Origin of the sequence: Tsuneonella flava, assembly GCF_002870965.1 — a bacterium.
Taxonomy (GTDB): domain Bacteria; phylum Pseudomonadota; class Alphaproteobacteria; order Sphingomonadales; family Sphingomonadaceae; genus Tsuneonella; species Tsuneonella flava.
The window spans coordinates 1-57,671 of the sequence record NZ_PHSO01000009.1 but is presented as its reverse complement, the minus strand read 5'-3'; the positions used below and the strand labels follow the sequence as shown (position 1 = coordinate 57,671).

44 protein-coding genes and 1 tRNA gene (1 of these 45 running past the window's edge) are annotated in these 57,671 nt (G+C 61.1%); 29 read left to right on the top strand and 16 right to left on the bottom strand.

The features are described 5' to 3' along the window. The 5 genes from CV013_RS13840 to CV013_RS13820 all read right to left on the bottom strand — a co-directional run. Nucleotides 1-2,026, bottom strand: partial view of a transglycosylase domain-containing protein gene (locus tag CV013_RS13840; protein WP_102156292.1) — the 5' portion only. 287 nt of this gene lie to the left of the window's left edge; the window shows 2,026 of its 2,313 coding nt (coding positions 1-2,026); it begins with the start codon at nucleotides 2,024-2,026; the stop codon falls past the left edge of the window. Nucleotides 2,027-2,102: 76 nt separating this feature from the next. Then, nucleotides 2,103-2,303 carry a hypothetical protein gene (locus CV013_RS13835; protein ID WP_102156291.1) on the bottom strand — a complete coding sequence of 67 codons (201 nt, stop codon included), beginning with the start codon at nucleotides 2,301-2,303 and terminating at the stop codon, nucleotides 2,103-2,105. Between the two features lie 5 nt (nucleotides 2,304-2,308). Then, nucleotides 2,309-2,854: a hypothetical protein gene (locus CV013_RS13830; RefSeq protein ID WP_102156290.1), complete on the bottom strand. Its 546-nt coding sequence runs from the start codon at nucleotides 2,852-2,854 to the stop codon at nucleotides 2,309-2,311. A gap of 17 nt (nucleotides 2,855-2,871) precedes the next feature. Further along, complete coding sequence (cobS, locus tag CV013_RS13825; RefSeq protein ID WP_102156289.1) at nucleotides 2,872-3,858, bottom strand: cobaltochelatase subunit CobS; 987 nt, start codon at nucleotides 3,856-3,858, stop codon at nucleotides 2,872-2,874. A gap of 142 nt (nucleotides 3,859-4,000) precedes the next feature. Further along, a complete protein-coding gene (locus CV013_RS13820; RefSeq protein ID WP_102156288.1) occupies nucleotides 4,001-4,729 on the bottom strand; it encodes a winged helix-turn-helix transcriptional regulator in 729 nt (242 codons plus the stop codon). A gap of 63 nt (nucleotides 4,730-4,792) precedes the next feature. On the opposite strand from CV013_RS13820, the gene CV013_RS13815 reads away from it, so the two are divergent. The 4 genes from CV013_RS13815 (at nucleotide 4,793) to CV013_RS13800 (ending at nucleotide 7,564) form a co-directional block, all read left to right on the top strand. After that, nucleotides 4,793-5,257: a VOC family protein gene (locus tag CV013_RS13815; protein ID WP_102156287.1), complete on the top strand. Its 465-nt coding sequence runs from the start codon at nucleotides 4,793-4,795 to the stop codon at nucleotides 5,255-5,257. 2 nt (nucleotides 5,258-5,259) lie between these two features. Then, on the top strand, nucleotides 5,260-5,925 hold the full coding sequence (locus tag CV013_RS13810; protein ID WP_102156286.1) for a glutathione S-transferase family protein: 666 nt from the start codon (nucleotides 5,260-5,262) through the stop codon (nucleotides 5,923-5,925). A gap of 79 nt (nucleotides 5,926-6,004) precedes the next feature. Further along, complete coding sequence (locus CV013_RS13805; protein WP_102156285.1) at nucleotides 6,005-6,817, top strand: VOC family protein; 813 nt, start codon at nucleotides 6,005-6,007, stop codon at nucleotides 6,815-6,817. A gap of 114 nt (nucleotides 6,818-6,931) precedes the next feature. Beyond that, nucleotides 6,932-7,564 (top strand): glutathione S-transferase family protein, encoded by a 633-nt coding sequence (locus CV013_RS13800; RefSeq protein ID WP_102156284.1) that lies wholly within the window; start codon nucleotides 6,932-6,934, stop codon nucleotides 7,562-7,564. 10 nt (nucleotides 7,565-7,574) lie between these two features. Here CV013_RS13800 and CV013_RS13795 read toward each other — a convergent pair whose 3' ends face one another. Then, the gene (locus CV013_RS13795) at nucleotides 7,575-8,165 is read right to left on the bottom strand and encodes a J domain-containing protein (protein WP_102156339.1); all 591 of its coding nucleotides are present in this window, start codon (nucleotides 8,163-8,165) and stop codon (nucleotides 7,575-7,577) included. Nucleotides 8,166-8,217: 52 nt separating this feature from the next. Between CV013_RS13795 and CV013_RS13790 the strand changes: the two genes are divergently transcribed. Genes CV013_RS13790 through CV013_RS13780 form a run of 3 tightly spaced genes read left to right on the top strand, consistent with a single transcriptional unit; the run spans nucleotide 8,218 to nucleotide 10,249 of the window. Continuing rightward, nucleotides 8,218-8,496: a BolA family protein gene (locus tag CV013_RS13790; RefSeq protein WP_102156338.1), complete on the top strand. Its 279-nt coding sequence runs from the start codon at nucleotides 8,218-8,220 to the stop codon at nucleotides 8,494-8,496. A gap of 41 nt (nucleotides 8,497-8,537) precedes the next feature. Next, nucleotides 8,538-9,353 carry an SDR family NAD(P)-dependent oxidoreductase gene (locus CV013_RS13785; RefSeq protein WP_102156283.1) on the top strand — a complete coding sequence of 272 codons (816 nt, stop codon included), beginning with the start codon at nucleotides 8,538-8,540 and terminating at the stop codon, nucleotides 9,351-9,353. Continuing rightward, nucleotides 9,353-10,249 carry an alpha/beta fold hydrolase gene (locus CV013_RS13780; RefSeq protein WP_102156282.1) on the top strand — a complete coding sequence of 299 codons (897 nt, stop codon included), beginning with the start codon at nucleotides 9,353-9,355 and terminating at the stop codon, nucleotides 10,247-10,249. Before CV013_RS13785 ends, CV013_RS13780 begins: the two co-directional genes overlap by 1 nt. Before the next feature lie 39 nt (nucleotides 10,250-10,288). Here CV013_RS13780 and CV013_RS13775 read toward each other — a convergent pair whose 3' ends face one another. Continuing rightward, the gene (locus CV013_RS13775) at nucleotides 10,289-11,383 is read right to left on the bottom strand and encodes a DUF2332 domain-containing protein (protein ID WP_102156281.1); all 1,095 of its coding nucleotides are present in this window, start codon (nucleotides 11,381-11,383) and stop codon (nucleotides 10,289-10,291) included. A gap of 43 nt (nucleotides 11,384-11,426) precedes the next feature. Between CV013_RS13775 and hisG the strand changes: the two genes are divergently transcribed. The 10 genes from hisG (at nucleotide 11,427) to CV013_RS13725 (ending at nucleotide 22,163) form a co-directional block, all read left to right on the top strand. Continuing rightward, a complete protein-coding gene (gene hisG, locus CV013_RS13770; protein WP_102156280.1) occupies nucleotides 11,427-12,068 on the top strand; it encodes an ATP phosphoribosyltransferase in 642 nt (213 codons plus the stop codon). Beyond that, nucleotides 12,065-13,354 carry a histidinol dehydrogenase gene (gene hisD / locus CV013_RS15900; protein WP_102156279.1) on the top strand — a complete coding sequence of 430 codons (1,290 nt, stop codon included), beginning with the start codon at nucleotides 12,065-12,067 and terminating at the stop codon, nucleotides 13,352-13,354. The genes hisG and hisD overlap by 4 nt, the downstream gene beginning before the upstream one ends. Then, nucleotides 13,351-13,818: a transcription antitermination factor NusB gene (nusB, locus tag CV013_RS15895; protein WP_102156278.1), complete on the top strand. Its 468-nt coding sequence runs from the start codon at nucleotides 13,351-13,353 to the stop codon at nucleotides 13,816-13,818. The genes hisD and nusB overlap by 4 nt, the downstream gene beginning before the upstream one ends. Before the next feature lie 87 nt (nucleotides 13,819-13,905). Continuing rightward, the gene (gene thiL, locus CV013_RS13755; protein WP_102156277.1) at nucleotides 13,906-14,793 is read left to right on the top strand and encodes a thiamine-phosphate kinase; all 888 of its coding nucleotides are present in this window, start codon (nucleotides 13,906-13,908) and stop codon (nucleotides 14,791-14,793) included. Between the two features lie 127 nt (nucleotides 14,794-14,920). Next, the gene (locus CV013_RS13750) at nucleotides 14,921-17,095 is read left to right on the top strand and encodes a sodium-translocating pyrophosphatase (protein ID WP_102156276.1); all 2,175 of its coding nucleotides are present in this window, start codon (nucleotides 14,921-14,923) and stop codon (nucleotides 17,093-17,095) included. Nucleotides 17,096-17,263: 168 nt separating this feature from the next. Then, nucleotides 17,264-18,376: a GNAT family N-acetyltransferase gene (locus CV013_RS13745; RefSeq protein WP_102156337.1), complete on the top strand. Its 1,113-nt coding sequence runs from the start codon at nucleotides 17,264-17,266 to the stop codon at nucleotides 18,374-18,376. A 3-nt stretch (nucleotides 18,377-18,379) separates the two neighbouring features. Further along, entirely contained in the window at nucleotides 18,380-19,252 is an 873-nt protein-coding gene (locus CV013_RS13740) for a cupin domain-containing protein (protein ID WP_102156275.1), read from the top strand. Between the two features lie 51 nt (nucleotides 19,253-19,303). After that, nucleotides 19,304-20,209, top strand: a complete 906-nt coding sequence (locus CV013_RS13735) for an acyl-CoA thioesterase (protein WP_102156274.1) — start codon at nucleotides 19,304-19,306, stop codon at nucleotides 20,207-20,209. An 85-nt stretch (nucleotides 20,210-20,294) separates the two neighbouring features. Continuing rightward, nucleotides 20,295-20,951: a helix-turn-helix domain-containing protein gene (locus CV013_RS13730; protein ID WP_190276572.1), complete on the top strand. Its 657-nt coding sequence runs from the start codon at nucleotides 20,295-20,297 to the stop codon at nucleotides 20,949-20,951. Between the two features lie 306 nt (nucleotides 20,952-21,257). After that, complete coding sequence (locus tag CV013_RS13725) at nucleotides 21,258-22,163, top strand: GGDEF domain-containing protein (RefSeq protein ID WP_190276571.1); 906 nt, start codon at nucleotides 21,258-21,260, stop codon at nucleotides 22,161-22,163. 718 nt (nucleotides 22,164-22,881) lie between these two features. On the opposite strand, the gene uvrC is transcribed toward CV013_RS13725, so the two are convergent. After that, nucleotides 22,882-24,837 (bottom strand): excinuclease ABC subunit UvrC, encoded by a 1,956-nt coding sequence (gene uvrC, locus CV013_RS13720; protein ID WP_102156271.1) that lies wholly within the window; start codon nucleotides 24,835-24,837, stop codon nucleotides 22,882-22,884. A gap of 204 nt (nucleotides 24,838-25,041) precedes the next feature. Between uvrC and CV013_RS13715 the strand changes: the two genes are divergently transcribed. Beyond that, nucleotides 25,042-26,046, top strand: a complete 1,005-nt coding sequence (locus CV013_RS13715; RefSeq protein WP_102156270.1) for a division plane positioning ATPase MipZ — start codon at nucleotides 25,042-25,044, stop codon at nucleotides 26,044-26,046. A gap of 63 nt (nucleotides 26,047-26,109) precedes the next feature. On the opposite strand, the gene CV013_RS13710 is transcribed toward CV013_RS13715, so the two are convergent. Next, nucleotides 26,110-29,115 carry a TonB-dependent receptor gene (locus tag CV013_RS13710; RefSeq protein WP_102156269.1) on the bottom strand — a complete coding sequence of 1,002 codons (3,006 nt, stop codon included), beginning with the start codon at nucleotides 29,113-29,115 and terminating at the stop codon, nucleotides 26,110-26,112. Nucleotides 29,116-29,380: 265 nt separating this feature from the next. On the opposite strand from CV013_RS13710, the gene infA reads away from it, so the two are divergent. From infA to purQ, 10 genes are all read left to right on the top strand, one after another. Then, nucleotides 29,381-29,626, top strand: coding sequence for a translation initiation factor IF-1 (infA, locus tag CV013_RS13705; protein ID WP_057883479.1), 246 nt, complete (start codon nucleotides 29,381-29,383; stop codon nucleotides 29,624-29,626). A gap of 50 nt (nucleotides 29,627-29,676) precedes the next feature. Then, nucleotides 29,677-30,279: a Maf family protein gene (locus CV013_RS13700; RefSeq protein WP_102156268.1), complete on the top strand. Its 603-nt coding sequence runs from the start codon at nucleotides 29,677-29,679 to the stop codon at nucleotides 30,277-30,279. Beyond that, on the top strand, nucleotides 30,272-31,222 hold the full coding sequence (locus CV013_RS13695; RefSeq protein ID WP_102156267.1) for a ribonuclease: 951 nt from the start codon (nucleotides 30,272-30,274) through the stop codon (nucleotides 31,220-31,222). The genes CV013_RS13700 and CV013_RS13695 overlap by 8 nt, the downstream gene beginning before the upstream one ends. Continuing rightward, nucleotides 31,219-31,413 carry a DNA gyrase inhibitor YacG gene (locus tag CV013_RS13690; RefSeq protein ID WP_102156266.1) on the top strand — a complete coding sequence of 65 codons (195 nt, stop codon included), beginning with the start codon at nucleotides 31,219-31,221 and terminating at the stop codon, nucleotides 31,411-31,413. The genes CV013_RS13695 and CV013_RS13690 overlap by 4 nt, the downstream gene beginning before the upstream one ends. 87 nt (nucleotides 31,414-31,500) lie before the next feature. Then, nucleotides 31,501-31,576, top strand: a tRNA-Phe gene (locus tag CV013_RS13685). A 106-nt stretch (nucleotides 31,577-31,682) separates the two neighbouring features. Beyond that, nucleotides 31,683-32,999 (top strand): cation:proton antiporter, encoded by a 1,317-nt coding sequence (locus CV013_RS13680; protein WP_102156265.1) that lies wholly within the window; start codon nucleotides 31,683-31,685, stop codon nucleotides 32,997-32,999. Between the two features lie 385 nt (nucleotides 33,000-33,384). Continuing rightward, the gene (gene purC / locus CV013_RS13675; RefSeq protein ID WP_102156264.1) at nucleotides 33,385-34,191 is read left to right on the top strand and encodes a phosphoribosylaminoimidazolesuccinocarboxamide synthase; all 807 of its coding nucleotides are present in this window, start codon (nucleotides 33,385-33,387) and stop codon (nucleotides 34,189-34,191) included. 243 nt (nucleotides 34,192-34,434) lie between these two features. Continuing rightward, nucleotides 34,435-37,401: a M16 family metallopeptidase gene (locus CV013_RS13670; protein ID WP_102156263.1), complete on the top strand. Its 2,967-nt coding sequence runs from the start codon at nucleotides 34,435-34,437 to the stop codon at nucleotides 37,399-37,401. Nucleotides 37,402-37,617: 216 nt separating this feature from the next. After that, on the top strand, nucleotides 37,618-37,857 hold the full coding sequence (purS, locus tag CV013_RS13665) for a phosphoribosylformylglycinamidine synthase subunit PurS (RefSeq protein ID WP_102156262.1): 240 nt from the start codon (nucleotides 37,618-37,620) through the stop codon (nucleotides 37,855-37,857). Then, a complete protein-coding gene (gene purQ / locus CV013_RS13660) occupies nucleotides 37,857-38,534 on the top strand; it encodes a phosphoribosylformylglycinamidine synthase subunit PurQ (protein ID WP_102156261.1) in 678 nt (225 codons plus the stop codon). The genes purS and purQ overlap by 1 nt, the downstream gene beginning before the upstream one ends. A gap of 52 nt (nucleotides 38,535-38,586) precedes the next feature. On the opposite strand, the gene CV013_RS13655 is transcribed toward purQ, so the two are convergent. Continuing rightward, complete coding sequence (locus tag CV013_RS13655; RefSeq protein ID WP_223805399.1) at nucleotides 38,587-40,947, bottom strand: putative bifunctional diguanylate cyclase/phosphodiesterase; 2,361 nt, start codon at nucleotides 40,945-40,947, stop codon at nucleotides 38,587-38,589. Nucleotides 40,948-41,057: 110 nt separating this feature from the next. Continuing rightward, entirely contained in the window at nucleotides 41,058-42,881 is a 1,824-nt protein-coding gene (gene glmS / locus CV013_RS13650; RefSeq protein WP_102156260.1) for a glutamine--fructose-6-phosphate transaminase (isomerizing), read from the bottom strand. 346 nt (nucleotides 42,882-43,227) lie between these two features. On the opposite strand from glmS, the gene CV013_RS13645 reads away from it, so the two are divergent. Continuing rightward, the gene (locus CV013_RS13645; protein ID WP_102156259.1) at nucleotides 43,228-44,748 is read left to right on the top strand and encodes a CpaF family protein; all 1,521 of its coding nucleotides are present in this window, start codon (nucleotides 43,228-43,230) and stop codon (nucleotides 44,746-44,748) included. Between the two features lie 47 nt (nucleotides 44,749-44,795). Here CV013_RS13645 and bamE read toward each other — a convergent pair whose 3' ends face one another. From bamE to CV013_RS13620, 5 genes are all read right to left on the bottom strand, one after another. Then, the gene (gene bamE / locus CV013_RS13640; RefSeq protein ID WP_102156258.1) at nucleotides 44,796-45,233 is read right to left on the bottom strand and encodes an outer membrane protein assembly factor BamE domain-containing protein; all 438 of its coding nucleotides are present in this window, start codon (nucleotides 45,231-45,233) and stop codon (nucleotides 44,796-44,798) included. A gap of 22 nt (nucleotides 45,234-45,255) precedes the next feature. Beyond that, a complete protein-coding gene (locus CV013_RS13635) occupies nucleotides 45,256-46,497 on the bottom strand; it encodes an HlyD family efflux transporter periplasmic adaptor subunit (protein ID WP_223805398.1) in 1,242 nt (413 codons plus the stop codon). Next, nucleotides 46,494-48,710, bottom strand: coding sequence for a type I secretion system permease/ATPase (locus CV013_RS13630; RefSeq protein WP_102156257.1), 2,217 nt, complete (start codon nucleotides 48,708-48,710; stop codon nucleotides 46,494-46,496). The genes CV013_RS13635 and CV013_RS13630 overlap by 4 nt, the downstream gene beginning before the upstream one ends. Further along, a complete protein-coding gene (locus CV013_RS13625; protein WP_123640016.1) occupies nucleotides 48,707-50,029 on the bottom strand; it encodes a TolC family outer membrane protein in 1,323 nt (440 codons plus the stop codon). The genes CV013_RS13630 and CV013_RS13625 overlap by 4 nt, the downstream gene beginning before the upstream one ends. Before the next feature lie 117 nt (nucleotides 50,030-50,146). After that, the gene (locus CV013_RS13620) at nucleotides 50,147-57,655 is read right to left on the bottom strand and encodes a VCBS domain-containing protein (protein ID WP_232806605.1); all 7,509 of its coding nucleotides are present in this window, start codon (nucleotides 57,653-57,655) and stop codon (nucleotides 50,147-50,149) included. Nucleotides 57,656-57,671 lie beyond the last annotated feature (16 nt).

Genomic DNA, 57,671 nt, shown 5'->3' with positions numbered 1-57,671 from the left:
GCCCGCCCGGATCGGCGCTGGCGGTCGGTTGCGGGGCCGGTTTCGGCGCGACGCCGCGCAGCGCCTGCACCATGAAATCGCGCCAGATGCGCGCCGGGATGCCGCCGCCGTGAATCCCCTTCAGCGGGCTGTTGTCGTCGTTGCCGATCCACACGCCGACCACCAGATCCCCGGCATAGCCGACGAACAGCGCATCGCGGTTATCCTGCGTCGTGCCGGTCTTGCCGTAATTGGGGATTGCCAGAGTCGCCGCGCGCCCGGTGCCGCGATTGATCGCCGCGCGCAGCAATTGTTCCATTTGCTTGTGCGTCGATGCGGAGAGGCTGTGGCTCTTGCTCCACCGCCATGCCCGCGCCAGCCACCCTTCGTCGGGCGTGGCAAAGGCATGGGGCACCACGGGAAATTCATTCTGCGCCACCCCGGCATAGGCAGCGGTGAGTTGCAGCAGATTGGTCGATGCCGTGCCCAGCGCCAGACTGGGATCGCCTTCGGGCATCGGGCCTGTCATCCCCAGTTCGCGCGCGGTTTCGATCACTTTGTCGCTGCCGACGAGCTTGAACAGGCGCACCGCCGCGACATTGCTGGAATGGGCGAAGGCATCTTCCAGCGTGATCGTGGGCGAATACTTCCCGCTGGCGTTCTGCGGGCGATAGCTGCCTTCGGTGATCGGAGTGTTGGCGATCCGGTCACCCGGCGACATCCCACTCCGCAACGCCGCCAGATAGACGAACAGTTTGAACGTCGATCCCGGTTGCCGTTTCGCCTGTGTCGCCCGGTTGAACGGCGTGCTGGCGTAATCCTTGCCGCCGATCATCGCCACGACTTCGCCATTGGGGCGCATCGCCACCAGCGCCACTTGCGCCCCGCCCACCGGCGCGCGGGCCACCACCCGCCGGGCAATTGCCTGCAGCCGCGAATCGAGCGTCGTGGTCAGCGTTTGCCGGGCATAGCTGTTCTCTGTCAGCGCGCGGGCCTGCGGCAGCGCCCAGTCCGCGAAATAAGTGCCGGTGGGCAGATCGGGAGCATTGTGCACCTTCAGCCGCGGCGGGCGCATATCCGCCGCCTGCGCCGGAGTGATATATCCCGCCTCCACTTGCGCCGCGACGACCATCTTCATCCGGTTGGCCGCGCGCTCATAATGCTTTGTCGGGGCATAGGCCGATGGCGCCTGCACCAGCCCGGCCAGCATCGCCGCCTGCGCCCGCGTCAGATCCTCCGGCTGGCGCGAGAAATAATGCATCGACGCCGCGCGCAGGCCATAGGCATTGTCCCCGAAATAGGCGTTGGAGAGATACCGTTCGAGGATCTGATCCTTGGTCAGCCACGCCTCCAGCCAGAACGCGATCAGCATTTCGCGCGCCTTGCGCGTCAGCGTCTGTTTCGGAGTCAGGAAAGTGAATTTGGCGAGCTGCTGCGTGATCGTGCTGCCGCCCTGCCGGCGGTCGCTGGTCAGGTTGGACCATGCGGCACGGGCGATCCCGCGCGGATCGACGCCCCAGTGATCGTAAAACCGCCGGTCTTCGATAGCGACGAATGATTGCGGCACGTAATCGGGCAGCCGCGCAATCTCCACCGGCTTATCGATATTGGCCCCGTTGCGAGCAATCGGCGTTCCGTCCGACGCCAGCAGAGTCAGTTGCGGCGGAGCAATCGGCTGCAACGATTTGGACAACGGCGCGGTAACCGCCAGCCATGCGACCAGCAGCATGAACAGCGCCAGCATCCCGGCCACGATCCGCACCGCCCACCACCGCTTGCCCCGGCGGTGCGAAGGCGCCTCATGCTCCTGCGGCAACGGGCCAGACCGGTCGAGCCGCCGGTCCCAGTCGTCGAACTGGTCGTCATCGATGTACGAATCGCGGGATCGGTCGTTGCGGGATCGGGCATTGCGATAGGGGGCGTTGTCATACCCGTCATCGTCGTACCCGCCGTCGCCATAGGCATCGTGCACCGCGAAATACCCGCGATGCCCCGCCTCCTCCGCAGAGGCCCGATCGCGTTTCTTCGATGAATCGAATGGCCACATGGGCTACTGTGTTAACAGAACAACACAGCGCCGCCTAGATGGGAATGGGGGTGGCCGGAGAGCCGGGCAGGCCGTGTCAGTAATTCGCAGAAACCGGCGCAATACCCGCAGCTATCGCCCGCGTATCCGCCCGCTTCAACGCCGCCCGCTTGCCAGCGTTACGACGCGCACCACTATTCCGGCACACATCAGCGTCAGGAAACGCGCCCACGCGCTCCAACTCAGCCTTCCGCGCCTGAATGCTATCGAGATAGCAATTGAGATCGAGCGTCTTCATAGCATTTAAGATAATCCCAGATGGGCCGGATTGCCACCCTCTTCGGTTATACGCCGATGGAGGTAATCAAGATCTAAACCATCAGACAGCCTGAAAAGCGCCAACGCCTGTTGAAGCATGGATGGATCGCCCGCGGCAATCTCATGCTGGCCCAACCGATCTGCAATCATGTCTTCGACAGACGGCAGTACCACAGCGGCATTTCTCTTCACCGTTAGCCGCAGACACCGCGACCGGGCCGCGCGCCCGTCGAAAAAGTGCCCGGAAACCTGCTCCACCCCGAATTGGGGGTGAGCGGGGTGATACCATCCACCTTTACCGTGAATGGCCTTCTCGTCATCGAGAAATCCAGCAGCGCGCATTGCCCGTGCAAAGGCATCGTCATTGCCGGCCACGATATCGAAATCTGCGGACATGAAATTGCCATTGGTATGGATCGCTGCCGCAGCTCCACCCACCAAAACCGGCGTATGCCCTGTTTCTGTCTCGTAAGCCGAAAATGCCTCGGCCAGTGGCCTTAACGCAGCGATATATTCAGTTGGCAGGGACATCTCGCTCGCCCCGCCTCTCACCCGTGGTTGGAGCCGACCACGCTTTCGGGCAAGTCCACCCCGAACACGCGCTGGTAATATTCGGCCACCAGCACCCGTTCGGCTTCGTCGCATTTGTTGAGGAACGACAGGCGGAAAGCGAAGCCGACATCGCCGAAAATGGCTGCGTTCTGCGCCCATGTGATGACGGTACGCGGGCTCATCACCGTGGAAATATCGCCGTTGATGAAGCCCTGCCGCGTCAGATCGGCCACCTTGATCATGTCCGCGATCACCTTGGGATCGGTGTCGGGGTTTTTCGCGCCCACGATGCCCTGTTCGGTTTCGGCGGGCAGATAGTTAAGCGCGACCACGATGTTCCAGCGGTCCATCTGGCCCTGGTTGATCGCCTGCGTCCCGTGATACAGCCCGCTGGTATCGCCCAGGCCCACGGTGTTGGCGGTGGCGAACAGGCGGAAATTGGGATCGGGGCGGATCACGCGGTTCTGATCGAGCAGAGTCAGCTTGCCCTGCTGTTCCAGCACGCGCTGAATCACGAACATCACATCGGGGCGGCCGGCATCGTATTCGTCGAACACCAGCGCGACGGGGTGCTGCAATGCCCACGGCAGCAGACCTTCGCGGAATTCGGTGACCTGCAATCCATCGCGCAGCACGATGGCATCGCGCCCGACCAGATCGATCCGGCTGATATGCGCGTCGAGGTTGATGCGGACGCACGGCCATTTCAGACGGGCGGCAACCTGTTCGATATGGGTCGATTTACCGGTGCCGTGATACCCCTGCACCATCACCCGGCGATCGTGCGCGAACCCGGCCAGAATGGCGAGCGTGGTATCCGGGTCGAACACATAGCTTTCGTCCAGATCGGGCACGCGCGGATCGGCTTCGCTGAAGGCGGGAACCGTCCAGTCGACATCGATACCGAACGTCTCGCGAACGCTGACTTCGATATCCGGTGCGGGCAGGACAGTCTTGTTGCTGGTGTCGAGGTTTTCGCTCATATCGCCGGGGTGACTAGCGGCGGGCGCGGCGGGCCGCAAGCCGGATACGCGGGCAATTTTCCTGTCAGCGTTTAAAGCATGTGGCGATGTCGCCCCGCCGCGGCGCTGCCCTCCGCTCGCGGCCGCTACGGCACCCTTGGGGTCAGGGCGTTAATCTGTCGGGAAACGCGAAGCGAGCAATGGCGGCCTGTGCCGCAGCGATATCGCCCCGCGCGCTCAACGATCCGGCCAGATTGCTCAGCCCGGTCTGGCGGTAAAACGCCGCCAGAATCGGCATCGGCTGTTCGGCGGACAATACGATCTGCGCCTCTGCCGGATCGCCCCGCTCCACCTCCATCGTCTCGCCCAGCCGGGCCACGAAGCGGGCATCGCCGATCTTCAGCCCGACGGTAATCGGATCGCCTCCGTCGGCACCCTTATAGTTCGCCTTGAGCGACAACACCGCCGCCACCGGCGACACGCCAATGCCGGGATCGTGCGCCCGCGCGGACAGGCCCCAGCGGCACAGCGCCAGAATCGCCGGTTCGGCGGCCCTGCCCCATTCGGTTAACGCATAGAACCGGGCGGGCACCGGCTCAGTAACCTCCTGCCGCTCGATCACGCCGTGTCGCTCCAGCCCCTCCAGCCGTTCGGTCAGAACACGGGCGCTGATTTTCGGCAAGGCGGTTCGCAATTGCGAAAACCGGCGCGGCCCCAGCAACAGTTCGCGCACGATCAGCATCGCCCATCGTTCGCCCAGAACTTCCAGCGCGAATGCCGCGCCGCAGCCATCGGCATACCAGCGGCCATGTTCGGCCGGTCGCGGCTGCGAAGCGGCTTGCTGTTCCGTTTCCGGTTCCGGCACGTTCGAAGTTACTTTTTGTGACTTCATGGTTGTAATAAGTAACTACTTCGCGCACCAATCGCAAGGAGCGATTCGCTGAAGGAGAGCGACATGAGCCGGATGATTTTCATAAACCTGCCGGTTGCCGATCTGGAGCGCGCCAAAAAGTTCTATTCTTCCATAGGGTTCACCAACGAACCCAGGTTCACGGACGATACCGCCGCAGCCATGACGCTGAGCGAGACGACCCATGTGATGCTGTTGACCCCCGGTAAGTGGGAACAGTTCAGCAATAAGGCAAAAACCGACCCGTATCGGGAGAGTTCGGCAATCTATGCGGTGACATGCGACAGCCGCGATGCGGTGGACGAGATGCTGGCGCGGGTCGCCGATGCAGGTGGAAAGCCCGACAGTAATCCGCCGCAAGACTTTGAATTCATGTACAGTCGTAGCTTCGAAGACCCCGAGGGATACGACTGGGAAATGGTCTGGATGGACCCGGCTGCCGCCCAAAAGGGACCACAGGAATTCAATGACTTAGGCGGCACATATAGTGGTGAAGAAGGTGTAAAGTGACAATGATCGACCCCGCCGCCGAACTGGAGATCACCGCTTTCGAATGGGTGCCGAAATTCGCCCAGGGATACGTGCGCGACTTGCGCCTGCGGTGGGCCTGTGAAGAGGCAAAACTGCCGTATTCCGAACGACTTATCAGCGCGGTGAAGCGGCCCGAATGGTACTTTTCCGAACAGCCCTGGGGGCAGGTTCCGGTGCTGCGCGACGGCGAAATCACGGTATTCGAAAGCGGTGCCTGCCTGATGCACCTTGGCGAAAAGAGTGAAACGCTGTTGCCGCGCGATCCGGCGGTGCGGGCGCCGGTTGTTTCGTGGCTGTTCGCGGCGCTTAACTCTCTGGAACCAATGGCGTTTGAGATGGCGCGTGTGGCTTTCTTCTCCGCGGACGAGGAATGGGCTCCGCTGCGCCGCCCTTCGCTGGAAAAACAGATCGCCGGACGCCTCGCTCCGGTGGAGCGGCATATGGCCGCAAATGATTGGATTGCAGGCGTTTTTTCTATTGCCGACATCGCGATGGTGACTGTGCTGCGCGACCTCGCCAGCAATATTCCGCTCGATCCCTACCCCGCGCTGTCGGCCTATCTCGAACGCGGTGCCGGTCGCCCCGCTTTCGCGCAGGCGATGGCCGATCAACTGGCCCCGTTCACCCGCAATGCTCCGCCCGAATAGATATTTTTTGTATTTTATATCAATAATTTAAACAACACACCCTGAGCCACCAGCCAGGTTATCCAAGGGAGAAATTGCAATGTCCGACAAACGCGGCGCCTTTATCTGGTACGAAACGACAACAACCAATCCAGACGGAGCAAAATCCTTTTATGACAGTGTGATAGGCTGGGATATCGAACCCTGCAGCTCCGCAATTGAAGGCGGGCTGGACTATCGCATGATCCGCCGCAGCGACGGCGGGTTCGCTGGCGGGATGCTCGCCCTGTCGGCAGAGATGGTGGACTGCGGCGCGAAGCCCGGCTGGTTCGGCTATATTCACACCCCCGATGTCGATGCAACCGCCGCCGCACTGGTCGCAAGTGGCGGAAAAATCTGCGATTCTGCCCGAACTGTGGAGGGTGTCGGCCGCTTCGCAATGGTCGCCGATCCGTGGGGTGCGACGTTCTATCTGATGGACCCCGCCCCGCCTGCCGACGACCCCGACGCGGAGAGCGATGCATTCTCCGTCGATCTGCCGCAACACGTCCGCTGGAACGAATTGCAATCGGCAGATTCTGTTGCTGCTGCAACACTTTACGGCGATCTGTTCGGGTGGGTTCAGGAAGGCGAGATGGAGATGGGGCCGCTGGGCACCTACCGTTTCATCGCCAACGACGGCATCGGCATCGGCGCAATCTGCAACACGATGCCCGGTGACACCGGCGGGCCCCGCTGGACCCACTATATCGGCGTGGACGACATCGATCGGGCAATCGCCGCAGTTGTCGCCGGCGGTGGCGAAATCATTGATGGACCACAGGAAATTCCCGGCGGTGAATTCTCCGTCGATATCCGCGACCCCCAAGGTGGCACAGTCGGGCTGGTCGGCCCGCGCAAGATCGCGGAGTGAGCGGACTACGAGGGAAAAGCAGAAGCCTGCCCGCTGCCAAACCGCAGACAAAGGCATCGACAAATGTCAGCCTCACTCGTTACAGGTCGGCCGACACTGTCCCGGAGAGTGCAGATGCCCGAATTTACATTCTATACCAACCCCTTAAGCCGTGGCCAAATCGCTCGCTGGGCCTTGCATGAGGCGAATGCGGATTACGATACCGTGTTCGTCGAATGGCAGGACAAGACGGAAGAATTCCTCAAAATCAATCCGATGGGCAAAGTGCCGACTATCGTGCATCATCATGGCGGGCACGATCACGTCATCACCGAAGCGGCGGCGATCTGCCACTACCTCGCGGAAACCGCCGCGCCCGATCTACTGCCCACTGTCGAAGAAAAAGCGGATTATTTCCGGTGGTTATTCTTCGCTGCGGGGCCGCTGGAACAGGCGATTACCAACCGCAGTTTCGGTCTGGAGGCCGCAGCCGACCGCTCGATCATGCTGGGATACGGCACCTTCGATCTGGCCATAAATACGCTGGAAGGTATGCTGGCAAACCGCGAATATGTTTGCGGAAATCGGTTCACGATGGCCGATGTCTATGTCGGATCGCATGTCGATTGGGGCATGGCCTTCGGTTCAATGCCGAGCCGCCCTGCGTTCGAAGCATATGCCGAACGTCTGCGTACCCGCGATGCCTACAAGGCGAGCAAAGCCATCGACAATGCGCTGGGCGAGGAAATGCAGGCCAAAGCGCAATAGCGGGCAGGCGTCAGGCGAATGCCTCGCTTTTTCTAAGCAACTGATATGCTTCCACAACCCGGCCCAGCAATGCCTCGTGACTGCGATCGCCGCCGTTTCGGTCGGGGTGATACCGCCGGACCAGTTCGGAATAGCGCCGCCGCAATCCTTGCCGGTCGACATCGGGCGACAGGTCCATCGCGTTCAGCGCGTTACGCTCCTGCTGAGTGAAGCGGGCATATTCCGCACCCGCCGCAGCCCGGCGGCGGATATCGGCGGCACGCGCGCCGATAGCGTCCAGCGGATCATCAAAATCGGCCCAGCGCGGCACCCCGCCAGCGCCGCCATCGGCGCGAAAAGCCCGCTTTGCGCTGGTGTTAGACCAGTTGGCACCGGGGGCCTGCGCCTCCCATATTTCCTCCGCGCTCATCCCTTCGAACCAGTCGTAACCGGCGTTGAATTCGCGCACGTGTTGCAGGCAGAACCAGCGCCAGTCCCCCGGCCCGTCAAAGCCCGACGGGTTATGGCCGGGCGCGCGATATTCGCCCGCTTCGCTGCAATCCGGCGCGTCGCAGGTGCGCCCTGTATCCGTATGTCTTCCGTGAAACCGCATTTGCCGCATTCGGTTTAGGATGGGCATGGACAAGCCGGTTGTGAAGTCCCAAACCGGTTGCATGACAGGATCGATTCAGACCGAGATGGAAAATCTCCTCACCAAAGCCTTTTCCCCCAAACACTTGGAAGTCGTGAACGACAGTGCGCGGCATCACGGCCATGCGGGTGACGATGGCAGCGGGGAATCCCACTTCTCCATTGTGATCGAAAGCGATGCGTTCACTGGCAAAGGCCGCCTCGACCGGCAGCGTATGATCAATGCCGCGCTGGGAGATATTCCCGGCCAGCGGGTTCATGCTCTGGCGATTCGCGCGCTCGCGCCGGGCGAGGTGGATTAGTCACCCTCTACCAATAACCCTTCCAGAACAGCGAGATATCCATGAACCCATCCGCACAGACCGCATGGATTACCGGCGCATCGAGCGGGATCGGCGCCGCCCTCGCCCGCGAATGGGCCGCAAGGGGCGGCCACGTGGTCCTTTCGGGAAGAGATGAGGCACGATTGCAGGTGGTTGCGGCCGATATCGACACCGACACGCTGATCCTGCCATTCGATGTGCGCGACGAAGCCGCGCTGGCCGAAGCAGCGACCAAAGCATTGAACTGGAAGGGCGCAATCGACTTCGCAGTTGCCAACGCGGGCATATCGCAACGCTCCGCCGCTATCGAAACCGACATGAAGGTGTACCGCGAGATTATCGAGGTCGATCTGATCGCCCAGATCGCCTTCGCGCAGAGCCTGATCGGGCCGATGAGTGCGCGCGGATCGGGGCGGCTCGCCTTCGTATCCTCCATCGCAGGGAAAGTCGGCGTGCCGATGCGAACCGCCTATTGCGCGGCCAAATTCGGGCTGGCCGGATATGCCGACGCCTTGCGCGCCGAACTGTCGCAGAGCGGGGTAGAGGTGCACACGATCTACCCCGGATCGATCCGCACCGATGTCAGCCGCAACGCCCTGACCGCCGACGGTTCGGCGCGCGGCAAGAGCGACAAGGCCATCGAGGAAGGCATTCCTCCTGCGGAGGCCGCGAACACGATACTCGACGCTATCGCATTGAACCAACGCGAAATCATCGTCGCGCGCGGCATGGAAGAGGCGATGGGCGAGTTGCGCCGCACGCCCGACCAGTTGCTGGATCAGGTCGCAAACATGGTCGCACAGGGATATATGGAGCGACTTAAAGGAGAGGATTGATGGAAATGCAGCTGGTTACGCTTGCCAACGGGATAGAGCTCGATGTTGTCGATACCGGGCCGCGGGATGCACCTGTGCTGCTGTTCCTGCACGGTTTTCCCGAAAGCCACCGCACCTGGCGCCACCAGATCGCGCACTTTTCCGACCGTTTCCGCTGCATCGCCCCCGATCAGCGCGGCTATCGCGGATCGTCGAAGCCGCAGGATGTCGCATCGTACACCGCGGACAAACTGATCGGCGACATCTTCCTGCTGGCCGATGCGCTGGGCGTCGATACGTTCACGATTGTCGGCCACGACTGGGGCGGCGCGATTGCCTGGGGTGTCGCGCTGACCGGGCAGGCCAGTGGCCGGGTCACCCGCGCTGCAATTGCCAACGCTCCCCACCCGGTGACTTTCCAGAAGCTGCTTTATACCAACCCTGTCCAGCGTGAGGCGAGCCAGTATATGCGCGGCTTCAAGGATACTGCGAACGATGCGCTGGTGCGGGAACATGGGCTGGCGGCACTACTGCTGCAGGAAATCAAATGGGACCGCGCCGACGTGATGGAGCCGGAGGAGCGCGAGGCTCTGTTTGCCGACTGGCAGGATCGTGACGCGGCGTTCGGGATGCTCAACTGGTATCGCGCCAGCCCGGTCGACGTTCCGCCAATGGACGCGCCATTCGCTATTCCCGAAGGGTGGAGCCCGCCGCCCCTTCCCCCGCTGACGATTCCCACGCTGGTTATCTGGGCGATGGACGACCTCGCTCTACCGCCGGAAAATCTCGATGGGCTGGACGAAATCGTCACCGACATGTCAGTGGTCGAAGTGCGCGATTGCGGGCACTTTGTCCCGTGGGAAGCGCCTGAGGCCGTGAACACAGCGATGGATGCATTTCTGGCGCGAACCGCCTGACGGAGCGCTGTCGTAGCCCTTTGGCTCAATGCGGCGGACTTACCCTTCCCACCTGATCCACGCGCCGTGCGGATGCGCCTCCGCCAGCAGGGCACTCTCCGCTCCCCCCGGCCAATAGCGGACCCGCAGTTCGTGGCGATGGGTGTCGCGGTTAGCCTCGACCGCGATCCACGCCAGCGCCTTGTCCGCGCTCGTCCGCTCGCCTGCCGCTTCCATAGCGGCGGTGACCCGCGCCTGTTCGTCTTTGGGAACATATTGCCAGACAATCGAGTGCATCAGAACGCGCGTGGTCCCTGCATCCTGCGGCCTGGCAAGCTCCGCCTCCACGAAATCGGCGGCGTTCATCGTCACGATATCGGGCGCGCGATCTTTGGCCGCCGCAATCGCCGCCTCCAACCGGTCAAACCGGATCGTATGTTCCGGCCAGATATAGGCCTTCAGCCGCAAAGCCTGCTGCGGGTCTGTCAGATCGACCGGAGCGACATCGCACCCTTTCAGCGAGAGGATTTCGACATCCGTTTGCTGCGGGGCGTTGCCTTGCCATTCGGGTGCAAAGTGCATCACCGACGGACGTGAGCCGAAACGTGTTCCGCCCAGATCGTAGGAATACCGGTCCATCATCAGGTTGATCCCCGCGCTGGACCCGATTTCGCGACACTCGAAACGCGGTGGCAACCCCCTGTCCGCCAGCCACAACATCGCAGCCGCAAAATTGCTCGACCGTCCGGCTTCGTTGGTCTGTGGTGGCCCAGCCAGCCAGGCCATCAGCGGCGCCTCGTGCGCGCGGATCGCGTCGGCAATCAGTGCAACGTCGTCTGCCGATGGTCGCTGGTAGATCGCGCGCAGTTCCGGCTGCTGCCCAGAGAGATAGAGCGCGTGGATGCCACCCGCGATCCGCAAAGGCAGCGCATCGGCCAGCGGCGCCCCCTGCCATTTGCGAATACGATCGAGCAGAGCACCTGGCGTATCGCTCTCCAGCAATGTCGCCACTGCACCCACCACACGGGCAGTGATCGGCGCGCCAGCATGTTCGCAATAGGCCACCTGATTGGCAAAAGCCGTGGCAACCGCGCCCTGCCCGACCTGATCGATGTCGGTGAACTGATACTTTGGCTTGCCACCCTGATCGGCCATAGAAGTTGCCCTTTTCCTGCCCGCGCCCTAAGTGCGCCGCGCCATGACCAAACCGCTCACCTTCGCCGTACCCAAGGGCCGCATCCTTGACGAAGCACTGCCGCTGATGGCGCGCGCGGGCGTCGTGCCCGAAGCGGGCTTTCACGACAAGGCCAACCGTTCGCTTTCGTTTGCGTGCGAAGATCCCGGCCTGCGCGTGATCCGGGTGCGCGCATTCGACGTGGCGACCTTCGTCGCGCATGGCGCCGCACAAGTAGGCATCGTGGGCGCAGATGTCATCGAAGAGTTCGATTATTCGGACCTCTACGCGCCAGTCGATCTCGATATCGGATACTGCCGCCTGTCGGTTGCGGAACCGGCCACCGGGGTCGATCCGATTGATGGCGCCACACACGTGCGCGTCGCGACGAAATACCCCAACCTCACCCGCCGTCATTTTGAGGCGCGCGGTGTGCAGGCCGAATGCGTGAAATTGAACGGAGCGATGGAAATCGCACCCGAACTGGGGTTGGCGGGGCGAATTGTCGATCTGGTGTCCAGCGGACAGACGCTGAAGGACAACGGGCTGGTCGAAGTATCGACCATCATGGAAATCACCGCCCGCCTGATCGTCAATCGCGCGGCATTGAAAACCGATCCGCGTGTTGCCGCACTGGTCGAACAATTCCGCGAGATTGCCGGATGAAGCGCCTTAAGGTCACCGATCCCGATTTCGACAAGGCTTTCCGCCGTATCGTCGAAGATCGCCGGGAAAGCGCCAGTGGCGTCGCCAGCGACGTGGCCGACATTCTCGCGCGGGTGAAGGCGAAGGGCGACATCGCGCTGGCTGAATACACCCAGCGGTTCGACGATCACCAGTTGACCGGGGATGGCGACTGGCAGATCGCCCCGGAAGCGTGCAAGGCAGCCTACGATGCTCTGGAGCCGGAACTGCGCGACGCGCTCGATCTCGCGGCGGAACGCATTCGCGCCTATCATGTCGCGCAAATCCCCGCGAACCGCGATGACATCGATCCGGCAGGCGTGCGTCTCGGCGCGCGCTGGCGACCTGTCGATGCCGCCGGGCTCTATGTGCCGGGAGGCCGTGCCTCCTACCCTTCATCGCTGTTGATGAACGCCATTCCGGCAAAAGTGGCCGGGGTAGAACGGCTCGCTGTCGTGACGCCCACGCCCAAGGGACAGACCAACCCGCTGGTACTGGCCGCAGCCCATATCGCTGGCGTGGACGAAATCTGGCGGGTCGGCGGCGCACAGGCCGTGGCCGCGCTTGCCTATGGCACCGATCGGATCGCCCGTGTCGATGTCGTGACCGGCCCCGGCAATGCCTGGGTCGCGGAGGCCAAGCGCCAGCTTTACGGCGTCGTCGGGATCGACATGGTCGCCGGGCCAAGCGAAATTCTGGTGATCGCCGATGGGCAGAACGATCCCGACTGGATCGCCGCCGACCTGCTCAGTCAGGCAGAGCACGATCCCGATGCCCAATCGATCCTGATTACCGACGATCCCCTGTTCGCGGAACAGGTGGAAGACCGCATCGACGTGCAATGCGCGATGCTGTCCACCCGCAAAGTCGCTCGGCAAAGCTGGGACGATCACGGAGTGATGATCGTGGTCGGGCATCTCGATCAGGCGATCCCGCTCGCCAATGCGCTGGCCGCCGAACATGTCGAACTGGCAATGGCGGAACCCGAACCGTTCCTCGATGCGATCCGCCACGCAGGCAGCGTGTTTATCGGGCGGATGGCGCCGGAGGCGATTGGCGACTATGTTGCCGGGCCGAACCACGTATTGCCCACCGGTCGGCGCGCACGATTTGCCAGTGGGCTGTCGGTGCTCGATTTCATGAAACGGACGAGCTTTATCCAGCTCGACATCGCATCGTTTCAGCGGATCGGCCCTGCCGCCGCCGCACTGGCCCATGCCGAGGGGCTTCCGGCCCACGCACAATCGATCGAAGTGAGACTGAAGTGAACACTCCCAAGCGCAGTCAGGCCCGTTCTTCCGCCCGCCTTGCAGCGGTGCAGGCGCTGTACCAGCACCAGATGGAAGGCACTGCAACCATCCGCCTGCTCGACGAATTCCATCAGCACCGCCTTGGCGCAACAATCGACGATGACGAATTCGACGATGCCACATATGCCGGAGCGGAAACTGCTTTCTTTGACGATGTCGTGCGCGGTGTGATTGCACGGCGGGACGAGATCGACGAGCTGATTTCCTCGAAACTGGCCAGCGGATGGACAGTTGCCCGTCTCGACAAGACGATGCTGCAAATCCTGCGCTGCGGGACATATGAATTGCTGGCCCGCGCCGATGTCCCGGTTGCCAGCGCGATCAGCGAATATGTCGATGTGGCCAAGGCGTTCTTCGACGACCGGGAGGCGAAATTCGTCAACGGTGTGCTCGACGCGGTGGCGAAAGAGGCCCGCGGCTGATCGCCAGTCACGGGTCACCCGATCTGCGGTTGCTCATCCGGGGCTTGATCCCCGGCCTCGCTTGGCGGAAAGCTGGCGCCCACGTCCATGACTGAAGCCGATTTCATCGCAGCGTTACGCCACATTGCCGATACCCCGGCAGCGCGCGGGCTGGCGGACGATTGCGCGGTGCTGGATATCGGCAACGAAACGCTGGTGCTGACACACGATTCGCTCGCCGAAGGGGTACACTACCTTCTCGGTCACGATATGGCCGACGTTGCGTGGAAGCTGGTGGCGAGCAACCTGTCCGACCTCGCTGCAAAAGGGGCAAAGCCGATTGGCGTGTTGCTCGGTTTCATGCTGGGCGACAATGACACTCGCTTCATCGAAGGGCTGACTGAGATACTGGCAGCTTACGATGTGCCTTTGCTCGGCGGAGATACAATTTCGGCTCCGGGTTCGCACCGCGTGTTCGGTCTGACAGCACTGGGCACAGCAACCCACTGCCCGCCTCCGTCGCGTAGCGGGGCGCAGCCCGGCGATGCCATCTGGATCACCGGGCCGGTGGGCGGCGCGATGATGGGGCTGGAGGCATTGCGTGCTGGCGCTGGCAACGGTGCTGGCATCGACAGTACCGCCTATCGCCGCCCGATACCGCTGCTGGCAGAAGGACAGGCGCTGGCCCCTGTGGTAACAGCGATGATGGATGTCTCCGACGGATTGCTGCTCGATGCCAGTCGGATCGGCACCGCCAGCGGAGTGACAATGGCAATCGAGAGCAAAGCCGTGCCGATCGCCGCGCCGGAAGATCGCCGTGCCGACGCATTGCGCTGGGGCGACGATTACCAGTTGCTGTTCACGATGCCTGCCGAGCTGACACCGCCTCTATCCGCTGTTCGCATTGGCACTGTGGAGCGCGACCACGGTGACGGCCCGCTCTTGATAGACGGCAGGGTGCCCGCAGCGGATCGCCCGTCAGGCTATCTGCACTAGAGATTATCCCTCAACAAGCATCTCGGGTTTAAGGGCTTGCGCGCCTTTGGTGCTGCCTTATACCTTCGTGTTGCCGTAAAGGTAATAAACCTGCGGCGGGCAACATCCATTATGGAGGGGGACGTCCGTGAACTTAGTTCTGATCTCAATATTCCTAGGGTTGCTAGCCGTTGTATACGGCTTCGTGACCAGTCGTCAGGTACTCAGCAAAAGCGCCGGCAATGAGAAAATGCAGGAAATCGCCGGGGCTATTCAGGAAGGCGCACAAGCCTACCTGAAACGGCAATATACCACGATCGGCATCGTCGGTGTGGTCGTGGCCGTGGTGGTCGCAGTATTTCTGGGAACGATCAGCGCGACGGGTTTCGTGCTGGGTGCGATCCTTTCGGGTGTTGCCGGTTTCATCGGCATGAACATTTCCGTCCGTTCGAATGTCCGCACTGCGGCGGCCGCACAGGTCGGGCTGCAACAGGGCCTGACGCTGGCGTTTCGCGCAGGGGCAATCACCGGGATGCTGGTGGCGGGCCTCGCGCTGCTGGCTATCGCAGGGTTTTTCTATGTGCTTGTCGGCCCGATGGGTATGCAAGCCAACGACCGGGCCGTGATCGAAGCACTGACCGCGCTGGCATTCGGCGCGTCGCTGATTTCGATCTTCGCACGTCTGGGCGGCGGTATTTTCACGAAGGCGGCCGATGTCGGCGCCGACCTCGTCGGCAAAGTGGAAGCAGGCATTCCAGAAGACGATCCGCGCAACCCGGCCGTGATTGCCGACAACGTGGGCGATAATGTCGGTGACTGCGCCGGTATGGCAGCCGACCTGTTCGAAACCTATGTCGTCACAGTCGGGGCAACGATGGTGCTGACTGCGCTGTTGCTGACCGGACTTGGCACAATGTTGCTGCCGATGATGTCGCTCCCTCTGCTGATCGGCGGGGTCTGCATCGTCACTTCGATCATCGGCACTTATGCCGTTCGCCTTGGTAGCGGCACCAATATCATGGGCGCCATGTACAAGGGCTTCCTGCTGACTGCAGTGCTCTCTGTCCCCGCGATCTATCTGGCGATGACGATGGCGCTGGGCGACATGAATGCGATGATCGGCGGCGAAGCTGTCACCGAAGCGGGCTATGCCATCCAGAACGGCGTAATCGCGGAAGTGCAGGAAACCGCCAGTATTGGCGGATTCACTGGAATGGATCTGTTCTGGTGCGCGATGCTCGGCCTCGTCATCACTGGGCTGATTATCTGGATCACCGAATACTACACCGGGACCAACTATCGCCCTGTGCGGTCTATCGCCAAATCGAGCGAGACCGGTCACGGCACCAATGTGATCCAGGGTCTCGCCATCAGCATGGAAGCCACTGCGCTGCCGACACTGGTGATCGTGGCGGGTATCATCATCGCCTACCAGCTCGCTGGTCTGATCGGGATCGCTTACAGTGCGACTGCGATGCTGGCACTGGCGGGCATGGTCGTGGCGCTCGACGCCTATGGCCCTGTCACCGACAATGCTGGCGGCATTGCTGAAATGGCGGGCCTCGACGATTCCGTGCGGGAGAAGACCGACGCGCTCGATGCAGTGGGCAACACCACCAAAGCGGTGACCAAAGGCTATGCCATCGGTTCCGCCGGGCTTGCTGCGCTGGTGCTGTTCGCGGCCTATACCACCGATCTCAAGGAGTTCTTCCCTGGCATAAATGTCGATTTCAGCCTGGAGAACCCTTACGTAATCGTGGGCCTGCTGCTCGGCGCGTTGCTGCCTTACCTGTTCGGTTCGATGGGTATGACCGCTGTGGGCCGCGCTGCGGGCGACGTGGTGAAAGACGTGCGCGAACAGTTCGCCGCCGATCCGGGTATTATGGCGGGCACGAGCCGCCCCAATTATGCCCGCACGGTGGACCTCGTCACCAAAGCCGCGATCAAGGAAATGATCGTTCCTTCGCTGTTGCCGGTACTGGCGCCGATCGTGGTTTATTTCGTGATCGCTGCGATTGGTGGGCAGGCCAACGGCTTCGCGGCATTGGGCGCATTGCTGCTGGGCGTGATCGTCGGCGGCTTGTTCGTCGCCCTGTCGATGACCGCCGGTGGCGGTGCATGGGACAACGCGAAGAAGTACATCGAAGACGGCCATCACGGCGGCAAGGGGTCCGACGCGCACCACGCTGCGGTGACCGGTGACACCGTGGGCGATCCTTACAAGGATACAGCAGGCCCGGCGGTGAACCCGATGATCAAGATCACCAACATCGTCGCGTTGCTGCTGCTGGCGGCGCTGGCTGGCGGCCATATGGCAGGCTGACAAAACCTTCCCATTTCGGGACACCATACCCCGCCCGGCGCAATTCGGGCGGGGTTTTTGTTGTACGTTAAATTTTCCGCAGCCTTCTCCGGGTATTGGCAAGACACAGCGCATGAAGGCGCGATGGATGAAGGTTAACGTATCGACGTGGAGCAGCCGCTCAAAATCATGGCAGACACCTGCCCTGCTGAGTTGCACTTCACCGTGCAACCGTGGCGCACGCGTGGGATCGATGCGGCATGGGATGCGCTGGCACAGTGTGCGGCCGAACCCAATCCGTTTATCGAACGCTGGTTCATGCAAGCCAGCCTCGACGCCTTCGATCATGCCGACGAGGTGCAACTCGCCACGCTCGAACATGATGGCACGCTGGTCGGGATCATCCCGCTGGCGCGGCTGAATCGCTATGCCGGATACCCCTTCCCCCACATTGCCGGCTGGGTGCATTACAACGCCTTCTGCGGCGCACCACTGGTCGCCGCCGGATACGAACGCGCATTCTGGCGCGAACTGCTGGCATGGTGCGACAGACATGCTGGCGCACGTCTGTTTCTCCACCTGTCTCACCTGCCCGTAGAAGGGCCACTCTTCGCTGCCTTGCGCGATGTCACCGCCTCGCAACACCGCCCTGCGGCTATCGTCCATCGGGAAGAGCGCGCCCTGCTCGCTTCCGATCTGACCCCGGACGCCTATTTCGAAGCGTCGATGAGCGGCAAGAAGCGCAAGGAACTGCGCCGACAGGCCAAGCGATTGAGCGAAGAAGGGGCGCTGCGTTTCGAGCGACTGACCGACGCCACTGCGCTTTCTGACTGGATTGCCCGGTTCCTCGCTCTGGAACAGGCCGGATGGAAAGGGGCGGAAGGCTCTGCGCTGGCCTGCACGAACGACACCCGGCAGTTCTTTCGCGACGCGCTGAGCGCCGCCGCTGTTGCGGGCAGGCTGGAACGTCTGGCGCTCTATCTCGACGAACGACCGATTGCGATGCTGGCCAATTTCATCACTCCGCCCGGCGCATACAGCTTCAAGACAACATTCGATGAGGACTACGCGCGCTATTCCCCCGGCGTGCTGCTTCAGCGCGAAAACCTCGACATATTGGCAAACGACGCGGTTGCGTGGTGCGATAGCTGTGCGGCGGCGGATCATCCCATGATCGAGCGCATCTGGCGCGAGAAGCGCCTGGTCGTGCGGGTATCGATAGCAATCGGCGGGCAAGCCCGCCGTACCCTTTGCAAAGCCATATTGCGCGCCGAGACAGGCGCATTTCCCAAAGGACTGTAACTGATGGATGCTGTTACTGGAATTACCGATAGCGACCGGGCTGTGTTCGGGGCGGATACACGCGCACAATTCGCTGTTGCCTATCCTGAAACACCGGTAAAGCTGCACCACAACCTCGAACATCATCCGCTGCTGACGCTGGAGGCACTGGCCGGACTGGCGGGTAAACTGCCCAACGATCAGATCGAGTATAATCGCGGCGACCTGCCGATCGGCCTCGATGGCAAGCCCACGCCCACAGGCCTGTCGATTGAAGAGACCATCCTCCACGTTGCCACCAGCAACAGCTGGGCAGTGCTCAAGAACATTCAACAAGTGCCGGAATACGAAACGCTTCTGCTCTCGCTGCTCGGTGAGCTGAAACCTGTGATCGAAGAGAAGACCGGGGCGATGCTGCGCCCGCAAGGGTTCATCTTCATTTCCAGCCCCAATGCTGTGACGCCCTATCACTTTGACCCCGAGCACAACATCCTGCTGCAACTCACCGGCAGCAAAACGATGGTGCAGTTCCCGGCGGGCGACAATCGGTTCGCCCCCGATACCACTCACGAAACCTACCACTCCGGTGGGCCGCGCGAACTGACCTGGGCCGACGAACTGGCAGCAGGGGCAACGGAGTTTCCCCTTGCCCCTGGCGAAGCGGTGATGGTGCCGGTGATGGCACCGCACTACGTCAAGGTCGGGCCGGATAGCTCCATCTCGCTGTCGATCACCTGGCGCAGCGACTGGAGCTTCGCCGAAGCGGACGCCCGTTGCTGGAACGGAGTGCTTCGTAAAGCTGGGCTCAACCCGCGGGCACCGGGCCGCTGGCCGCATTCGAACAAAGCCAAGGCCACAGCCTTTCGCATCTGGCGGCGGCTTGGCCTTGGCAGCTAGCTCCGCTGCGGTTGGTTGACGTATGCGTAAGCCTGTCGCAAGGCAGAACGCATGACTGACCGACCGACCGACGAACAGCTTGTTTCGGGGCTTATCGCCCTGCTCGATCCCACTCCGCAAGGCCCGGACCGTTTCGAAGGGCCTCGCAATCCCGGCGGGGTCGGCCGGGTGTTTGGCGGACAAGTGATCGCGCAGGCGCTGGTCGCTGCCGAGCGTACTGTGGGGGAGGATCGCGCTGCCCATTCGCTCCACGCCTATTTCCTGCGCGGCGGTAGCGAAGACCACCCGATCACGCTCGACATCGCGCGCGATTTCGATGGCGGCAGCTTCTCCAACCGCCGGGTCGTGGCGCTGCAACCGGGCAAAGACGGGAGCCCCAGCCCGATCCTGAATCTGACCGCCAGTTTCCAGCGCGAGCAGCCGGGGCTGGAGCATCAGGAAGCTATTGCGCCCGACGTGCCCGGCCCGGATGATCTGGAGCCGGACGATATCATTCGCGCCCGCTATGCCGAGAAGATGGAAGGCCCCGCCCGCGCATTCTTCCTCCGCCCTCGGCCGATCGAGATTCGCGCCACCGCCCCGGCCCACTGGACCAGTCGCGAACCGCAGAAGCCCACACAGGCCAGCTGGTTCCGCGCCCGTACTCCGTTGCCCGACGATCCCCGGCTGCACCGGGCGGTGCTGGCCTACCTGTCGGATATGCAACTGCTGGGCACATCGCTGCTGCCCCACGGCATTTCATGGCTGCGCGGCGAAGTGAAGAACGCCAGCCTCGACCATGCTCTGTGGTTTCACGCGCCCTTTCGTGCCGACGAATGGCTGCTCTATGTCACCGACAGTCCGTGGTCGGGTGGCAGTCGCGGCTTCAACCGCGGGCAGATCTTCCAGAACGGCCGACTGATCGCCAGCGTCGCGCAGGAAGGGATGATCCGCCGGGTAGATCCCAAAGCGACGTAATCCACAGGTATATCTGGTAACTTTCTAACTCCTTCTTAACCACCGCAACGCCATTCTCTCGTCAATGATCGAGGAGTTTCCCCCGTTGCCCATTTCTGCCCGCTTCACCCCCGCGCTCAACGATGACCGTCGCACGGCGGCACGCCATACGCTGCAGCTTGGTGTTAACGGACACGCAGATGGCAGCGACCCGCATGCGGCCCGAGTGCTCAACATTTCGAACACCGGAATGCTGGTCGAATGCCCGCTCGCTCTGGCGCAGGGTGACGTCTTCACGGTCGATTTGCCGCGATCCGGCGAATGCGAAGCCGAAGTCGTGTGGGCCGATGCCCCGATGTTCGGCTGCCGCTTCCGTACCGAACTGAGCGATGGGGCGCTCGCTGCTGCCCGGCTGGCCGGAAAGGCAGAAAGCCGCACTATCGAACTGGCACCCGGCAGCCCTGCCGATATGGAGGATTTCGGGGAGCGATTGCACCGTCTGCGGAGCGAACGCGGCCTGTCGCTGTCCGATGTGGCCGACCGGCTGGGCGTGAGCAAGCCAACGGTCTGGGCATGGGAACACGGCAAATCGCGCCCGATCGAACGCCGCCTCGCCAGTCTGGCCCAGGTGCTTGGTGTCACACCCGCCGGCCTGCAACCCGCCCCTCCCAGCCAGGACGAGATCGTGGCACGCCACCGCCGCCGCATCGCGGAAATGTATGGCGTGGAGCCGGAACGGGTCCGCATCATGATTGACCTGTAAGCGCAGCAGTCAGCAGCGATCATCGCGCCCCAACCCACGCAAACAGACCCACTACCGCAAATTTCCCTTGCCTCTACCCATCCTGTTCGGACAAGACCGAGATAGTTAACGAAAAGCAAATTAGTGTGAATATTCATTAGGTTAATCACAGACTAACGTCACACTAACCCGCTTTTCGCTGATCCCGGCGATGGGCATCGCCACATCGCCGGGCGCGTTAGCTGCACAGCGCGCGAATCGGTTAAACGGGCCATTGGGGCAGGCGATTCGCCCTCTCTGGCCATGCGAGCGGGGGCACAGTTTCGCATGTGGGGTAATCTTTCGCCGGGCGAATGCACGGCACTCTATCGACTGGTGGCAGGCAGTGCGCGCGATCTCGTGCTTAAACTCGACCGGCGCGGGCGAGTGGTCGATGCATCGCCTGCCAGCGCGCGACTTGGCCTCGCATTCGCAGGCAACCCTGTCGGCCGGCATCTGCTCGAACTGCTGCATCCTTCCTGCGTCCATGCGGTGATCGAAGCCCACCGCGCCGTGCAGGCAGGCGAAATCGAAGACAGCGGCTGGATCGAAGTGCTGGCGCAAGTGCAGAACGGCGATCAGCAATGGTTCGAACTCAAGCTCGGCCCTTTGCCGTACGACGGCGGCACAGTCGGCCTGCTGCGTTCGATCGAAGATCGACGTGCCCTGGAAGACCAGTTGTTCACTGCCGCGATGACCGACCCGCTGACCCGGCTGAGCAATCGTGACGCGTTCGTGCGGATGCTGCAACACCTGATCGACGCCGGGGCGCATGGCCATGTTGCTCTGTTCGATCTGGATCACTTGCGGACCCTCAACTTGCGCCACGGGCACAGCGGCGGTGATCGTGTACTGGTGGCATTCGCCCACCTGATGCAGAAACTGATGGGGCCTGACGACATTCTCAGCCGCATTGCAGGTGGCACGTTCGGTGTGCTGCTGACCGAAACCGCCGAGACCGAAGCGGCCAGCGCGTGCTACCGGATTCTGGAAGCGCTCGACGCCGCGTCGCCCACTGGCCACAGCCACCTGCACCTGACCGCCAGTGCCGGGCTCGCTCCGTTCGGCAACACCCCCGATGCCACCTTGCGCGCCGCCGAACTGGCACTGGTGAATGCCAAGGCGCGGGGGCGCAATCGGCTCGAACGGGCGGAAACCCATCACCGGCAATGGGGCATGGCAATTGGCTGGTAAGGCCACACTGCGGTGGACCGCATATCGGAGTTTTGAAAGGTGTGACTTTCCTCCGGTGAGAGCGCGTTTGCGTGTGGACTTCGAAATCGCCCAAATCGCCGGGATGTGTGACTTTTCCACCTGCCGAAAATTGATTGTCGCGCGCGCCATCCGGCGGTGAATACGCCCGTCGACCCGATGTAGGAAAGCGATGCGCGACTTCCGCCCCCATGCCGCGCACCGGAATGGCGGCGCCCTGCCAGCGCAGCGCCCAGGAAGCTGGGCCCCGGCTCAAGGCCGGGATGGCGGTGGGATGGCGGGGAGCATCAGGGGCGGTCTTCGCCTCCATCTCAGCGGAAGCAATTACCAGTGCCCCCATGAACCAACTCTGGCGACTGCCGACCGAAGTGTTCCCTGCTTCGGGCACCCACCTGCTCACTCGTCATTGCGAACACAGTGAAGCAATCCATGGAGTGAGGGCGGCGCCTATCGTACCGGTTGCGATAGGCGCATGCGGCGGTCCATGGATTGCCACGTCGCCTGCGGCTCCTCGCAATGACGAGTGTTAGCAGGATGAGTGAAGCCGTCCCACAACATCGCCCCGAATCTGATCCGGGGCCCTGCTGTTCTGCCAGCGCAGCGCCCAAAAAGCTGGACCCCGGATCAAGTCCGGGGCGACGGTTGAAGTTAGCCAGCTCTGAGGCGGAGCAGGATCGCAACCTTCCCCCACCAACACCCCTCACCCGCCGGGGTGGTAGAAATCCCATATCTTCTGCGCCACACCGGCGCTGATGCCCGGTGTTCGCTTCAGGTCTTCCAGCGCGGCGGCGCGCACTTTTCCGGCGGTGCCGAAATGTAGCAGCAGCGCACGTTTGCGATTCGGGCCGATGCCGGGAATCTCGTCCAGCGGCGATGCCGTGATGGCCCGGCTGCGTTTGGCGCGGTGGGCGCCGATTACATAGCGGTGCACTTCGTCGCGCAAGGTCTGGAGATAGAACAGCAGAGGCGAATTGACCGGCAGTGTCTTCTCCCGCCCATCGGGGAAGTGGAACACCTCGCGCCCTTCGCGGCCGTGGTGCGGCCCCTTGGCGATCGCGATCAGCGGCACATCCTCGATTCCCATTTCCTCCAGCGTGTCGCGCACAGTGCTCATCTGCCCTTTGCCGCCATCGATCAGCACGAGATCGGGCCACGTCCCGTCTTCGCCGCTGGTGGTGTGGTCGGGATCGTCCTCCAGCGCACGGGCGAAGCGGCGCTGCATCACTTCGCGCATCATGCCGAAATCGTCGTTCGTCTGCGCGCTGCGGATGTTGAATTTGCGATACTGCCCTTTCACAAATCCTTCCGGCCCGGCGACGATCATCGCCCCCACCGCCTTCGCCCCCTGAATGTGGCTGTTGTCGTACACCTCGATCCGCTGCGGCGGTTCGGGCAGTTCGAGAAATTCGGCCAGTTGCCGCCCGATCTGCGCGCGGGTGCCGCTTTCGGCCAGTCTGCGGTCGAGCGCCTCCACCGCGTTGCGGCTGGCCTGTTCCATCAGCCGCCGCCGGTCGCCTCGCTGAGGAACGGATATTTCCACCCGGTGCCCCGCCGCTTCGCAAAAAGCCTCCTGCAACAAAGCGCGATCGGGCAGATCGCGATCGACGAGGATGTGTTTCGCCGGGGGCACTTCTTCATAAAACTGTGCGAGGAAGCTCGACATCACTTCCTCCTCGCTCAACCCGTCGGTGTGGCTGGGGAAGAATGCACGGTGGCCCCAGTTCTGCCCGCCGCGCACGAAAAACGCCTGCACTCCGATATGGCCGCCCTTGCTCGCCATTGCGAACACATCGGCATCGCCCACCCCGGCGGCATTGATCGCCTGGCTGCCCTGAATTGCAGTGGCAGCCCGCAGCCGGTCGCGCAGCATCGCCGCCCGTTCGAAGTCGAGTGCCGCAGCCGCCTGTTCCATCTGCGCTTCGATCTGCGCCTGCACCGCGCCCGATTTGCCGCCGAGGAAATCCTTCGCCTGCTGCACCAGTTCGGCATAGCCCGCCTCGTCGATCCGCCCGACACAGGGCGCGCTGCACCGCTTGATCTGATAGAGCAGACAAGGCCGGTCGCGGCGGGAAAAGAACCCGTCGGTGCAACTCCGCAGCAGGAACAGCTTTTGCAGCGCATTGATCGTGGTGTTGACGCTGCCCGCGCTGGCAAAGGGGCCGTAGTAATTCCCCTTCGCCCGCCGTGCCCCGCGATGCTTCATGATCCGTGGGAAATCGTGATCGGCGCGCAGCAGAATGAACGGGAACGATTTATCGTCGCGCAGCAAGACGTTATAGGCCGGGCGGTATCGCTTGATCAGTTGCGCTTCCAGCAGCAGCGCCTCGGCTTCCGAATTGGTGGTAACGATTTCCATCCGGCGGGTCTGGCTGACCATCCGTTGCAACCGATTGGTCAGATTCTGCACTTGCGTGTAGTTCGTCACCCGGTTCTTCAGCGCCCGCGCCTTGCCGACATAGAGCACGTCGCCACGCGCATCGAGCATACGATAGACGCCCGGAACCGGCTTTAAGGTTTTAACTGTGTCGCGGATCGCCGCGACCCCTGCCGCGAGATCGGGCTGGCTGGAGCCTTTGACAACAAAAGTCGCCCGCTCTTCATTGAAGCGTTCGGCACCTCTGGGGTCTGGCGGAGATCCGGCTTCTGTGCGGCTCATATGCGCGCCAAGATAGGTTTCGCAGCGAAATTGGGAAGGGATTGGTTCGCAAGTGCAAAATTGTTCGCCAATGAATTCAGCCGCCTGTTCGCAATAAAAGCGAATTATCTCGGCTTTTCAGAGGCTCTAGCTTGTGGATAACTTTGGATTACGGGAGAATGGCTCAACCGTGAAGTGATTCGGCAAGCCAGGGGTGGGGGCGCGATGAAGTACGATTACACGATGCATCGGACCGGCGCATTTCCGGATATATACGGAAGTGGGGAATGCCCGGAACGGGTATTGGACGAAATTTTTCGTAACCATTTACCGTCTGGCCATGTGATTACATTCGCCAATGAAAAGGGCGGCGTGGGCAAAACCACGATGGCTTTTCAGGCGGGCGTAGCGCTGGCATCGCGTGGTTTGCGGGTACTGGCGGTGGACCTCGACGCACGGCAACGCAGCCTGTCGCGCACACTGGAGGCGCGCCACGCCACCGCCCATTGCCTGAATGCAAAACTGCCTGCGATTCAGTCGATCCGCATCGATAATAACAGCACCGCCATGCTGCAGCAGGAAATCGCGCGGCTGGGCAGCGAAATCGATGTCGTGATTATCGATGTGGCCGGGCGCGACTGTCCGCAGGCGCGACGCGCGATCGCACTGGCCGATACACTGGTCACTCCGATCAGCGCATCGCACTACGATCTCGATGCTCTGGGCCATTTCGATCCCGTGACGCACGAACTGCGCGAACCGAGCGCCTTTGCACGGACAGTCCTTGCCTTGCGCGCAGAACAGCTTGCGCGCGGATTGAGCACGGCGGACTGGGTGGTGGCCCGCAATCGTGTGCGGTCGGTCGATTCCGCTCAGATGGAACGGATCGGCGCAGGGCTGCTCCAGCTATCCGAAAGCTATAGCTTGCGGATCGTAGAAGGGCTGAGCGAACGGGTGGTCTATCGCGACCTGCTGCAATTCGGGCTGACTGTGGCCGATATCCCGCTAATCCCGCAACTGCGGAAACACGCGCGCAAGGGCAGGCAGGAAATCGACCGTGTTCTGGCGACTTTCGATCTGCCCGAACCGCCGGAAACCGCCACACTGCATCGCTCCGAAGCCGCCCCCGCACGCCGCGCACCTGTGCTGAACCGCACCCGCGACAATTATGTGCGCGCGGTTCTGGAAACGCTTTGCCCGACACGAGGCCCGGCACGGGTAGAGGCATAGCTGCATCGCCGTGCATTGCGCGCCAGCAGGCAGCCATGCCTCCCCCAATTACGAGGCCCGTTTTTAGAACACCTTGCGGAACTCGATTTCCACGAACCGACCGACCGGGTCGATCAGCGCGGGCTGATAGCGCAACGGTACGGTGCCGGTGGAATCGGTCACTTTCTGGCGGGTGTCGAACAGGTTGTCCGCCCGCAACGACATCCGCCAGCCCTTCCAGAAGCCCGGATCGCCACCGCCGGTCAGCCAGTCTTGCTGAGACAGGTCCATGAACAGGCGGAGATTGAACGTCGTCAGCGAACCGAACCGCAGATCGCTCGACCCCGGCAGCGCGCTGCCGTTGACGTCTGTTGCGCTCTGGTAATTGGCGGACAGGCGCCCGCCGATCCCGCCGCGGAATAATCCGCCCTCCAGCTCCAGCTTGTGACGCGGTGTGCCGCCGCTGCCGGTGGCATCGCCGTTGAGCATATCGAGCTCCGGCCCGCCGGGTGCGATCAGCACACGGTTGGTCAGTTCGACGGTATGATAGAACGAGAGGTTCCACCGCCCGCGTCCATCGTCACCCCGGCCAAAGCCAGGCGATCCACCACCCCGAGCTCTACCCGACTGGCCACCCGATGCCCCTTGCTTCGCTGCGTCGCCCGCAGGTGCGCCGCCGGGTGGAGTCATCGAGCACAGGCGTTGCTGCAATGCTTTCAACCGCGCAGGATCCACTTGCCCGTCAGCTCCCTTGAGCCGATCGCGCACACTTTCGGGCAGCACCGTCAGATCGGGCTCCTTCCCCGGTTCTGGACAGAGCGCGATCCGCAGCTTTTCGAAACGGGCGGGATCCATCTGCGGGCGTGGCTTGGCTCCATCCGCCGAACAGATACGTTCGCGCGCCTGCGCCACCTTGGCCGGATCGACAGTGCCGTCCTCACCTTTCAGCCGTTCCTGCATCCGCTCGGGAAGCTGAGAGATATCGGGCACTTGCCCTTCGGGCGTGTTGCAAAATTGCGCCCGCATCGCGGCGAAGCGCGCGGGATCGAAAGCAGCGACACTTCCCGGCCCGCCAGCGCGCGGCCCACCCGGCGGAGGCCCGGCCTCGCCCGCCGGTGGCGAAGCAGGAGCCGGAGCAGCCGCGCCACGCCCGCCGCCACTGGCACCACCCGCCACTGCCTCTTTCGCTTTACCGAAACGCCCGAACAGGTTGATCCCGTAGCGAATGCGCGAACTATTCTCCTCAGCAAAGGTAACAGGCCGCTGATCGATCGCCAGCAAAGTGCCGTCGGCTGCGCGTGTCACCCGGCCGGGGAACGCCGCCTCGATCGCCGGAGTCAGCACCGGGAAACTGTTCGTGGTGTTGGTCGAATGATTGCTGAAATATTCGACCCGGAAGCTTGTACGGTCAAACAGATCGATGTCGTAATTGGCCGACAGTTTCCAATCGCGCTGGGTTTCCGCTGTCAGGTTGGGATTGCCGCCGCTGGTTACTGTGGCGAGCACAGTGGTCCCATTGGTGAAATCGTACACCGGCACGTTGTAATCGATCAGAGTCGCGGCGCCCAGTTGCGTCAGCGACGGAGCCACGTCGGTCACGATGCGGGTTGCCTGCAAGCTGAGCCGTTCCACCGGACTCCAGGTGATCCCCGCGGTGTAGTTCCACAAGGTATCGAAATCCGACAGGTGATCGACACCCCCAGCGAGGTTGAGCGACAGATCGCCAATCGCTGCCCCGAACCCTTCCCGCCTGCTGGTAATCGGCACGCCAAGCGTAATACTGCCATTTACCCGTTGGCGATCGAGCGAAACATCGGGCCCGGCAATCCGGCTGTCGCTGCTATCGATACCGTTGGCCTTGAACCCGGCAGCGAATGTCGCGCTGACATCGCCCGCCGGCAGATGAAGCGGATTGCCCATCAACGTAGCTTTGGTGTCTATCGTGTAGGTTTGCGAACGCGAAGTATCGATCCCTGCCGATGGCACAGTGGGCAACTGGCCGTCGATTGCCAGCGTGCCTGCGGCGGCCGCTGTAACCAGCGCCGATGTGTCGCGACGACGATCAATCTGGCTTTCGGTGTTACCAAGCGTCGCGTCCACCGTCGTCTGGAACTGCCACGCGCCCAGGGGCAGAGCGAGCGAACTGCCGAGCGAATACGTATCAGCGGTTGTTCGCCGCATAATCGGATCGGCATCGAGCGCCCGCAAGGCGGTGTTGCCGACACCGTCTGTCAGCAGAACCGTGTCGAGCCCGGAAAGGCTGCGTTTTACATTACGCGTGACCTGCCCGTTGATGGTGAACTGGCCGCCCAGCCCATCTTTGCCCAGCCCGCGTGTCCAGGTCACATTGCCTTCGAGTTCCTGATTCTTCGCCACCAGAGTGCGATAGTCCGCCGGGTTCGGATCGGTGGCCACCGTGGGTTCGCTGCCATCGGCCTGTACCACCTCGCGCTCCCCTTCGGTCAGCGGCGTAGTAGTGGTATATTCGGCGCTGGCATTGAACCGGTTCGGTCCGGCGATCCGCAGCATGGACAGTTCGGCCTGCCCGGTGCTGGTGCCACCACGGGTGGGCATTCCGTATTCCGCCTCTACCTCGCGACTGGCAAAATCGCTTTTCAGGATGATATTCACGACGCGCGCATCGGCCGGATAGCCGAATTTCAGCGCCACCTCTTCTGGCAGAACTTCGATCTTACGGATTGCTTCCGGCGGATAGCGACGGAATTCGCGGAAATTGGCAATCCGCTGTCCGTTGACGAGGAACACCGGTCTGCCGCCACGCCCGCGCCCCGATCCGGTTTGCGGAGCAAGCTGCGAAATCAGATCGTCGATCGACGAGGCTCCATAAGCCGCAATGTCAGCTTCATCGAGCTCGAGCACCGGAGGCACATCGGTATCGACCTGACCGGGCAGACGCGTGGCGGTGACAATGATCTCGTTGGCGAAATCATCTGCATCGTCATCAGTCGGCGCGGTTGTCGGCGTCGGGGTGCCCTGCGATACAGGCGCGGCATCGGCGGCGGCGGCTATAGTCGGTGCGCCGCATACGGCCAGAGCGATAAGCGAAACTGTGGTCGAGGTTATACGCAAGAGTCAGTTACTTTCATTTCCAAATGCTTTTGGCATTTTCCAGGTGCTTCTGGTTCCCCCCGGTCCCAGCGCAGATTCCTGCAAATTCGCAACTGCGAAAACAACAGCACAAAGCGTAACTTTTTGTCGCAGGGCCATTGCTCGCAAATGAACCGCTATAATTCCGGCGGATGCGGCAGGCACTTTCCTTTTCACGATCTTCGGTCTATGGGCGCGCGACCGGTGCGTAGCGCACCTGACCCAAATACAGGAACCGACTGGATACATGGCAAAAGAAGAACTCCTCGAAATGCGCGGCAAGGTAGTCGAACTGCTGCCAAACGCGATGTTCCGGGTAGAGCTTGAAAACGGCCATGAAATTCTCGGCCATACTGCTGGCAAGATGCGTAAGAACCGCATTCGCGTGCTGACGGGTGACGAAGTGCTCGTCGAACTGACGCCTTACGATCTGACCAAGGGGCGCATCACGTATCGCTTTATGCCGGGACGCGGTGGCCCCGGCCCGCAATAAGCACCGTGGCCCCGGCGGCCCGGTAATGCAGGCCCGATGATACAGGCCCAATGACTACGCCCCCTGCCCCCCAGCTCGTGCTTGCTTCGGCCAGCCCACGGCGGCGAGAGCTGATCGCGCGGCTTGGCATCGTGCCCGATCGCGTGGCCCCTGCCGATATCGACGAAACCCCAAACAAGGTGGAAATCCCTCGCGATTATGCGCGACGGATGGCGCGGGAAAAAGCCATTGCCGCTGCCGCGATGATCGGTGATGCCAGCGATGGCGCGTTCGTATTGGCGGGCGACACAGTTGTCGCCGCCGGTCGTCGGATACTGCCCAAGGCGGAAGACGAATCGACCGCGCGGAATTGCCTCGAACTGCTATCGGGCCGCCGTCACCGCGTGCTGTCGGCCATTGCCTTGCGGGCGCCCGACGGCACGATCCGCGAAAAGTTGAGCGAAACGGTAGTCCGCTTCAAACGCCTCTCCGAAGATGAACTGTCCGCCTATCTTGCAAGCGGCGAATGGCACGGGAAGGCAGGCGGATACGCGATACAGGGCGCGGCCGAAGGCCTGATCGCGTGGATACAAGGCAGCCATTCGGGCGTCGTCGGCCTGCCGCTATACGAAACCCGCGCTCTGCTACGCGCGGCGGGGTTCCCCATTGCCTGAATGGCTGGTCGAACACGGCATCGGTGAAGACCGCGCGGTGCTGATGGATGGCGACAGTGTATTGGCGGCAAAGTGCCGCTGGCCGGGCGAACTCCACGCCGGGCAATCGATAGATGCGAAGCTCGTCCGCAAGGAATCGGGTACAGTGCGTGGCGTGGGAGAAACCGACGACGGGCGCACGATCCTGATCGACCGCCTGCCGCGCAACGCGCAGGAGGGGACAATGCTGCCCCTTACCATTATGCGCGGTGCGATTGCGGAACGCGGACGCTACAAACTGCCTGCCGCGCGCCCGGCGGATATGGCCACCCCCGCCAGCGATATATTCGCCAGTGCTCGCCCGGTGCGCCGCTTGCCGCAGGGCGCATGGGAGAACGTGTGGGATGCCGCATCGTCCGGCGAAATCGCCTTCGCTGGCGGATCGCTGCTGTTTTCCGCCACCCCGGCGATGACGCTGATCGATATCGACGGCACTCTGCCCCCGCGCGAACTGGCGCTGGCGGCTGTGGCGCCGCTGGCCCGCGCACTGCGCTGGTTCGATCTGGGCGGTTCCATCGGAATCGACTTCCCGACGATTGCCGACAAGCCGGGCCGCCGCGCGGTGGACGAATCGCTGGGCACCACGCTGACCGACTGGCCACACGAACGCACGGCGATAAACGGGTTCGGCTTCGTTCAGATCGTCGCCCGACTGGAAGGGCCGTCGCTGCTGCACCGCTTGGCCACCGCGCGTCTGGGCGCTGCGGCCCGCATGGCACTGCGCCGGGCAGAGCGAATCGATGGAGCGGGCGAAACCCTGCTCACCATACACCCGGCGCTTTCCGTCAGGCTGCGCCCCGAATGGCGCGAAGAGCTGATACGGCGCACGGGGCGGCCATTGCAGGTGCAAACCGATCCGGCCCTTGCCATCGAAGCGGCCCATGCCCAGCTTGTCTCCCGATGAAGACCGCCCGCCCCTGCCCGATCTGCAAGAAACCGCGAACCGAGGAGTTCGCGCCGTTCTGTTCCCAACGTTGCCGCGACCGCGACCTGGCGCAATGGTTCAACGATGGCTATGCCGTGCCCGGCCCGCCCGCCGATCCGGAAACGCTTGCACGCGAAAGCAGTTTTGACCGGGATAGCACAAACGACTGATTCCCCCCTTGCCAAGCGGCGCTCGCTTGGCCATAGGGCCGCACTCCAACCGCCCGGCGCATTCTGGCTCCGGCGCAAAGGTGGCCTGCCTAGGTAGCTCAGTTGGTAGAGCATGCGACTGAAAATCGCAGTGTCGGCGGTTCGATCCCGTCCCTAGGCACCACCCCTTCCCTTTCCCCATCGCGGATAATTGGCTGATTGCTCGACACCGGCCGCTCGCCTGTATGCCCGACTGGCAGTATAGCTGACACCGCGCTATTGCAGCGCCCATGCACGAAACAGCCCCTGCGCTCGAAGCGTTCGATATCGCCGCCATCCTTGTCGTGGCAGCGGCCGTTCTGGGGTATATCAACCACCATTACCTCCGCCTGCCGCACACCATCGGGCTAACGGTGATGGGTGCGCTGACCTCGATCGGCGCGATGGTGGTAGATGCGCTGATCCCCGGCATCACGCTGGACGACTGGGTGGCGCAATTGCTGCAGCGGATGGATTTCACCGAAACGCTGTTGCAGGGAATGCTCAGCTTCCTCCTGTTCGCGGGGGCGCTGCATGTGAATCTGGAGCAATTGCGTAAGGACTGGCTGCCGGTTCTGCTGCTGTCCACATTCGGGGTGATTATCTCCACTATCGTCGTCGGCGCGCTGATGTGGGGTGTTGGTATCCTGCTTGCTCTGCCAATTGCGCCGATCTGGTATTTCGTATTCGGGGCGCTGATTTCTCCCACCGATCCGGTTTCCGTGCTTGGCGTTCTGCGCGAAGAGAACGTGCCGCAATCGTTGCAGGCGGCGGTGGCGGGCGAAAGCCTGTTCAACGATGGTGTGGGCATCGTGGTGTTCACGATCCTGCTCGGCGCGGCATTGACGGGGGCCGATTTCAGCTTGTCCGAAGGTATGCGCCTGTTCGCGCTGGAGGCAGGCGGCGGCATCGCGATTGGTTTCGTGATCGGCTATGTCGGGTTCAAAGCGCTCAAGAGCATGGACGAATACACGCTGGAGGTGCTGATTACTCTGGCAATCGTGATGGGCGGCTATGCTCTGGCGAGTTCGCTGCACATGTCAGGCCCGCTGGCGATGGCCGTGGCTGGTTTGCTGATCGGTAACTACGGATTCGAACGCGCGATGAGCGACGTGACCCGCGATTACGTCCACAAGTTCTGGGAACTGGTGGACGAAGTGCTCAATTCGATTCTGTTTCTGCTGATCGGGCTGGAAATGATCGCGCTTGTGCCGGGCCACGGGCATATCATGATCGGACTGGCCGCTATCGTCGTGACATTGATCGCGCGCGCCATTTCTGTGGGGGCGATGGTCAAGACGGTGCCGGGTGTCAGCCTCGACGCACCCGGCGCTGTACGAGTGTTGTGGTGGGGTGGCCTGCGCGGAGGGATATCGATTGCGCTGGTCCTGTCCCTGCCGCCGGGCGAAACGCGCCATCTGCTGCTGGCCGCGACATTTGCCGCGGTGCTATTTTCCGTGCTGATCCAGCGCGCCACGCTGGGCAAAATGATCGAGCGGTTGCAACGCCAGCACATGCCGTCGGTCGAGCCGGAACCCGAACGGATCGGCATGGGCAGCGATTATTAGTGGTATAGAAGCGCAGGTCGTCGTTTCGTCTTCCCACGTACTGGCGGAGGAAGCTGGACCCCGGCTCGGAGGCCGGGGTGACGGATAGTAAAGCGATCCCGGCTGAAACGCACCTTCACCCACTCCTTCGTCATTGCGAGGAACCGCAGGTGACGAAGGAATGGGAAAGTACCGACAGCACGAAAATCCACCTCTTTGGCCTATCGCCAGCTTTGCTTCCGCCACACCATCGCCCTGATGCCGTTCGGCCCCAAGGCACCCGGTCGCGCGCCAATTGCTTTTACCCCGCCGTTTGCCTATGTGCGGCGCTATGCCCCGGCACTGCGCGAGCCCCCTTGGGACTCGCCCGCCGGGGCCATGTATTTTAACGCCAGAGGTGCCGCCCATGTCGACCCGCCGCCGCCAGATCTACGAAGGCAAGGCCAAGATCCTCTACGAAGGGCCCGAACCGGGCACGCTGATCCAGTATTTCAAGGACGACGCGACTGCCTTCAATGCCCAGAAAAAGGGCACGATCAACGGCAAGGGCGTGATCAACAATCGCATCAGCGAATATGTCTTCACCCGTCTGGCGCACATTGGTATCCCCACCCACTTCATCCGCCGCCTCAACATGCGCGAACAGCTTGTGCGGCAGGTCGAAATCATCCCTCTGGAAGTGATCGTCCGCAATGTGGCTGCCGGCTCGCTGTCCAAACGGCTCGGCATCGAAGAAGGCGAACCGCTGCCGCACACGCTGCTGGAATACAGCTATAAAGACGATGGCCTTGGCGATCCTTTCGTCTCGGAAGAGGAAATCGCCTGCTTCAACTGGGCCAGCCATGAAGAGATGCAGGATATGTCGAGCATGGCAATCCGCATCAACGATTTCCTGTCCGGCATGTTCGCCGCGATCGGTATCCGTCTGGTCGATTTCAAGCTGGAATTCGGGCGCCTGTGGGATGGCGATTACGCGCGCGTGATTCTGGCCGACGAAATCAGCCCCGACGGTTGCCGCCTGTGGGATCTCGCCACGGGCGAGAAGCTGGACAAGGATCGTTTCCGCCGCGACATGGGGGGCGAGGAAGAGGCTTATCAGGAAGTCGCTCGCCGCCTCGGTCTGTTGCAAAACGACGATGGCGGACCGGGCGAAGTATTCGACCTGTCTGCCCACCGCGGTCGCCTGCGCAGCAAAACGAAACCGAAGAAATAGCCGGTCGAATCGTTCCAAATCGCCAACCCCTGCTGCGCATTGCACAGCAATATCCAGCAGGGGTTGCGGCGATTACCGAATCGCAAATCACACAGCATGATCGGGCGATCTTTCAGTAAGAAATGGTATATTCATCGATCCGCCATTAACTTATATTTGAAACTTCGTTATTTCAAAATAAGATAATCTGTCGCGTGATGAACACTATTGTTCTTCTCCCTTATATCGGGCAAACCTGCGCCGATGCGGTACTATTCGGTTATTGCGCCTCTTGCGCTCGTCTCCCTCGCCCTGACAGCTCCCCTTGCGGCACAATCGGATGCGCCTCCGGCGACGGGGCAATATACGGCGGTCGCCGTGCCTCCGCTTGGCCCCGCTTCGGATTACGAATGGAATTATTCGCGTAGCGACGTTCCGGTCGATCCTGCATGGACGTTCGGCACTCTGCCGAATGGTATGCGCTATGCCTTGCGGCATAATGAGACGCCCGCTGGCACCGCGCTGGTGCGACTGCGGATCGGTTCCGGTTCGCTGGAAGAACACGACGATGAACGCGGGCTGGCGCACTACCTCGAACATATGGCGTTCAACGGTTCGGCCAAAATTCCCGAAGGGGAAATGGTCAAGCTGCTGGAACGCAAGGGGTTGGCCTTCGGCGCCGACACCAATGCCTCTACCGGTTTCGAAACCACGACGTACAAACTCGATCTGCCGCGCACCGATGGCGATATGATCGATACCGCGCTGATGCTGATGCGCGAAACCGCATCCAACCTGACGCTCTCGCCTGCTGCTGTGGAGCGGGAACGTGGCGTTATTCTGGCCGAGAAGCGCGACAGGAATACATACGCTCTGCGCGCGACAGAAGATTCATGGCAATTTCTGACCCCGGATGCGCGCTATACCCACCGCCTCCCGATCGGAATCGACGAAACAATTCGCGCGGCTGACGCGGCGCGACTGCGTGGGTTTTACAAACGCGCCTATGCCCCGGCCAATACCGTCCTGATCGTGGTCGGCGATATCAACGTGGCCAAAGTCGAGGCGAAAATCCGCGCAATGTTCGGTGACTGGCAACCATCTGCCCCACCGTCTGCAAAAGTCCCCAGCCCGATCGACACCAGTCGCAAGGGGCAGGCTCACATCTATCTCGACCCTGCTCTGTCGGAACGAGTGACAGTCAATCGGTTGGCTCCCTGGAGAGATGAGCCCGATACGATTGCCCAACGGCAACGCAATCTGTTGCGGCAGATCGGCTACGCCATCGTAAACCGGCGGCTGGCGCAGCTTGTGCGGAGCGAAGATCCGCCATTCCGCGCGGCAAGCTTTGGCTCCGGCGATCTGTTCCAGTCGGCCAGCGCTACCGGTCTTACCATCGATACGGTTGACGGGGGGTGGCAAACCGGGCTGGACGCCGCAGCGAAGGTCTGGCGGCAGTCTATGGCCTATGGCTTCACCAATGCCGAAGTGGCCGAACAGATCTCCCAGCTTCGCGCAGCACAGATCAACGCGGCAAAATCGCAGGATACCCGCAGCAACGCAGCTCTCGTCAACGCGGTGGAGAACCTGCTGCAAGATGGCCTCGTGCCATCTACCCCGCAAGACTCTCTCGAACGGTTCGAGAGATTCGTCCCCTCTATCACGCCAGACAATGTTCTGGCCGCGCTGCGTGAGGACGCCGCCCCGCTCGACGCCCCTTTGATCCGTCTCCAGGGGCGCACCGCCCCTGTCGGCGGTGTCGATGCCTTGCGCCGGACGTGGGATACGGCGATGGCTGCGCCCATCGCCCGGCCGGTGGAGAAGGTGCTTCCCCCATTCGGTTATGACGATTTCGGCAAGCCGGGAACCGTTGTGTCCGATACAGTCGATCCCATCATGGGCATCCGCGAAATCCGCTTCGCAAACGGGGTGCGGCTGAATTTGAAGCCAACCAATTTGCGGGAAGACGGAATCGCCTTCCGCCTGTCGCTGGATGGAGGTGAATTACTCGACACTGCCCAGGATCCGCTTGCGACTGCAATGGTGTCCACTCTGCCGCTCGGCGGTCTGGGCAAGCACTCGCTGGATGAAATTCAGAGTATACTCGCAGGCAAAACGGTCAGCTTTAACCTGCAAAGTTCCGGCGACGCGTTCGTGATGGAAGGCACCACCATTCCCGCCGATCTGTCGCAGCAACTCGAACTGTTGACGGCAACAATCACCGATCCGGGCTACCGCAATGAAGGCGAGGTTCGCTATCAGCAATCGATTGCCAACTTCTTCGAACAGAAGGATGCAACACCCGCCAGCGCACTCGCCAATTCAATCGGGAGCATCCTGTCGAACGGCGACCCACGCTTCAGCTTGCAGCCGCAATGCGCTTACGAAGCTCTCTCGTTCCATAAACTGCGCTATGGTATCGGCGATCGTCTGGCTCACGGTGCCATCGAGCTGGCTTTGGTGGGAGATTTCGATCCGCAGGTGGCCATCGCCGAGGTCGCACGCACGTTGGGCGCCCTGCCGACGCGTGAAACCGAGTTCCGCGATTCGCCGTGGTTGCGCGAACGCCCCTTCACCGACAAGCGTACCCGCCACATCATCTACCACACCGGCGAAAGCGATCAGGCACTCGTCAGCTTCACATGGCCCACAGTGGGGGACAGCGATCTCAGCAAAGTCGCGCAATTCGACCTGCTTGAGCGGATCGTGCAAATCGAATTGCAGGATGAACTGCGCGAACGACTGGGCAAGACCTACAGCCCCAGCGTCAGCAGCAGCAATTCGCACCTGTGGATAGATTATGGCACCTTCAACCTTGCCGCATCGGTCGATGTGAAGGACATTGAAGCGACTCAGACTGCGATAGCAACTGTGCTGCGCGACCTGGCTCGCAAACCCATTTCGAGCGATTTGCTCAAGCGAGCACGCCAGCCATTGCTGGAAAGCTATGCCAATGCGCTGAAATCGAACGCCGGATGGCTGAGGCTTGCGGACAGGGCGCAAACTCAGCCTGAAATGCTCGAACATTTCAAAGAAATGCCGAAGCGCCTGAAGGCGGTCACCCATCGCCAGTTGCGGCAGATTGCTGGCGAGTATCTCACTCCTGCGAAGGCGGTTGAGGTACTCGTTCTGCCAGCGACAAAGGCAGAGGCAGCCGCTTCGGGCACAACCGACGCCCCGACCGAACCCGCCACTTCCAGCGCGCCTGTCGCACCGAAGGTCGGCCGATAATCGCCGCTCTCTCTCTCTCCAGGCCTCCCCGTTTCGGCCTGGAGAGATGGCTGCCTGAGTAAATGGAGCTGGAATATTAGGCTATGCTCGCTGCGCGAAGCTGGCATGCACCTCTGTAAATCCATCAACCGATCATGTGCCGCGCTCTCTTGCCCTTGCGTCAGAGTGGCGGCATAGGCGCGGCAACCGGAACGCAAGCCAGCGAAAGGCCCTCCGATGAAAGTCCGCGTTTACGTATCGCTCAAACCCGGAGTGCTCGATCCTCAGGGTCGCGCCGTCCACCATGCGCTCGAAGGGCTCGGCTTTGCCGGGGTTGCCGATGTGCGCGTGGGCCGCTTCATCGAAATGGACGTGGCAGACGACACCACCGACGACGCGCTCGATGAGATGTGCCGCAAGCTGCTCGCCAATATGGTGATCGAAAACTACCGGATCGAGAAGCTGGAGGCAGCGTGATGGCTTTCCGCGGCGCAGTGATAACCTTCCCCGGCTCCAACTGCGATCGCGATATGGCGGTCGCATTGGAAAAAGTGTCCGGTGAAAAGGCGCTGCGTGTCTGGCACGGCGATGCCGACTTGCCCGACAGGCTGGACTTTATCGCCATTCCCGGCGGCTTCTCCTATGGCGACTATCTGCGGTGCGGCGCCATTGCCAGTCGCAGCCCGGTGATGCGTGCTGTAATCGAAGCGGCGGGGAGAGGAGTTCCCGTACTGGGCGTGTGCAACGGCTTTCAGGTACTGACCGAAAGCGGGCTGTTGCCCGGTGCGCTGATGCGTAATGCCCAGCTCACTTTTACCTGCCGGACCGTGCCGCTGACGGTAGAGAACAACCAATCGCTGTTCACCGCCGGATACGATGCGGGCCAGACGATCGCCATTCCTGTGGCTCACCACGATGGCAACTTTTTTGCCGACGACGAAACCCTTGACCGGATCGAGGGCGAAGGTCGGGTGGCGTTCCGTTATGCCGATGAAGTCAACGGATCGCAGCGGTCTGTCGCAGGCGTGCTCAATGAAACAGGCACCGTGCTGGGCATGATGCCACATCCGGAACGCGCCATCGAACCCGAACTCGGCGGCAGCGATGGCCGGGCTTTGTTTGAAAGCGCGGTGCGCGGTCTCGTTACTGCCTGACGCGATCGGACGCGTGGGTGCGGTTGGCCGCACCCTATACCGCCTTGGGTAATTACGCAGTCAGGCGCTCGACCGCACGCTTGCCCCGGAACAGTGCGACTGCCTGATCGGCTTCCATCGGTCGCCCGAAGTAATATCCCTGAATCTTGGTGCAGCCAAGCTGGCGGATCAGTTCCGCCTCTTCAGCGCTTTCGACGCCCTCCGCTGTGGTTGTCATGCCCAGACTATCGGCCATCGCCACCACTGCCCGCACGATCGCGAGACTTTCCGCTGCCTGCTGCGCCGCCCCTTGGACGAATGTGCGATCGACCTTGATCGTCGAAAAGCGGAGTTTGCGTAAGTACCCCAGCGACGAATAACCGGTACCGAAATCGTCCAGCGCGACCGTACAGCCGAGCGCCATCACCTGCTCCAGCGCCGATCCCGCCACACTGGCATCGCGCATGAAAATGCTTTCCGTCACTTCGAGTTCGAGGCGGTGGGGTTTCAGGCCGCTGGCTGTCAGCGCGCGAACCACCGTTGCCGGGAAGTCCGGTTCGAACAACTGCTCAGGCGACACGTTCACTGCCACACGGACATGGTCGGGCCAACGGGTGGCCTCCCGACACGCCTGTTCCAACACCCATGCGCCAATGGGAACGATCAGGCGCGTGTCTTCTGCCAGCGGGATGAATTTGCCCGGACTGATGCTGCCGTGATCGCTGCTGTTCCAGCGCACCAGTGCTTCGAAGTTGACCACCTCTTCAGTATTGGCATCTACAACCGGCTGATAAACCAGTTCAAATTCGCGCTTCTCCAGCGCGCTCCGCAATGCGAATTCGAGTTGGCGACGTTCTTCCGCATTGGCATGCAGCAACGGCTCATAAGTGCAATGCTCGCCGCCACCCTCGTCTTTCGCTCGGTAAAGCGCGAGGTCGGCATTACGCATCAATTCCTCAACGGTCTTGCCATCGCGCAAGCCAATGGCGGAACCCACGCTGGCGCCCACATACAGCGTGTGCTGATCGACCTGATAAGGTTGCGACAAGCGGGCGATCACCTTGCGCGCCACTTTCGCTACCACGTTCTTGTCCGAAGCATCGCGGATGACGACCGCAAATTCATCCCCGCCCAATCGCCCGACAAGGTCGGTTTCACCGACAAGATCGCTAAGCCGGGCCGCCACTTGCGCCAACAGCTTGTCACCAACCATATGGCCCAGCGAATCGTTGACCGCCTTGAAGCGATCGAGGTCGATCATCATGAACGCACAACGCGTTCGCCACTGTTCGGAATAACGCAACGCGTCGCCCAGCGCTTCTGTCAGCATCAGGCGGTTAGGGAGGCCTGTCAGCGTATCGTAACGTGCCAGATAGGCAATCTTTTCGGTGGATTCGCGCTGCTCCGTCACGTCCGAGCCGACACCGCGAATCCCGAGATAGGCACCGTTTTCGTCCAGCATGGGAGTGCCTGACAGTTCCCACCAGCGATGTTCGCGCCCGATGTTCACCCGCACCAGCAAGTTGGAGAAGCTTTCCCGCCGTTTCAGCTTATCTGCCAGTTCGTGCAGGCTGCTGGAAAATTCGCCGGTTTCCCATGCGTCGCCAGAAATCAGTTCCAGAAACGATTTGCCCTCGATTTCGCTGATTGATCGGCCAAGCGCGAATGCGAAACGCGGGCTGGCGCTTCTGACCAATCGATTGATATCGATCTGCCACAGCCAATCACCCTGATTCTCTTCGAATTCCCGCAGCAGGAGAGAAACCACCTCGCTCTTCTCAGCCATTCCGGCCTCAGCGAAACAGGCAGTCAGGTATGTGCGAGACACCCTCGTCGTCCCAACCACCACCGTCATAAGGTAAGCCAGTGCAATCGAAGTAAGTTCGTAATTGCCATGCCACAAAAACACAGACACACCCGCGATACCGGTCAGGCCGCCGAATATGATCGTGTTAAGCGGCACGGCCCCCAGCACGAGTGCCGATCCGGTGAGCAGCAGCGAAATCAACAGGAACACGCTGGTGTAATCGGCCTGTGTCCCCCACGGCGACAAAACCACCAGCGAAACGCTCCACGCCAAACCAGCCAGTACCGCGCCCAGCGATTTCCGTTGAACTTCCCCGCGTGTGACAGTGCGGCGGTCTCCATCGGAAAGCAGATAGTCCGACCGCAAGTTAATGGCAGTCGCAATCATCAGCGAACCGACAAATAGCGCTATAGCCCACGTCGGCGCGGTATCGTGATACATCCACACGACGATTGTTGCGCTGACAAAATGGACCAGAGCCCGCAGCCACATGCTCTTGCCGAACTGCGAGTACTGTAGCCCACGTAATCGCGACCAGTCACCTTCCTCCGGATCACGCAGACCCAAAATGGCAAGGAACGGCAAGTGAGGTGAATTGCCTGCGAAAGGGGCTCTGTTTTTGTTCACGCACCCGCGATAAGCGGGCAATAGTTAGGGCGTGGTAAACCTTCGAAAAGAAAGACTAAATCATATCGCCCCGGTCATTCGTTAACCATACAACTGCCTCATAAACAAAGCTATTCCACGGTTACGGATTTTGCCAGATTTCGCGGCTGATCGACATCTGTGCCTTTGGCACAAGCGACATGATAAGCAAGCAACTGAACCGGCACGGCATAGACCAGCGGCGCAATCAGCGGATGGACTTTGGGCATAGCGATCGTCGCCAGACATCCGTCGCCTGCCTCAGCCAGCCCTTCCTCATCCGAAATCAACACGATCTTACCGCCCCGTGCGCGCACTTCCTGCATGTTCGACACAGTTTTTTCGAACAGCGGACCGGAAGGCGCGAGCACAATTACCGGCACCGATTCGTCGATCAACGCGATCGGCCCGTGCTTCATTTCCCCGCTCGCATAGCCTTCCGCGTGGATATAGCTGATTTCCTTGAGCTTAAGCGCGCCCTCCAACGCCAGCGGATAATCGGGACCGCGGCCCAGATAGAGCACGTCACGCGCAGGAGCGATCAGATGCGCCATGCTGGCGATATCGTCGTCAAAATCGAGCGCAGCGTTGAGCGCGGCAGGCGCTTCGAGCAGGTGACGAACCACCTCTTGCTCTTCCGCCCGGTCCATCCGCCCTTTCTTCACCGCGAGGTGCGCGGCCAGCGCGGCCAGTACAGCGAGCTGGCAGGTGAACGCCTTGGTGCTCGCCACTCCGATTTCCGGGCCGGCATGGGTAGGCAGCAACAGATCCGCTTCGCGCGCCATCGAACTGGTCGGCACGTTGACTACGACACCGATGGTCTGCCCTTCCGCCTTACAATGGCGCAATGCAGCGAGCGTGTCGGCTGTTTCACCGCTTTGCGAAATGAACAGTGCCAGACCACCCTCTTCCAGCACGGGTTCGCGATAACGAAACTCACTGGCGACATCGATATCCACCGGCACACGTGCGAATGTTTCGAACCAGTATTTCGCAACCATCCCAGCGTAATACGACGTACCACATGCCACGATAGTGATGCGCTTAACCGTCGAGAGATCGAAATCCACTTGCGGCAGAGCCACAGTGTTATCCGCGCGGTGGATATAGCTGGCCAGCGTTTGCGCCACGACAGTAGGCTGTTCGAAAATCTCCTTCTGCATGAAGTGGCGATAATTGCCTTTCTCCACAGCCGCTGCCGACGCGCCCGAGGTAGTTATCTCCCGGTCGACGAGGTTGTTATCGGCATCGTACACCTGCGCGCCATCGCGGGTCACCACCGCCCAGTCACCTTCTTCGAGATACGCGATCTTCTGCGTCAACGGGGCCAGCGCCAGCGCATCGGAACCGAGGTAGGTTTCCCCTTCCCCATACCCCAGCACCAGCGGCGACCCTAAGCGTGCGCCGATCAGCATATCGGGGTAGTCGCGAAACGCCATTGCCAGCGCGAATGCCCCGCGCAGGCGCGGCAGAACCGCCTTCACCGCATCTTGCGGAGACGCGCCGTTTTCGACCTGCTGACTGACCAGATGCGCGACCACTTCGCTATCGGTCTCGCTTTCCAGAATGCGCCCGGCAGCCACCAGTTCATCGCGCAACTGCTTGTAGTTTTCGATGATACCATTGTGGACCAGCGCAACCTGCTCGGTCGCATGGGGGTGTGCATTGTTTTCAGTCGGTGCTCCGTGGGTCGCCCAACGGGTATGCGCGATGCCAATGGTGCCGGGTGCAGGGTTGGCAGCCAGTTCCTTAACCAGATTGGCCAGTTTGCCCTGTGCCCGGCGGCGAATGAGCTGGCCACCGTCCATCGTGCAGACGCCGGCACTATCATACCCGCGGTATTCCATTCGGCGCAGCCCATCGACCAATCGATCAGCCACTGCTTCCTTACCGACGATACCGATAATGCCGCACATAAATTTCAACGCCCTTCAATGTGATCGGAACATCCGCAAACACGCGATGTCGCAGATTTCCTTCTATTCGGTTGCTGCGCCGATTTGGCTGGATTTGTTGCGTCGGGCAAGCCCGCCTGGCGACCAAAGTGCACCAACTTCGTACTTGCGATGCGACGATGCAAGGGCGTCGCAAGAACCTGACGGCACCCCTTACTGCATTTGTCCGCCCATTTCGCTCCAATCTTAGGAAAACGGCAAGGTTTCCCTTTTATTCACCAAACTTCGAGAGGGCTGCTTTGCCATGACGCGTAACGATGGCGTCAGACAATCGCCACAACGAATTGGATCGCCCAGGGGGTATGGAATGAGCGCATTCGGACGGAAAAATGGTCCAGGCGGATTGCAATCGGGCGGCCGCCCGACATTCGGCGTTGCGCGTCCCATGCGTGGAGGGCCGGAAATCCCGCAGAAGGATCGCGGCGGCGAACAATTTCCCCCATTGCCAGGCGAAAACCCTGACGCGGGCAACGCGCTGGACAACCACCCGAACAAAGGCGACGCGATGGCCCGGCTGGCCGATCGCGCCAATGCGGTGCACGAATCGACCCACACCGCCACGGGCTTCGAAGCGAGCGTTCACAAGATCAAGGAACAGGTGCTGCCGCGCCTGCTGGAACGCGTCGATCCCGAAGCGGCCGCTTCGCTCAGCAAGGAAGAGCTGTCGGAAGAATTCCGCCCAATCATCATGGAAGTGCTGGCCGAGCTGAAGGTCACGCTGAACCGGCGCGAACAGTTCGCGCTGGAAAAAGTGCTGATCGACGAACTGCTCGGCTTCGGTCCGCTGGAAGAGCTGCTTAACGACCCTGACGTTTCGGACATCATGGTCAACGGCCCCGATCAGACCTACATCGAAAAAAAGGGCAAGCTTGTTATCGCGCCGATCCGGTTCCGCGATGAACAGCACCTGTTCCAGATCGCACAGCGTATCGTGAACCAGGTCGGTCGCCGTGTCGACCAGACCACACCGCTGGCAGACGCCCGCTTGAAAGACGGCAGCCGTGTGAACGTGATCGTACCGCCGCTCAGCTTGCGGGGAACTGCGATCTCGATTCGTAAGTTCTCCGAAAAGCCGATCACCATCGATATGCTCAGGGACTTCGGTTCGATGAGCGACAAGATGGCCACCGCGCTGAAAATCGCCGGTGCCTGCCGCATGAACATAGTGATTTCGGGCGGTACGGGTTCGGGTAAGACGACCATGCTCAACGCCCTGTCGAAAATGATCGATCCAGGCGAGCGCGTGCTGACGATCGAAGACGCGGCGGAACTGCGCCTGCAACAGCCGCACTGGTTGCCGCTGGAAACCCGCCCGCCGAACCTTGAAGGGCAAGGCGCGATTACCATTGGCGATCTGGTGAAGAACGCTCTGCGTATGCGCCCGGACCGCATTATCCTGGGCGAAATTCGTGGTGCGGAATGTTTCGATCTGCTGGCCGCGATGAACACCGGCCACGATGGTTCGATGTGTACGCTTCACGCCAACAGCCCGCGCGAATGTCTTGGCCGTATGGAAAACATGATCCTGATGGGCGACATCAAGATTCCCAAGGAAGCCATCAGTCGCCAGATCGCGGAATCGGTCGATCTGATCGTTCAGGTAAAGCGCCTGCGTGACGGTTCGCGTCGCACCACCAACATCACCGAAGTGATCGGGATGGAAGGCGATGTGATCGTGACGCAGGAACTGTTCAAATTCGAATATCTGGACGAAAGCGAGGACGGTAAGATCCTCGGCGAGTTCCGCCCCAGCGGTCTGCGTCCCTATACTCTGGAAAAAGCGCGCCAGTTCGGTTTCGATCAGGCTTATCTGGAGGCGTGCCTTTAAAGGCAGCGCCCCCATAAAAGTATGCTTGCACCCGGTGCCCGGCGCGATCAGCCTACGGCTGTCGGCTGAGCAAGCTCCATGCACTGCCGACGGCGCCACACCATTTCGCTCACCAGTTCGTCCGCTCCGAATACGATTTTGTATTGGCAGACAAGGTAGTTTTCCGATTCCGGCATCTTGAACTGCACGTCATAATCCCATGATACCGCGCCATTGGTCCGCACCGGATCGCCCAGAGCAGCGCGCACCGCGTCCCGCGTCACACCGGGCTTGATCCCGTCCAGCTGGCTCGGTTCGATCACCTGACCGCGACGCACGAACGGCGGGTTCATTTCTTTGGGAAGCACGCCCACGTCATCATAATTGAGCGCTTTGGGGTTGCTCACCGGATCGACAGGGTTGCTTTGCGCCAACACCGGCGCAGCGCCAGCGAAGAGGAATGCCAGCAGCGATGCGGAGGCCGCTGTTCTGATGACCTTGTTCATGACAGAGTCCTTTCTGATTGTCTCAGCGCTCACGCAGCGCCTCGCGAGTTTTGTTCAGGGGTTTGGTGAGGTAATCCCACACGGTCTTGCGACCGGTGCGAATGTCGGTGGTGGTTACCATGCCGGGCGTAATCGGCAGACGCTTGCCCGCCTGCGTCACCAGCGCATCGGAATTGGTGCGAACCAGCACACGGTAATATACGATCTCAGGCTTCACTTCGTCGCGCAGGGTATCGGGTGCAATCGTTTCGACTTTGCCTTCCAGCCCGCCGTAGATCGAATAATCGTAAGCCGTCACTTTCACCAAAGCACTCTGGCCGGGATGGATGAAGGCGATGTCGCGCGGGGAAATCCGCGTTTCCACCAGCAATTGGTCGCCTACCGGCACCAGTGTCATGATCGAGCCGCCAGGAGCGACAACGCCACCAATGGTGGTGACATCGAGGCTTTTCACGATCGCCCGCAACGGAGCGATCAGCGTGGTGCGATCCAGCATGTCTTCGCGCCCGCGCACCACCGACTGCAGCGATTTCACATCGGCATCGGCCTTTGCAAAATCCTCGCGGCTTTTGACCATGTATTGCGCGCGCGCTTCCGATAGCTTCAGTTCGAGATCGGCGACCTGTCGTTGCAAGCGGATCACTTCGATATTGCTCGCGGCGCCTGATGCGATCAGCGACTGATTGATGCCCAGTTCGCGCCGCGCCAGCGTCAACGCCTGCGTCAGCCCGCTGACTGTTTCGTTCAGGCTGGCACGGCGCGACTGAAACAGCGCGGTTTCAGCCGACTTTAGTTCGGGCCAGTCCTTCAGTTCCGCCGGGAACGCAATCTGCGAACGTCCGGCTACCTCGGCCTCAAGCCGGGCACGTGCAGCGAGCGCGGCGCGATAGCGAGCGGCTGTTTCTTCGACACTCGATTCGCCACGGGTCGGATCGAGCTGAGCGAGCACGGTGCCCTTCTCAACGATCTGGCCCTCCCGCACGTTCAGCTTCGAAAGAATGCCGCCTTCCAGCGATTGAATTACCTGATCGCGCGAACTGGGGATCACTTTGCCCGAACCGCTGGAAACTTCATCGATTTCGAAAAACCACGCCCACGCAAAGAACGCCGCTAGGAACAGCGCGACCAGCCAGATGACCTGCGTGGAGCGGGTGGCGCGCATTTCATCCAGATCGGCCAGATCGGGCAATGCTTCGCCCCGGCGATCGCTGCTGCCATCGCCCCCAAGACCCATCATGGCTTTTAACCCGGCGCCCGTTGTCATGCCGATTCTCCTGAATCGGAACGCGCCCGCGGACGCACCACCAATCGTGTCGGCACAGGCTTGTCGCCCGGTTGTTTTTCTGGCGATGGGGCAGCGTTGGCGCGCAGCCGGTTAAGCACAGCATCCTTCGGGCCATCCATCGCGATAGCGCCGCCATCGACGACGATGATCCGGTCCACCGCATCGATCGCTGCCATCCGGTGTGTGGCGATTATCAGCGTGGAATCGACCGACACCTGGCGCAAATTGGCAATAACGTCCCGCTCGGTCGCTTCGTCCATCGCAGCCGTCGGCTCGTCCAGCAGCATTACGCGCGGCTTACGCAACAACATCCGCGCCAGCAGAATGCCCTGCCGCTGACCACCGGAAAGCCCAAGCCCCCCTTCCTGCAAAGGATGATCCAGCCCCAGTGGCAGACGCTGAACATAGGGCCACGCCCCTGCAGCCTTCAGAACCGCGATGACATCCTCATCGCTCGCCAGCGGTGCGCCAAGTTTGAGGTTTTCACGCAATGTGCCGTGGAACAGGCGCGCGTTCTGGCTCAACAACGAAACATCGCGCCGCACGTCCGCGGGATCGATATGCGCCATATCGACACCGTCGAGCAGGACCGACCCGCCCGCCGGTTGCATCAGACCCGACAGCGCCTGAAGCAGCGTGGATTTGCCGGCACCATTGCGCCCAAGCACCGCGATCCGTTCGCCCGCAGAGATTTCCAGCGATGCGACAGTCAGCGCCGCGCTTTCCCCGTCATAACTGAACGCGGCGCCTTCAAGGCGATAATCCCCCTTGATCGCCGGGCGCTGAACAGTTGCCGCTTCCTGCGGATTATCCACCGGCAGTTTCATCAGCTGATCGAGCGACTGCGCTGCGATCTTCGCTTGCTGCCAGCGGTTCAGAACAGTGGTGATCGACGATAGCGGCGCCAGCATACGGCTGACCAGAATGCTCGCTGCCACCAGCACACCGGTGCTCATCTGCCCGGCCATTACATATGGCACGCCGCAGAAGATCACGACAGCAAAGGCAGCGCCCTGCACTGTCTGCATCCAGTTGTTCAGGCGATTGAGCAAGTCGCGCAGTTGCAGGCCGGAGTCTGCGTTGATCGCGTTGTAATGGTTCCACTGGTTCTGGAAGCGCTGCTCAGCCTGCAGCACTTTGATGTCTTCGATGCCCTGAACCGCTTCGACCAGCATGGCATTACGGAGCGAAGATTCGCGCATGCCCATCTGCGCCAGATCGCGCAGCCGCTTCTGCGCCAGCAGGCTGGGGATAATCAGCAGGAGAAACGCAACCAGCGGCACCACCACCAGCCATCCGGCAATGAACCAGAAAATCACGCAAAACAGCAGGAAGAATGGCAAGTCCGCCGCCGCTGCAATCGTGGTGGATGTCAGCATGTCGCGCACCGGTTCCAGTTCGCGAATCTGCGATATGAACGTACCGGTCGAACGTGGCCGCGCGCTGTTCTTCACCCGCAGAGCATGGCCGAATACGCGGTCCGAGATCCGCAGATCGGCGCGCTTGCCCAACAGGTCCGTGATACGCATCCGCGCATCGCGCATGACCCATGCAAAAATCAGCGACAGCAGCACACCGGCAGACAGCACATATAGCGTCGGCATCGATTGCGCCGGAACCACACGGTCATAGACCTGCATCGAAAACAGAACGCCCGCCAGCGCCATCAGATTGGCCACCAGCGAAGCGACCAGAATATGCGCGTATGGCCGCCAGTCGACCAGCACCAGCTTGCGGAGCCAGTTGTCCTCTACCGGCGCGATATATTCGTCCACACGGGTATCGCGCGCAGAACGCAAAGGGCGCAGCTGTGCCATCGCTTCGACATGCGGTTGCAGGTCCTCGACACTATGTGTGGCACCTGCCCCATCTTCGCCGGTCATCGCCAGAGTCAGTTCGCCATCCCTGACAGCGGTGACGACAGCGACTTGACCGCCATCGAGCTGAAGGACCACTGGCAGGCGCCATGAAGTCAGGTCCGCCAGCCGCGGGCGCACCATCTGCAACGACAACCCCGCTTGCCGCGCCATTTCACGCGCCTGATCTTCGATCGACGCACCATCGTTCCACTGCGAGGCCAGCCGGATATGTTCGGCAGAGGCGTTGATCTGGAAGTGCGCGGCAGAAACCAGCACCGCGTCGCGCCATCCCGACTGCAGCCGTTGCTGCACCGAAGTATCGTTTGCCGTCATTGAACTGGCCCCACAAAATCGGGCGCCGGTTCAACGGATGCCTGATCCACTCCAAACGCGCTACGTAACCTGTCGCTGTGATAGAGGCACTGCACCGCCAGCCGATATTGGGCATACAGACCCTGTGCCTGATCGACGCGGGCGCTGTAATATTCCTGTTCCGCGTTCAGCAGATCGAGCAGCGATCGCGTGCCCAGCTCCAGATACTGCTGCCGATAGAGATCGCGGGTGGCGTCGATACTGTTCACGCGGGTTTCCATGACAGGTGCCCGCGATGCCCATCCCGCTGCCTGCGCCCGTGCATCGGCCAGGCCTTGCCGTTCTTCCAGCCGGGCCTGACGAACAGCGTCTTCGTAGGCGCGCAACTGGTACTCCGCCCCGCGCTCCCGTGCGCCGGCCGCGCCGCCCTGATACAGTGGCATCGAAAAGTTCACGCCGAACTGGCCCGTGGTCCGGTATTCGCCATACAGGCGCGATCCGTTAGTCAGCGCGTATCCCACGCTGCCATCGAGCGACACAGTCGGCAGGCGTTCCGCCTTAGCGATATCGAGCTGCGCCTGAGCATCGTCGAGCTGCGCCTCCGCTACGCGCACGGCGGGGGTATCGGCATCGGCAGTCACCTCGCACGCTTCGTTTTGCAGGAAAGCAGGGATGTCGCCTTTGATCGCCACCGGCGCGATCTGCCCGGTCAGATGCATCAGTGTGAGACGGGCCCGCTGCGCGTCCGCCTCCGCAGCAAGAAGCATCGATTGCAGTGAATCGAGGCGAGAATTGGCCTGTTCGAGATCGGACCGCGAAGTCGCACCTTTCTCGACCCGCTCCCGCACCAGCCCCCTGATATACGTTACAGCATCCAGTTGCTCGCGGGCGATCTGCACCAGCGTTTGCTGCGTGCGCGCATCGACCCACGCCTGCGCGGTTCTGGCGATAATCTCGTCCATCGCGAGCTGAACTTGCGCTTCGCTTGCCCGAACGCCCGCTTGCGCCTGTCTCTTTGCCCCGGCGACCTTACCGAAATCGTACAGCATCTGCGATGCATTGAGCGTGGCGGTATAGACGTAGCGAGAATCGTAGCTGCTGTTGCGGTAAGTATTGATCTGGCTTTCAACGCCCCCGGTGACTTGCGGGCGATATCCTGCCTTTGCCGCCTCCACTCCTTCAGCTGCCTGTCGTTCCTGAGCACGTGCCCCGCGGATGCTCGGATGCACGCGCACCGCCGCCTGAACGGCCTGAGTCATATCCATCGGTTCGGCAGGCGACGCGATTTGTGCGTCGGCAGGCACAGTAGCGGCCAGAGGCAATCCCCCGGCCGCGACCATCGCCAACACCCGATAACCGGGCGCTGAATGAAGCAAACCAAATATCACAGTGGCTGTCCGCCGCTCAGCCAGCTCGCCTGTCGTACATGCGGCAGGCGAGCTGTGTATCTGGCACCGTCAAGCTGCGTAAGACACATGAATGTCCTCGTCGATCGACAGCGAAACACCCGAAGATGTGCTGGTGTAAATGAGGTGACCGTTGTTCACGATACCGTTGGTCGTCCAATCGTCTGCGCTGGACAGTTCGACCGAATCTTCCGCATCTCCCTCGATAGTCAGTGTGCCGGTGTTCGATCCGGTGATCGACAGCACGTCGGAGATCGAAAGGCCGCCGGTTATGCTGTTGCCGCCGGAAACCGACAGATCGAGCACTTCGACATTCTGCAACAGACTGGCGAGATCGCTATGGTCCAGATTTTCGCCATAACGCAGAGCAACGGTGTCGATCCCGGCCCGCCCATTGATCGCCTCACCATCCCAGATCAGATTGTCATTTCCGGTCGTGGACATAGTGGGGGTCACTGCCAGCGTCATCATATCGGTGACATGGGCAGACTCTGCGCCGTTGCCGCTTTCCACCGTCCACGCCGTCACCTCAATCTGAGTACCCGCAGTAGTATTATCCTGATCGACCAGCGCCGATTCAGCCTGAACGAAGCCGAGATCGTCCAGATCGTCCTGCGAAAGACCGGTTATGGTGTAGGTGTCGGTCGCTGAGTCATAGGTTACACCGGCAATCAGGTCGCTACCGATATAAAACGCCGCGAATTCGCCCAGACCGGTGAGCTGCAGGGTAGTCGTTTCCGTGCTCTCATCTGCAACAGCTGCGCTTGCGGCAACAGCATCCGCCATCGCAGCGTTGAGATTCAGATCGATAATGCTGCCTTCGTTACCGAAAGACAGAGTGGGATCGATGGTCAGACCGTTGGCAACGGCATTCACAGTGAACACGTCCAGCGGGACCGTGTCCACACGCACAGTATCCAGAGTGGTTTCACCCGATTCCACTACCAATGCCAGATCGGATAGTGTCCCGCTCCAGTTTGGCGCAGGCAGGATCGCCACATAAGGAGGCAATTCCCCGTCGGAAGACAGCACCCAGGTGTTGGTGACACCATCGCCACCGGCGTTCGATGCCTGATCCGCCAGAGTCGCGTCCCCGGCGCTGTTCCCGACATAGAGCAGGAACCCGACCGGCACGCCCGCCAGCAGGATCGACTGAATCGTTTCCGATCCATCGTTGTCATTCAGCGCAACCGACAGACCGCTCAACTCGATCGCATTGGTCTTGTCAGCGGCATCGGATTCGTCACCTACGACGGGCTGACTGGTAACCGTCACGCCGTTGTTGGCGATTTCGACCACTGCTGTGCCGGAACTCGATGCCGTTTCGATATTGGCGGCACCGACTTCCTGCGTCTGCGCGATAGCCGTGAACGTTACATCGCCCGGAACCAGCGTGTCTCCGGTCGCGGCGGTGTAGGTGAGTTCTACCGCTCCGCCGTCGGTGCCGACATCGAGGACATAGTAATCGCCATCGGGCACACCGGCCACGCCGGTCACAGTGGTCAGCGGAACTTCCAGCCCGCCTGCATCGGTTACCGTGCCACCGTCATTATTGGTGGTTGCGACCTGAACATAGACTTTGCCGTCCACGATCTGGCCGAACGCGCCATCTGCCGGATCGCTGACTGCAATCGTTGCAACAACGCTGTCGGTGCCTTCGTCCACACCGGCAACTGCGATGGAAATGGCGGCTTCGTCCGTCACCGGAGTAACCGGCATTTCCGCACGCTCGTCAGCCTCAACACTCGGCCCGCCGACGACAGATGCCATCAGCTTGGCATCGAATGCGAAGCTGGCGTTATTGTCGTTGCTGTCTGCCGGAGGTGTGACAGTGATCCCATCCAACAGAGCATCGAGCGCCACCTGACTGTCGCTCCCGGCCGGAACCGTAGTCGTGGCAGTCCATGTCGGCACACCACCGATTGTTGTCAGCGTCATTCCGGTAACGACGCTGCCCGGTGGCAGATCGGTCAGTGTGACGGTGTAACTGTAATCGAGCCCGGTATCCGCAACGGACACAGCGGAATCGATCACATCGCCCAGAGCAAAGACGGTATCTTCCGTACCGGGCGTGCCGTTGTAACTCCAATCATCGATAGTTGGCGGCGCGAATTCGCCACCGGTGCCGAGATCGGTATTCAACGTCCATGACACGGAATCGGTTTCGATACCTGCCGGTGTGTTTGGCGACTGCCCCTGATCCTGCGCCAGCGCAGTCATCGAGATATTTGCAGTGCCATCGCCCGCGCCGATCCCGACGACGAATTCGACCGGCACGTCTATTCCGCCCGAACCGATCGAGATTGAGTCGCCCGCTTCGTAAACCAGCAACCAACTGCCAGCACCGATTTGCGACGCGCCGGTCACGGTCACGCCATCGGGAACACCATCGATCAGAATACGCACCAGATGCTCGCTTCCGTCGATATCGGCGGAATCCACATGCATGTTCACAACCACCGCGCCTCTGCCGGTGACTGTAGCGGTGTCGGGCAAGGCATCGTCGCCAGCAACGTTGTCCGCTGTCGAACCTGTCGCCGTTGTCAGATTGATACCGGTAATCGATGCATCGATTGGATCGGTTACCGGGCTGGCAGACAATGTAAGCGAACCGGACTTGGTTTCGGTCACAGGTGCAAGCGTTCCGTCGTTCGACGGATCGATAACCTCGTAAAGGAAGTCGAGCGTACCGAGACTTCCATCGAGGTTTGCGGCGCCCAGGGCTCCCAGATCCGACACCTGCGCGGCCGGTACAACGTAGTATTCGACACCGGAGATGTTGGTCGTCGCCAACCCTGCGTTTTCGATCGGCACGCCGCCCAGATAGAGGGTGTAGTCAGCGCCGGTGGCATAATTCTGCGCGATATAGACCTGGCCCAGCGCTTCGTTGTCATCCCCGCCCTGCTGGACAATCGCCAGATTAAGCGCGGTCACCTGATCTTCGACCAGCGTAGCACTGTCTGTAATCACTGCTTCGGGCGAAGGTGTGACGGTAAAGCTCACATCGACAAGGTCGCCAGTGCGGGAATCGCCGTCGTTTTCTGTTGTGACCGCGGCCACCTTGAAACCGACCGTCCCGCTGTAATTCGGCGGCGTTTCAATCGAAACGTTCGCCAGATTGCTGGCCGATACGACCCACACACGTTCTGCGCCCGTGCCCGACACCACCATAGTCGCGCCGACTACGTTGAAGTCTTCGGCAAGGCCTGTGATCCGCAGTGTGGTAGCTTCCGAACCGTCGCCATCGTTCGATGCAACTCCGGTTATCACATCGCTCAGCGCAGTGCGGTGATTCCCTGAATCCAGAGCGGCTTCGGTCGTCGTGTATTCAACAACTGGCAACGTAATCGTTGCAACATCGGCAACGCCGGTCACCGAAACATCGATAGTCCGCGATACAGGTGCCGATGTCGAAGGACCATCGACCGACACCGCGCTCACTGTGAGCTGAAAATCGTCATTGCTGTTGAGCGGCGGTGTAATCGAAAGCGGAGTGCTGTTGCTGAAATCCGTAATTTCGAAACTGGTTTTTCCAGTTTCGGAGAGGAAAGTCATCGCCCCTGACCCTGTCCCGTAAGTGACAGTCGCGCCAACAGGAATGTCCGAAATGGTCAGATTGAAGGTTTCCGACGCATCCGAACTGGTTGTCTTGATGGCCAGCGGAATCGTGCTGTCTTCCACACCGGAAGCACGGCCATTGAGCGCCATCGTCACCGCATCGGCAACCGGGTCGAACTTGATAAGCGAGAGCGTTGCCGATCCGCTAACTGCGACATTCACACCCGAACCGCTGACTTTCGGTGGATTGAGCGGAGCCGTGGCGACATCCGCGTCATCATCGTAATCGACAGTGCCAGCCTGAACGCCCACAGTCAGAGTTCCTGCCACATCGGCCGGCAGTTTGACCTGCAAGGTATCGAGATACTGTTGAGCGACCCATATCGGTTCACCCACGTATGTCTGCGTGATCCAGGTCGATCCGCCATCGGTAGAATAACGGAACTCGGTTCCGATCACACTATCGGCCGGGGTGTCGGATGCCAGCGTTGGTGTCAGAACTGCATAAGTAAATTCGTCGCCATCGGCATTCGACCAGCCTGTGACCAGATCGTAGCCACCGCTCGTATTCGACGTGCCGGTGTAATTCGTGCCGAGCGCGAACCAGGCATCTTCCTCGCCGGCGACCGAATAGGCGTGATCGTCGATCATCGTCACATCGTTGCCGCCGACATTGTCGCTATCGGTATCGGTCCGTTCCGCAACCGGAGTGACTGTAATCTTCACATTGCGGCTAACCGTTTCGGTATCGCTGACATCCACACTGTTGATCGTGTTGCTGTCAGTGCTGGTAATCGACAGCGCGATCGTCGTATCCGCACTGCTGTTTGCGGGCGGCTGGATCGTAAACGCATCCAGAACAGCTTCGCGCTGCGCTTCGGTTAGTGTGCTGTCGAATGTGATCGTGGCTGCATTGCCGGTGAGATCGTATGTCCACCCGGCAGAACTGGTCGGCGGCGTAACTACCCAGCCGGTCGGTACAGTGAACGCGACTGAATCGATCACTTCACTGCCCGCACTCGATCCGGTGTCTGTTACGCGGACCCCTGCAAGGAACGCCACAGCGGTGTCTTCCGCAGTGGTGACATTGCTGGCCGTCACATCGCCCGCGACCGGTGCGATATACAGGTTGAGATCGACCGAACTGGTAACAGTATCGATAGTACCGGTAGAATCGCCGTCCGTATCACGCGATTTGAGGGTGATACTCACGTCTTCCAGATTGCCGCTGAAATTGCGCGGCGGATTGATCGTGATTGTAGGTGCGGAGAGTGAATTGGAGGCCGCAGATATCGCAACCGGGGTTCCCGAACTGATCGTTGTGGCCACACCATTGATGGTCACCACTGTTCCGTTCGGCAGTCCCGACACTTCGTACCAATGCTGCTCGCTTCCGTCGTTGTCGGTGCCGGATGCGCCATCGCTATCGATACGCGCCACCGCAAACCGCCCGGACAGATCGATCACCGTATCCTCTGAACTGTCGATGTTGACGCTGTTGCCACCGTCAATCGTCAGTGTCGCGCCATCGGTTACAGCCAGAACATCGACATCGATAACCTGCGTGCTGGTGGCCCCGGCGACGCCCGTCAGAATCGCACCGCTGCCATCGACTTCGTAGCTGGTGGCGCTCACCGTAACGGTGAAATCCTGCCCGCTTTCCGGTGTCGGATTGGCGACCAGCGCCGCATATTCGGTGGACGTAAGGTAATAAATACCCGACGCGTTATTTTCTGCCGGCACGCTGGAGACATGGTCCACATCGGTCAGAACGATTGTGATCTGACCGCCCACCGGCGTCAGCACAGTCGCACCGGTGGACAGGGTGACATCGCTGGCCCCCGGACCGCCGATCGTCAGCGTGATTTCGCCCAAACGTTCCGGATTGTCGCCATTGACCGTTCCGGTGCCGCTGTCGGTAATCCCCGGCACGACCAGACCCAGCGATTGCGCTGTGTCTTCAGTCGTATTGACTGTCTTGTTCGCTTCCATCGTCGGTGCATCGGCAACCGGCGTGATCTCGAATTCGATGGTTTGCGACACGGTTCCCGAACCACCGGTGGTTTCCGCCATCGTGTAGGACACTGTCGGAACCGTGCCGGAATAGTTCGTCGCCGGAGTAAACGTGTAGTCGCCATTTTCGGCAATCGTCAGCGTACCGCGCGGATTTCCGTCCACATCGGTAAGCGAGACCGTCGCACCCGGCAGATAGTCTTCCGCTATATCATCGCCATTGGCATCGACTCTGAAGCCAGTGAGTTTAATCACGTCGTCCACATCGGAGACATAACTTTGCAAGGATCCGCTGGCCGTGCTGTCTTCGTTCAGCGGCACGGTAGCGTTCTCTTCCGTCCCCGCCAGGTCGTCGTTGGACCCGGTGACCTTGATAGTAATAACCTGTTCGCGATAGGCGCCGAATTCATCGGTGACGCGGGCAGTGAAGGTGTCGGTTCCGATATCGTTATTGTTCAGCGCCTGCGTCGCCGCACGCGTATCGTCGAGGGTATAGGTCCAGTCGCCGGTGGACGGATTGATTGAAATCGTGCCGTATGTTCCGTTGGTGGTCGCGATGCTCCACGTCTGCGTCGCATCGGTATCGACATCGGATGCCATCAGAGTTCCGGTTGCGGTGGCGTCGCCGCCTACGCCGGTCCCCGCCTCAATAACCGCACCGGTCGCGGCAGCAGCATCGGATGTGATGACCGGGCGATCGTTCGTGCCCGTGACAGTTATCGTCAGCGTACTGGTGTCTGAGGCGCCATTTGCATCCACTACGGTGTAAGTGAATGTTTCCGTTACCGACTGCCCCTGCTTCAGAGCCTGCGTGTCAGAATTGATGTTATCCAGCGAGTAAACATAATTGCCGTTCGAGGAGAGCATCAGGGTGCCGTAAGTGCCCGACAGGCTTGAGCCGACTGTGCCAGGCGTACTGCCGAAGCCCACTTCGCTGACCGTCAAAGTCGCCGTTTCACCAGCGTCGACATCGCTGTCGTTGGTCAGGACATTGCCATTAGCGGTATCGACCCCGGCAGTCGCGATGTTGCCTCCGTCGAGGACACCCGATTCCGTCACGGCATCGGTATCGGCAGCGGCAACGGGCACGTCATTCGTGCCCGTAACAGTGATGACGACATCGCGCGTTGTTGTGCCGCCATTTCCATCACTGACCTGAACCGTATAGGTCAGTTCTACGCTATCGCCTTCGTTGAGCGCCTGCGTTGCAGGCAGCGCGTTGTTCAGTTCATAGGTCCACGCGCCAGTCGACGCATCGATGCTGAACTGGCCATAAGTCGTATCGGGCGTTCCGGTGACACTCCATGTCAACGTGTCGGCTTCGACATCGCTGGCGAGGAATTGCCCCTCTGCATCGGGCGTGCCTGCCGTCGGAGTGCCATCGTCGAGGTTGCCCGCTTCGGTCACAGCTCCAGACTGATCACTACCCGTAATCGTCGGTGCATCGTTGATCGGGTTCACCGTGATATCGACCGTGCGGGTCAGCGTTTCGCCCGATGCCGGATCGGTCACGGTATAGGTGAAGCTGTCCGGCCCATTGTAGTTGGGATTCGGGGTATAGGTATATGTCCCGTCCGGGTTGAATACGACCGCGCCGTGCGACGGATCGCTGGCTTTCTCGAACGTCAGTGTGCCGCCGCTGGTCGTGCTGTCGTTGCCTGCGACGCTGCCGTTGACCGGCGTGTCTTCGTCGGTCGTCGCGCTGTCGTCAGCCGCGGTGAGATCGGTCACCGGATCGACCACGATATCGAGATCGGCAGTATCGCTGCCGCCCTCGCCATCGCTGACGGTATAGGTGATCGTCGGCACCGTGCCGTTCCAGTTGGCATCGGGCGTGAAGGTATAGGCACCGGTGCTGCCAATGGTGATCGTGCCGACACCGGCAATGGTCACGGTATCGCCTGCGGCATGGGTGGCGGAGTCGCCAGCCACCGTAAAGCTCGTCACACTCAGCGTATCGCCATCGGGATCGCTGTCGTTGGTCAGCACATTGCCGCTGACCGGC

Excerpts from the sequence above, each read along its gene's own strand:
- CV013_RS13645 (WP_102156259.1), top strand. The coding sequence starts at position 43,228 with ATGAGCGCATTCGGACGGAAAAATGGTCCAGGCGGATTGCAATCGGGC.
- CV013_RS13775 (WP_102156281.1), bottom strand. The coding sequence starts at position 11,383 with ATGGCCGATCAGGGTGGCAAGCCAAAGTATCAGTTCACCGACATCGAT.
- CV013_RS13785 (WP_102156283.1), top strand. The coding sequence starts at position 8,538 with ATGAACCCATCCGCACAGACCGCATGGATTACCGGCGCATCGAGCGGG.
- bamE (WP_102156258.1), bottom strand. The coding sequence starts at position 45,233 with ATGAACAAGGTCATCAGAACAGCGGCCTCCGCATCGCTGCTGGCATTC.
- CV013_RS13800 (WP_102156284.1), top strand. The coding sequence starts at position 6,932 with ATGCCCGAATTTACATTCTATACCAACCCCTTAAGCCGTGGCCAAATC.
- glmS (WP_102156260.1), bottom strand. The coding sequence starts at position 42,881 with ATGTGCGGCATTATCGGTATCGTCGGTAAGGAAGCAGTGGCTGATCGA.
- uvrC (WP_102156271.1), bottom strand. The coding sequence starts at position 24,837 with ATGAGCCGCACAGAAGCCGGATCTCCGCCAGACCCCAGAGGTGCCGAA.
- purQ (WP_102156261.1), top strand. The coding sequence starts at position 37,857 with ATGGCTTTCCGCGGCGCAGTGATAACCTTCCCCGGCTCCAACTGCGAT.
- CV013_RS13805 (WP_102156285.1), top strand. The coding sequence starts at position 6,005 with ATGTCCGACAAACGCGGCGCCTTTATCTGGTACGAAACGACAACAACC.
- CV013_RS13630 (WP_102156257.1), bottom strand. The coding sequence starts at position 48,710 with ATGACGGCAAACGATACTTCGGTGCAGCAACGGCTGCAGTCGGGATGG.
- CV013_RS13745 (WP_102156337.1), top strand. The coding sequence starts at position 17,264 with ATGGCAGACACCTGCCCTGCTGAGTTGCACTTCACCGTGCAACCGTGG.
- CV013_RS13735 (WP_102156274.1), top strand. The coding sequence starts at position 19,304 with ATGACTGACCGACCGACCGACGAACAGCTTGTTTCGGGGCTTATCGCC.
- CV013_RS13815 (WP_102156287.1), top strand. The coding sequence starts at position 4,793 with ATGAGCCGGATGATTTTCATAAACCTGCCGGTTGCCGATCTGGAGCGC.
- cobS (WP_102156289.1), bottom strand. The coding sequence starts at position 3,858 with ATGAGCGAAAACCTCGACACCAGCAACAAGACTGTCCTGCCCGCACCG.
- thiL (WP_102156277.1), top strand. The coding sequence starts at position 13,906 with ATGACTGAAGCCGATTTCATCGCAGCGTTACGCCACATTGCCGATACC.
- hisD (WP_102156279.1), top strand. The coding sequence starts at position 12,065 with ATGAAGCGCCTTAAGGTCACCGATCCCGATTTCGACAAGGCTTTCCGC.
- CV013_RS13810 (WP_102156286.1), top strand. The coding sequence starts at position 5,260 with ATGATCGACCCCGCCGCCGAACTGGAGATCACCGCTTTCGAATGGGTG.
- CV013_RS13700 (WP_102156268.1), top strand. The coding sequence starts at position 29,677 with ATGACTACGCCCCCTGCCCCCCAGCTCGTGCTTGCTTCGGCCAGCCCA.
- CV013_RS13680 (WP_102156265.1), top strand. The coding sequence starts at position 31,683 with ATGCACGAAACAGCCCCTGCGCTCGAAGCGTTCGATATCGCCGCCATC.
- CV013_RS13790 (WP_102156338.1), top strand. The coding sequence starts at position 8,218 with ATGACAGGATCGATTCAGACCGAGATGGAAAATCTCCTCACCAAAGCC.
- CV013_RS13690 (WP_102156266.1), top strand. The coding sequence starts at position 31,219 with ATGAAGACCGCCCGCCCCTGCCCGATCTGCAAGAAACCGCGAACCGAG.
- infA (WP_057883479.1), top strand. The coding sequence starts at position 29,381 with ATGGCAAAAGAAGAACTCCTCGAAATGCGCGGCAAGGTAGTCGAACTG.
- CV013_RS13725 (WP_190276571.1), top strand. The coding sequence starts at position 21,258 with ATGTGGGGTAATCTTTCGCCGGGCGAATGCACGGCACTCTATCGACTG.
- CV013_RS13795 (WP_102156339.1), bottom strand. The coding sequence starts at position 8,165 with ATGCGGCAAATGCGGTTTCACGGAAGACATACGGATACAGGGCGCACC.
- CV013_RS13740 (WP_102156275.1), top strand. The coding sequence starts at position 18,380 with ATGGATGCTGTTACTGGAATTACCGATAGCGACCGGGCTGTGTTCGGG.
- purC (WP_102156264.1), top strand. The coding sequence starts at position 33,385 with ATGTCGACCCGCCGCCGCCAGATCTACGAAGGCAAGGCCAAGATCCTC.
- CV013_RS13715 (WP_102156270.1), top strand. The coding sequence starts at position 25,042 with ATGAAGTACGATTACACGATGCATCGGACCGGCGCATTTCCGGATATA.
- CV013_RS13670 (WP_102156263.1), top strand. The coding sequence starts at position 34,435 with ATGCGGTACTATTCGGTTATTGCGCCTCTTGCGCTCGTCTCCCTCGCC.
- purS (WP_102156262.1), top strand. The coding sequence starts at position 37,618 with ATGAAAGTCCGCGTTTACGTATCGCTCAAACCCGGAGTGCTCGATCCT.
- CV013_RS13835 (WP_102156291.1), bottom strand. The coding sequence starts at position 2,303 with ATGAAGACGCTCGATCTCAATTGCTATCTCGATAGCATTCAGGCGCGG.
- CV013_RS13830 (WP_102156290.1), bottom strand. The coding sequence starts at position 2,854 with ATGTCCCTGCCAACTGAATATATCGCTGCGTTAAGGCCACTGGCCGAG.
- CV013_RS13820 (WP_102156288.1), bottom strand. The coding sequence starts at position 4,729 with ATGAAGTCACAAAAAGTAACTTCGAACGTGCCGGAACCGGAAACGGAA.
- CV013_RS13625 (WP_123640016.1), bottom strand. The coding sequence starts at position 50,029 with ATGGTCGCGGCCGGGGGATTGCCTCTGGCCGCTACTGTGCCTGCCGAC.
- CV013_RS13635 (WP_223805398.1), bottom strand. The coding sequence starts at position 46,497 with ATGACAACGGGCGCCGGGTTAAAAGCCATGATGGGTCTTGGGGGCGAT.
- CV013_RS13780 (WP_102156282.1), top strand. The coding sequence starts at position 9,353 with ATGGAAATGCAGCTGGTTACGCTTGCCAACGGGATAGAGCTCGATGTT.
- hisG (WP_102156280.1), top strand. The coding sequence starts at position 11,427 with ATGACCAAACCGCTCACCTTCGCCGTACCCAAGGGCCGCATCCTTGAC.